Origin of the sequence: Peribacillus huizhouensis (assembly GCF_014138605.1) — a bacterium.
GTDB lineage: Bacteria > Bacillota > Bacilli > Bacillales > DSM-1321 > Peribacillus > Peribacillus huizhouensis.
The window spans coordinates 230,687-288,044 of the sequence record NZ_JACJHX010000005.1 but is presented as its reverse complement, the minus strand read 5'-3'; the positions used below and the strand labels follow the sequence as shown (position 1 = coordinate 288,044).

The 57,358-nt window shown below is 39.2% G+C and carries 60 protein-coding genes, 1 pseudogene and 1 riboswitch (1 of these 62 only partly in view); of the genes and pseudogenes, 17 read left to right on the top strand and 44 right to left on the bottom strand.

Annotation, left to right across the window (positions count from 1 at the left end; genetic code table 11):
- Positions 1-110 precede the first annotated feature (110 nt).
- The gene (locus HNP81_RS10810; protein WP_028393738.1) at positions 111-1,454 is read left to right on the top strand and encodes a sodium-dependent transporter; all 1,344 of its coding nucleotides are present in this window, start codon (positions 111-113) and stop codon (positions 1,452-1,454) included.
- Positions 1,455-1,580: 126 nt separating this feature from the next.
- Here the strand turns inward: HNP81_RS10810 and HNP81_RS10805 are convergent, their stop codons facing one another.
- Both HNP81_RS10805 and HNP81_RS10800 read right to left on the bottom strand, forming a co-directional pair.
- Entirely contained in the window at positions 1,581-2,747 is a 1,167-nt protein-coding gene (locus HNP81_RS10805) for an aminotransferase (RefSeq protein WP_028393737.1), read from the bottom strand.
- A complete protein-coding gene (locus HNP81_RS10800) occupies positions 2,744-3,247 on the bottom strand; it encodes an Lrp/AsnC family transcriptional regulator (RefSeq protein WP_028393736.1) in 504 nt (167 codons plus the stop codon). Before HNP81_RS10800 ends, HNP81_RS10805 begins: the two co-directional genes overlap by 4 nt.
- Positions 3,248-4,485: 1,238 nt before the next feature.
- Here HNP81_RS10800 and HNP81_RS10795 point away from each other — a divergent pair.
- Positions 4,486-5,304 carry an alpha/beta fold hydrolase gene (locus HNP81_RS10795; protein ID WP_182502619.1) on the top strand — a complete coding sequence of 273 codons (819 nt, stop codon included), beginning with the start codon at positions 4,486-4,488 and terminating at the stop codon, positions 5,302-5,304.
- Positions 5,305-5,756: 452 nt separating this feature from the next.
- Here the strand turns inward: HNP81_RS10795 and HNP81_RS10790 are convergent, their stop codons facing one another.
- Entirely contained in the window at positions 5,757-6,017 is a 261-nt protein-coding gene (locus HNP81_RS10790) for a DUF1871 family protein (protein ID WP_182502618.1), read from the bottom strand.
- A 293-nt stretch (positions 6,018-6,310) separates the two neighbouring features.
- Here HNP81_RS10790 and HNP81_RS10785 point away from each other — a divergent pair, with 293 nt between their 5' ends.
- A complete protein-coding gene (locus HNP81_RS10785; protein WP_028393733.1) occupies positions 6,311-7,480 on the top strand; it encodes a MalY/PatB family protein in 1,170 nt (389 codons plus the stop codon).
- A gap of 121 nt (positions 7,481-7,601) precedes the next feature.
- On the opposite strand, the gene HNP81_RS10780 is transcribed toward HNP81_RS10785, so the two are convergent.
- Both HNP81_RS10780 and HNP81_RS10775 read right to left on the bottom strand, forming a co-directional pair.
- The gene (locus HNP81_RS10780) at positions 7,602-8,117 is read right to left on the bottom strand and encodes a superoxide dismutase family protein (protein ID WP_182502617.1); all 516 of its coding nucleotides are present in this window, start codon (positions 8,115-8,117) and stop codon (positions 7,602-7,604) included.
- Between the two features lie 614 nt (positions 8,118-8,731).
- Positions 8,732-9,484 (bottom strand): TraR/DksA C4-type zinc finger protein, encoded by a 753-nt coding sequence (locus HNP81_RS10775; RefSeq protein WP_182502616.1) that lies wholly within the window; start codon positions 9,482-9,484, stop codon positions 8,732-8,734.
- Between the two features lie 250 nt (positions 9,485-9,734).
- On the opposite strand from HNP81_RS10775, the gene HNP81_RS10770 reads away from it, so the two are divergent.
- Together HNP81_RS10770 and HNP81_RS10765 are read left to right on the top strand one after the other, a co-directional pair.
- Positions 9,735-10,145 carry an Rrf2 family transcriptional regulator gene (locus HNP81_RS10770; RefSeq protein ID WP_182502615.1) on the top strand — a complete coding sequence of 137 codons (411 nt, stop codon included), beginning with the start codon at positions 9,735-9,737 and terminating at the stop codon, positions 10,143-10,145.
- Positions 10,146-10,225: 80 nt separating this feature from the next.
- Positions 10,226-10,864 (top strand): NAD(P)-dependent oxidoreductase, encoded by a 639-nt coding sequence (locus tag HNP81_RS10765; RefSeq protein WP_182502614.1) that lies wholly within the window; start codon positions 10,226-10,228, stop codon positions 10,862-10,864.
- Between the two features lie 95 nt (positions 10,865-10,959).
- On the opposite strand, the gene HNP81_RS10760 is transcribed toward HNP81_RS10765, so the two are convergent.
- The 3 genes and pseudogenes from HNP81_RS10760 to HNP81_RS10745 all read right to left on the bottom strand — a co-directional run bounded on the left by HNP81_RS10760 (position 10,960) and on the right by HNP81_RS10745 (position 13,066).
- The gene (locus HNP81_RS10760) at positions 10,960-11,184 is read right to left on the bottom strand and encodes a hypothetical protein (protein ID WP_028393728.1); all 225 of its coding nucleotides are present in this window, start codon (positions 11,182-11,184) and stop codon (positions 10,960-10,962) included.
- A 224-nt stretch (positions 11,185-11,408) separates the two neighbouring features.
- Positions 11,409-12,304 (bottom strand): annotated as a pseudogene (locus tag HNP81_RS24615) (AAA family ATPase).
- 171 nt (positions 12,305-12,475) lie between these two features.
- Entirely contained in the window at positions 12,476-13,066 is a 591-nt protein-coding gene (locus HNP81_RS10745) for a peptidylprolyl isomerase (RefSeq protein ID WP_028393727.1), read from the bottom strand.
- Between the two features lie 296 nt (positions 13,067-13,362).
- On the opposite strand from HNP81_RS10745, the gene kapB reads away from it, so the two are divergent.
- Positions 13,363-13,749: a kinase-associated lipoprotein KapB gene (gene kapB, locus HNP81_RS10740; protein WP_028393726.1), complete on the top strand. Its 387-nt coding sequence runs from the start codon at positions 13,363-13,365 to the stop codon at positions 13,747-13,749.
- Positions 13,750-13,786: 37 nt separating this feature from the next.
- On the opposite strand, the gene kapD is transcribed toward kapB, so the two are convergent.
- The 5 genes from kapD to HNP81_RS10715 form a co-directional block, all read right to left on the bottom strand.
- On the bottom strand, positions 13,787-14,410 hold the full coding sequence (gene kapD / locus HNP81_RS10735; protein ID WP_028393725.1) for a 3'-5' exonuclease KapD: 624 nt from the start codon (positions 14,408-14,410) through the stop codon (positions 13,787-13,789).
- Positions 14,411-15,220: 810 nt separating this feature from the next.
- Positions 15,221-15,619, bottom strand: coding sequence for a hotdog fold thioesterase (locus HNP81_RS10730; protein WP_034302387.1), 399 nt, complete (start codon positions 15,617-15,619; stop codon positions 15,221-15,223).
- A gap of 119 nt (positions 15,620-15,738) precedes the next feature.
- Positions 15,739-16,317, bottom strand: coding sequence for a 5' nucleotidase, NT5C type (locus HNP81_RS10725; protein WP_182502612.1), 579 nt, complete (start codon positions 16,315-16,317; stop codon positions 15,739-15,741).
- A gap of 205 nt (positions 16,318-16,522) precedes the next feature.
- Complete coding sequence (gene ribD, locus HNP81_RS10720; RefSeq protein ID WP_028393722.1) at positions 16,523-17,623, bottom strand: bifunctional diaminohydroxyphosphoribosylaminopyrimidine deaminase/5-amino-6-(5-phosphoribosylamino)uracil reductase RibD; 1,101 nt, start codon at positions 17,621-17,623, stop codon at positions 16,523-16,525.
- Positions 17,620-18,375: a GTP cyclohydrolase II gene (locus tag HNP81_RS10715; RefSeq protein WP_182502611.1), complete on the bottom strand. Its 756-nt coding sequence runs from the start codon at positions 18,373-18,375 to the stop codon at positions 17,620-17,622. Before HNP81_RS10715 ends, ribD begins: the two co-directional genes overlap by 4 nt.
- Positions 18,376-18,681: 306 nt before the next feature.
- Between HNP81_RS10715 and HNP81_RS24915 the strand changes: the two genes are divergently transcribed.
- On the top strand, positions 18,682-18,867 hold the full coding sequence (locus HNP81_RS24915; protein ID WP_512698950.1) for a YuzC family spore coat inner layer protein: 186 nt from the start codon (positions 18,682-18,684) through the stop codon (positions 18,865-18,867).
- A gap of 263 nt (positions 18,868-19,130) precedes the next feature.
- Here the strand turns inward: HNP81_RS24915 and HNP81_RS10710 are convergent, their stop codons facing one another.
- The gene (locus HNP81_RS10710; protein ID WP_182502610.1) at positions 19,131-20,633 is read right to left on the bottom strand and encodes a leucyl aminopeptidase; all 1,503 of its coding nucleotides are present in this window, start codon (positions 20,631-20,633) and stop codon (positions 19,131-19,133) included.
- A 625-nt stretch (positions 20,634-21,258) separates the two neighbouring features.
- Here HNP81_RS10710 and HNP81_RS10705 point away from each other — a divergent pair.
- Complete coding sequence (locus HNP81_RS10705) at positions 21,259-21,738, top strand: divergent PAP2 family protein (protein WP_028393719.1); 480 nt, start codon at positions 21,259-21,261, stop codon at positions 21,736-21,738.
- 188 nt (positions 21,739-21,926) lie between these two features.
- On the opposite strand, the gene spsC is transcribed toward HNP81_RS10705, so the two are convergent.
- The 3 genes from spsC to HNP81_RS10690 form a co-directional block, all read right to left on the bottom strand.
- The gene (gene spsC / locus HNP81_RS10700) at positions 21,927-22,613 is read right to left on the bottom strand and encodes a stationary phase survival protein SpsC (RefSeq protein WP_028393718.1); all 687 of its coding nucleotides are present in this window, start codon (positions 22,611-22,613) and stop codon (positions 21,927-21,929) included.
- 142 nt (positions 22,614-22,755) lie between these two features.
- On the bottom strand, positions 22,756-23,073 hold the full coding sequence (locus HNP81_RS10695) for a YuiB family protein (RefSeq protein ID WP_028393717.1): 318 nt from the start codon (positions 23,071-23,073) through the stop codon (positions 22,756-22,758).
- Positions 23,074-23,600: 527 nt separating this feature from the next.
- Entirely contained in the window at positions 23,601-24,083 is a 483-nt protein-coding gene (locus HNP81_RS10690) for an NUDIX domain-containing protein (protein ID WP_028393716.1), read from the bottom strand.
- A 540-nt stretch (positions 24,084-24,623) separates the two neighbouring features.
- On the opposite strand from HNP81_RS10690, the gene HNP81_RS10685 reads away from it, so the two are divergent.
- Positions 24,624-25,619 carry an NAD(P)/FAD-dependent oxidoreductase gene (locus HNP81_RS10685; protein WP_182502658.1) on the top strand — a complete coding sequence of 332 codons (996 nt, stop codon included), beginning with the start codon at positions 24,624-24,626 and terminating at the stop codon, positions 25,617-25,619.
- A 381-nt stretch (positions 25,620-26,000) separates the two neighbouring features.
- A complete protein-coding gene (locus HNP81_RS10680) occupies positions 26,001-26,147 on the top strand; it encodes a hypothetical protein (RefSeq protein WP_182502609.1) in 147 nt (48 codons plus the stop codon).
- A gap of 81 nt (positions 26,148-26,228) precedes the next feature.
- On the opposite strand, the gene HNP81_RS10675 is transcribed toward HNP81_RS10680, so the two are convergent.
- The gene (locus HNP81_RS10675; protein ID WP_182502608.1) at positions 26,229-26,591 is read right to left on the bottom strand and encodes a HesB/IscA family protein; all 363 of its coding nucleotides are present in this window, start codon (positions 26,589-26,591) and stop codon (positions 26,229-26,231) included.
- A gap of 187 nt (positions 26,592-26,778) precedes the next feature.
- Between HNP81_RS10675 and HNP81_RS10670 the strand changes: the two genes are divergently transcribed.
- Positions 26,779-27,492: a DUF2225 domain-containing protein gene (locus tag HNP81_RS10670; RefSeq protein ID WP_028393712.1), complete on the top strand. Its 714-nt coding sequence runs from the start codon at positions 26,779-26,781 to the stop codon at positions 27,490-27,492.
- A 459-nt stretch (positions 27,493-27,951) separates the two neighbouring features.
- On the opposite strand, the gene HNP81_RS10665 is transcribed toward HNP81_RS10670, so the two are convergent.
- Positions 27,952-28,188 carry a YuzB family protein gene (locus HNP81_RS10665; protein ID WP_028393711.1) on the bottom strand — a complete coding sequence of 79 codons (237 nt, stop codon included), beginning with the start codon at positions 28,186-28,188 and terminating at the stop codon, positions 27,952-27,954.
- Between the two features lie 291 nt (positions 28,189-28,479).
- On the opposite strand from HNP81_RS10665, the gene HNP81_RS10660 reads away from it, so the two are divergent.
- On the top strand, positions 28,480-29,547 hold the full coding sequence (locus HNP81_RS10660; protein ID WP_028393710.1) for an NAD(P)/FAD-dependent oxidoreductase: 1,068 nt from the start codon (positions 28,480-28,482) through the stop codon (positions 29,545-29,547).
- A gap of 141 nt (positions 29,548-29,688) precedes the next feature.
- Here HNP81_RS10660 and HNP81_RS10655 read toward each other — a convergent pair whose 3' ends face one another.
- Entirely contained in the window at positions 29,689-30,021 is a 333-nt protein-coding gene (locus HNP81_RS10655; protein ID WP_028393709.1) for a YuzD family protein, read from the bottom strand.
- A gap of 150 nt (positions 30,022-30,171) precedes the next feature.
- On the opposite strand from HNP81_RS10655, the gene HNP81_RS10650 reads away from it, so the two are divergent.
- Complete coding sequence (locus HNP81_RS10650) at positions 30,172-30,408, top strand: NifU family protein (RefSeq protein ID WP_028393708.1); 237 nt, start codon at positions 30,172-30,174, stop codon at positions 30,406-30,408.
- Positions 30,409-30,572: 164 nt separating this feature from the next.
- On the opposite strand, the gene thrB is transcribed toward HNP81_RS10650, so the two are convergent.
- The 5 genes from thrB to yutH form a co-directional block, all read right to left on the bottom strand.
- Positions 30,573-31,490, bottom strand: a complete 918-nt coding sequence (gene thrB, locus HNP81_RS10645; RefSeq protein WP_246399308.1) for a homoserine kinase — start codon at positions 31,488-31,490, stop codon at positions 30,573-30,575.
- A gap of 14 nt (positions 31,491-31,504) precedes the next feature.
- Positions 31,505-32,569, bottom strand: coding sequence for a threonine synthase (gene thrC, locus HNP81_RS10640; RefSeq protein WP_028393707.1), 1,065 nt, complete (start codon positions 32,567-32,569; stop codon positions 31,505-31,507).
- Positions 32,566-33,864 carry a homoserine dehydrogenase gene (locus HNP81_RS10635; RefSeq protein WP_182502607.1) on the bottom strand — a complete coding sequence of 433 codons (1,299 nt, stop codon included), beginning with the start codon at positions 33,862-33,864 and terminating at the stop codon, positions 32,566-32,568. The genes thrC and HNP81_RS10635 overlap by 4 nt, the downstream gene beginning before the upstream one ends.
- A 278-nt stretch (positions 33,865-34,142) precedes the next feature.
- Positions 34,143-35,111, bottom strand: a complete 969-nt coding sequence (locus HNP81_RS10630) for a 2-hydroxyacid dehydrogenase (protein ID WP_182502606.1) — start codon at positions 35,109-35,111, stop codon at positions 34,143-34,145.
- 81 nt (positions 35,112-35,192) lie between these two features.
- The gene (gene yutH / locus HNP81_RS10625; protein WP_182502605.1) at positions 35,193-36,194 is read right to left on the bottom strand and encodes a spore coat putative kinase YutH; all 1,002 of its coding nucleotides are present in this window, start codon (positions 36,192-36,194) and stop codon (positions 35,193-35,195) included.
- 219 nt (positions 36,195-36,413) lie between these two features.
- On the opposite strand from yutH, the gene HNP81_RS10620 reads away from it, so the two are divergent.
- Complete coding sequence (locus HNP81_RS10620; protein WP_028393703.1) at positions 36,414-36,908, top strand: phosphatidylglycerophosphatase A family protein; 495 nt, start codon at positions 36,414-36,416, stop codon at positions 36,906-36,908.
- Positions 36,909-37,093: 185 nt separating this feature from the next.
- Here HNP81_RS10620 and HNP81_RS10615 read toward each other — a convergent pair whose 3' ends face one another.
- Both HNP81_RS10615 and HNP81_RS10610 read right to left on the bottom strand, forming a co-directional pair.
- Positions 37,094-37,861, bottom strand: coding sequence for a TIGR01457 family HAD-type hydrolase (locus tag HNP81_RS10615; protein ID WP_182502604.1), 768 nt, complete (start codon positions 37,859-37,861; stop codon positions 37,094-37,096).
- 26 nt (positions 37,862-37,887) lie between these two features.
- Positions 37,888-38,325 (bottom strand): DUF86 domain-containing protein, encoded by a 438-nt coding sequence (locus HNP81_RS10610; protein WP_028393701.1) that lies wholly within the window; start codon positions 38,323-38,325, stop codon positions 37,888-37,890.
- Between the two features lie 337 nt (positions 38,326-38,662).
- On the opposite strand from HNP81_RS10610, the gene HNP81_RS10605 reads away from it, so the two are divergent.
- Complete coding sequence (locus HNP81_RS10605) at positions 38,663-38,950, top strand: cytosolic protein (protein WP_182502603.1); 288 nt, start codon at positions 38,663-38,665, stop codon at positions 38,948-38,950.
- Between the two features lie 110 nt (positions 38,951-39,060).
- Here HNP81_RS10605 and HNP81_RS10600 read toward each other — a convergent pair whose 3' ends face one another.
- Entirely contained in the window at positions 39,061-39,198 is a 138-nt protein-coding gene (locus HNP81_RS10600) for a hypothetical protein (RefSeq protein WP_182502602.1), read from the bottom strand.
- Positions 39,195-39,467, bottom strand: a complete 273-nt coding sequence (locus HNP81_RS10595) for a YutD family protein (protein ID WP_028393699.1) — start codon at positions 39,465-39,467, stop codon at positions 39,195-39,197. The genes HNP81_RS10600 and HNP81_RS10595 overlap by 4 nt, the downstream gene beginning before the upstream one ends.
- Positions 39,468-39,577: 110 nt before the next feature.
- Here HNP81_RS10595 and HNP81_RS10590 point away from each other — a divergent pair, with 110 nt between their 5' ends.
- Positions 39,578-40,225: a YhcN/YlaJ family sporulation lipoprotein gene (locus tag HNP81_RS10590; protein ID WP_182502601.1), complete on the top strand. Its 648-nt coding sequence runs from the start codon at positions 39,578-39,580 to the stop codon at positions 40,223-40,225.
- A 111-nt stretch (positions 40,226-40,336) separates the two neighbouring features.
- On the opposite strand, the gene lipA is transcribed toward HNP81_RS10590, so the two are convergent.
- Positions 40,337-41,254 (bottom strand): lipoyl synthase, encoded by a 918-nt coding sequence (lipA, locus tag HNP81_RS10585; RefSeq protein WP_182502600.1) that lies wholly within the window; start codon positions 41,252-41,254, stop codon positions 40,337-40,339.
- Positions 41,255-41,453: 199 nt separating this feature from the next.
- Between lipA and HNP81_RS10580 the strand changes: the two genes are divergently transcribed.
- A complete protein-coding gene (locus HNP81_RS10580) occupies positions 41,454-42,431 on the top strand; it encodes a M23 family metallopeptidase (protein ID WP_182502656.1) in 978 nt (325 codons plus the stop codon).
- A gap of 535 nt (positions 42,432-42,966) precedes the next feature.
- On the opposite strand, the gene HNP81_RS10575 is transcribed toward HNP81_RS10580, so the two are convergent.
- The 14 genes from HNP81_RS10575 to HNP81_RS10515 all read right to left on the bottom strand — a co-directional run.
- Positions 42,967-44,055 (bottom strand): HD-GYP domain-containing protein, encoded by a 1,089-nt coding sequence (locus HNP81_RS10575; protein WP_028393695.1) that lies wholly within the window; start codon positions 44,053-44,055, stop codon positions 42,967-42,969.
- A gap of 584 nt (positions 44,056-44,639) precedes the next feature.
- Positions 44,640-44,945, bottom strand: a complete 306-nt coding sequence (locus HNP81_RS10570) for a YunC family protein (protein WP_028393694.1) — start codon at positions 44,943-44,945, stop codon at positions 44,640-44,642.
- A gap of 67 nt (positions 44,946-45,012) precedes the next feature.
- Complete coding sequence (locus tag HNP81_RS10565) at positions 45,013-46,386, bottom strand: bifunctional metallophosphatase/5'-nucleotidase (RefSeq protein ID WP_182502599.1); 1,374 nt, start codon at positions 46,384-46,386, stop codon at positions 45,013-45,015.
- Positions 46,387-46,556: 170 nt separating this feature from the next.
- Positions 46,557-47,405 (bottom strand): DUF72 domain-containing protein, encoded by an 849-nt coding sequence (locus HNP81_RS10560; RefSeq protein WP_182502598.1) that lies wholly within the window; start codon positions 47,403-47,405, stop codon positions 46,557-46,559.
- A gap of 99 nt (positions 47,406-47,504) precedes the next feature.
- Positions 47,505-48,902 carry a Fe-S cluster assembly protein SufB gene (gene sufB, locus HNP81_RS10555; protein ID WP_028393691.1) on the bottom strand — a complete coding sequence of 466 codons (1,398 nt, stop codon included), beginning with the start codon at positions 48,900-48,902 and terminating at the stop codon, positions 47,505-47,507.
- Between the two features lie 200 nt (positions 48,903-49,102).
- Entirely contained in the window at positions 49,103-49,531 is a 429-nt protein-coding gene (sufU, locus tag HNP81_RS10550; protein WP_028393690.1) for a Fe-S cluster assembly sulfur transfer protein SufU, read from the bottom strand.
- Positions 49,521-50,750 carry a cysteine desulfurase gene (locus tag HNP81_RS10545; protein WP_028393689.1) on the bottom strand — a complete coding sequence of 410 codons (1,230 nt, stop codon included), beginning with the start codon at positions 50,748-50,750 and terminating at the stop codon, positions 49,521-49,523. Before HNP81_RS10545 ends, sufU begins: the two co-directional genes overlap by 11 nt.
- Positions 50,750-52,057 carry a Fe-S cluster assembly protein SufD gene (sufD, locus tag HNP81_RS10540; RefSeq protein WP_028393688.1) on the bottom strand — a complete coding sequence of 436 codons (1,308 nt, stop codon included), beginning with the start codon at positions 52,055-52,057 and terminating at the stop codon, positions 50,750-50,752. Before sufD ends, HNP81_RS10545 begins: the two co-directional genes overlap by 1 nt.
- A gap of 15 nt (positions 52,058-52,072) precedes the next feature.
- Positions 52,073-52,858, bottom strand: a complete 786-nt coding sequence (sufC, locus tag HNP81_RS10535) for a Fe-S cluster assembly ATPase SufC (RefSeq protein ID WP_028393687.1) — start codon at positions 52,856-52,858, stop codon at positions 52,073-52,075.
- A gap of 529 nt (positions 52,859-53,387) precedes the next feature.
- Positions 53,388-53,525 (bottom strand): YuzK family famiily protein, encoded by a 138-nt coding sequence (locus HNP81_RS24910; protein WP_512698949.1) that lies wholly within the window; start codon positions 53,523-53,525, stop codon positions 53,388-53,390.
- Between the two features lie 402 nt (positions 53,526-53,927).
- A complete protein-coding gene (locus HNP81_RS10530; protein ID WP_182502597.1) occupies positions 53,928-54,785 on the bottom strand; it encodes a MetQ/NlpA family ABC transporter substrate-binding protein in 858 nt (285 codons plus the stop codon).
- Between the two features lie 16 nt (positions 54,786-54,801).
- Positions 54,802-55,470 (bottom strand): methionine ABC transporter permease, encoded by a 669-nt coding sequence (locus HNP81_RS10525; RefSeq protein ID WP_182502596.1) that lies wholly within the window; start codon positions 55,468-55,470, stop codon positions 54,802-54,804.
- A complete protein-coding gene (locus tag HNP81_RS10520; protein ID WP_028393684.1) occupies positions 55,460-56,497 on the bottom strand; it encodes a methionine ABC transporter ATP-binding protein in 1,038 nt (345 codons plus the stop codon). Before HNP81_RS10520 ends, HNP81_RS10525 begins: the two co-directional genes overlap by 11 nt.
- A gap of 174 nt (positions 56,498-56,671) precedes the next feature.
- Positions 56,672-56,783: riboswitch (SAM riboswitch) on the bottom strand.
- 475 nt (positions 56,784-57,258) lie between these two features.
- Positions 57,259-57,358, bottom strand: partial view of an O-acetylhomoserine aminocarboxypropyltransferase/cysteine synthase family protein gene (locus HNP81_RS10515; RefSeq protein ID WP_182502595.1) — the 3' portion only. The gene runs 1,214 nt beyond the window's last position; only the last 100 of its 1,314 coding nucleotides appear in the window; its start codon lies off the right edge, out of view; the stop codon is at positions 57,259-57,261.

The following is a 57,358-nucleotide window of genomic DNA, read 5'->3' as shown; positions in this document are numbered from 1 at the left end:
GACTATCTTTTAAAAAAAGTCTACACATTTCGACAATAAAATAGTACGATAATAAAATTAATCGCTTTATGTATTTTGACGATAATAAATGCAAAAGGAGTTATATATCTATGTCAAAACCAGAACAATGGACATCTAAGATTGGGTTTATCCTTGCAGCTGCTGGTTCTGCAATTGGCTTAGGTGCCATTTGGAAGTTCCCCTACATGACTGGAACAAATGGAGGCGGCATGTTCTTCTTGCTCTTCATCCTATTCACTTTATTAATTGGAGCACCCATCTTAATCGCCGAATTTATTATCGGCCGGCATTCCCAAAAAGATGCAGTACGTGCCTACAAATCCATCGCTCCAGGTAAAGCATGGGTACTAGTTGGATATGGCGGCGTTGTCGCTTCTTTTATCCTGCTTTCATTTTATAGTGTTGTTGGCGGCTGGATTCTTTCTTACATTAGCCGAAGCATAACAGGTTCCCTTTCAGGGTTATCTCAAAATGAATACGGACAGTTGTTCGAAACAATTATTAGTAATCCTTATGAAACAGTACTGGCACAATTTGTCTTTATGATATTAACGATTGTTGTCGTAAAGGGCGGAGTTCAAAACGGCATCGAAAAAGCAAATAAAATTATGATGCCTGCACTTTTCATTCTCTTTCTTGTGTTGCTGGTTCGTTCATTGACACTTAAAGGAGCCTATGCTGGTGTTGAATTTCTTTTAAAGCCTGATTTTTCTATTTTAACAGGACAAACGGTTTTATTGGCGTTAGGACAAGCCTTTTTCCTACTTAGTGTCGGGATTTCTGTCATGGTAACATACGCATCTTATTTAGGGAAACAGGAAGATATAACAAAGTCAGCATTATCGGTTGTTGGTTTGAATATTTTCATATGTCTTCTTGCTGGACTTGTTATTTTCCCAGCCGTATTTGCACTTGGATTTGATCCTGCGAGCGGACCTGGACTCGTCTTTGTCGTCCTTCCTGCTGTATTTAATGAAATGGCTCTCAGCAGTTTATTCATGCTGATATTCTTCATCCTGCTTGCATTTGCGACCTTTACTTCAGCTTTCTCGATTCTTGAAATTATTGTCGCAGCTATGTCAAAAAATGATCCAACAAAGCGAAAAAAATCTACTTGGATTGCTGGTATTTTAGTATTTATCGTAGGCATTCCAAGCGCGCTTTCCTTCGGTGTACTTTCTGATGTTACGATATTCGACAAATCAATATTCGATTTAGCAGACTATCTTGTAAGTAATATTGCTCTTCCCGTCGGTGCACTGTTCATTTCACTATTTATTGGGTATCAAATGAAACGAATAAATGTCCAAAATGAACTAGAGCTTGGTTCTACCATTTCATCTAAAGTATTTAAGATTTGGTATTTTATCATCCGCTACATCGCACCAATTGGAATTATACTTGTTCTACTGAGTTCGCTTGGTATTATTTAAAAAAATAGGATCTCCTAAAAAAGGGGGACTCGCTTTCCATCAACGTTTATCGTGTTACTTAACAACATGTACACGGTTGATAGAAATGGCAGGTCTACACTTTTACTTTTAGGAGATCCTATCTTTTTATTTATACTTTTCAACAAACCGGCTCATCCGCTTGATTGCTTCTTGAAGCTGCTCTAGAGAGGATGCATAGGAACATCGGATATGTCCTTCTCCACTTTCACCAAACACATTACCTGGAACTACAGCAACCTTTTCTTCAAATAAAAGCTTTTCAGCAAACTCTTGTGAAGACAATCCAGTTCTCTCAATAGATGGAAATGCGTAAAATGCACCGCCTGGAATATGACAATCTAGTCCAATTTCATTGAACGATTTCACAATATAATTTCGACGCTGACGATAGCTTTTTCTCATTTCTTCTACATCATTCATACCATTACGCAGTGCTTCTAAAGCTGCATATTGAGCTACTGTCGATGCACACATCATTGTGTATTGATGGATCTTCAACATCGCTTCTGTAATATCTTTTGGTGCACAAACAAATCCAAGACGCCAACCTGTCATAGCAAACCCTTTGGAAAAACCATTAATTAATATAGTACGGTCCATCATACCATCTATAGCTGCCACTGAAGTAAAGTCATCATCATAAGCAAGTTCAGCATAAATTTCATCTGAAATGACCACTAAGTTATGCTTTTGAATAACTTTTGCAATTTCAATTAATTCTTCTTTCCTAAGTTGGGTTCCTGTCGGATTATTAGGCGAACACATGATAATTGCTTTTGTATTTGGCGTAATGGCTTCTTCAAGCTCAGCAGCTGTAAGCTTAAACTCGTTTTCCCGAACGGTCTGAATTGTTTTCGCAACACCTCCCGCCAATGTTACAAGCGGGCTGTAAGCAACAAAGCAAGGCTCAACAACCAAAACTTCTTCACCGGGATTTAAAATCGCTCTAAGTGCAATATCAATCGCTTGGCTCCCACCGACCGTCACAATAATTTGTGAATCTGGTTGATACGAGACAGCAAATCTTTTTTTCATATATGAAGCGATTTCTTGCCGAAGTTCTATCAATCCAGCATTTGCCGTATAAGATGTACGACCTTCTTCCAACGATAAGATTGCAGCTTCCCTTACATTCCATGACGTCACAAAATCCGGCTCGCCTACACCAAGTGAAACAACGCCTTCCATATTAACAGCCAAATCAAAAAAGCGACGAATTCCTGATGGTTTAAGATCAGCAATTGTTTTCGATACAAAGCTTGTCTGGATCATGGTGACACCACGATTCTTTTGTCTTCCTCATTAATTGGCTCAAAAATTGTTCCATCATGTTTATATTTTTTCAAAATAAAGTGAGTGGTCGTAGAAATAACCGAATCCAAAGTAGATAGTTTGTCCGATACAAACTGAGCCACTTCATTCATTGACTGTCCTTTCACAACAACAGACAAGTCATATGCACCAGACATTAAATAAACCGATTCCACTTCATTAAAACGGTAAATTCTTTGTGCCACTTCATTAAATCCAACGCCACGTTTTGGCGTTACCTTTACATCAATCATAGCCGTTAAACCGTGATATGTGTCTACCTTCGCCCAGTTGATGATTGTCGCATAACGAACGATAACATTCATATCTTCAAGCTTCTGTACAGTATCCGCAATTTCTGATTCTTCTGCGTCCACCATTTTCGCTAAGTCATTAAAATCAATACGGCTGTTTTGTTCAATAATTTGTAGTATTTCCAATTCCTTTTCCGTTAAATGCATAGTACAGCCTCCTTTAGTCTCATTCGAGAACTATGTATAAAGATAAAGTGAATATTCAATCAGTGGGGGCTTCCCCCGTTGATTGTTCGTTGAACCAATCGGACCTTAACGGGCAGTTGCCCCCACCTGTCTACTTTGTTCCTCTGCTTGAGGAAGGGCTCACTGCCCGTTAAGGCGAGATAAAGATTCTGTTATAGCAGAATTCTTTAATTATTATAGCAAATTGGGGTAGAATTTGTTATATAAAGTGAAACTTCCATCAGGGGGTGCTGTTCCCCACTGATGGTTAGTCCCGTTCTACTCTCGCTAAGATCTTCGCTTTCGCTTCGATCAATCGACAGTACGAACCCGATTGGTTCAACTATACCTTTGAAAACCACAAAGGTAAGTTTCACTGTATCTCACCAATCGGGGTTTTACAGGCTGTTCTTCACTACCTTGTTATGTTAAAGCATAGATTTTACAGCCTGTTAAACCGGGATAAAGTGAAACTTCCATCAGGGGGTGCTGTTCCCCACTGATGGTTAGTCCCGTTCTACTGTCGCTAAGATCTTCGCTTTCGCTTCGATCAATCGACAGTACGAACCCGATTGGTTCAACTATACCTTTGAAAACCACAAAGGTAAGTTTCACTGTATCTCACCAATCGGGGTTTTACAGGTTGTTTTTCACTATCTTGCTATGTTAAAGCATAGATTTTACAGCCTGTTAAACCGGGATAAAGTGAAACTTCCATCAGGGGGTACTGTTCCCCACTGATGGTTAGTTGAACCAATCGGGGTTTTACAGGCTGTTCTTCACTACCTTTCTATGTTAAAGCATAGATTTTACAGCCTGTTAAACCGGGATAAAGTGAAACTTCCATCAGGGGGTACTGTTCCCCACTGATGGTTAGTCCCGTTCTACTCTCGCTAAGATCTTCGCTTTCGCTTCGATCAATCGACAGTACGAACCCGATTGGTTCAACTATACCTTTGAAAACCACAAAGGTAAGTTTCACTGTATCTCACCAATCGGGGTTTTACAGGCTGTTCTTTACTACCTTGCTATGTTAAAGCATAGATTTTACAGCCTGTTAAACCGGGATAAAGTGAAACTTCCATCAGGGGGTCTACCTTCCTTCCAAATATCGGTTAATTCAGTTTGATATCGCTAAACCTAATGCACATCATAGATAGAATAAGGTCTTACAAAGTATAGACAAATTTAAAAAAATTTAACAAAGAGAGATGAGCTCCATGATAGATCTAACAGTAGAGACAAAATCCGAAATCGAGCTGTATTGTGAATGTATAAGATATGATGCGGATGCTCCAACACTCGTGTTGCTGCATGGTTTTTTATCCTCATCCTTCAGCTTCCGTAAGCTCACTCCTTTTTTCAAAGGAGACTACAATATACTCGCTATTGATTATCCACCCTTTGGAAAAAGTGAAAAGTCTTCTTCCTATACGTATTCTTATCATAATGTAGCCTGTTCCGTTATCAATTTTTTAGAAACGAGAAACCTAAAAAAGGTTATCTTGATTGGTCATTCTATGGGCGGCCAACTTTGTTTGCAAATTTGTAAACGAAGACCTGATCTTGTCGAAAAAGCTGTGCTACTGTCAGGTTCTAGCTACTTAGCTCCGATGAGACCCTCTGTAAGAACAGCGACTTATCTTCCTTTTTTCCCACTTCTTATACGTTGGTATCTCGGAAAGTCGGGAATCGAAAAAAATCTACACAATGTTGTGTATGACAAGAAGATGATTGATGATGAAATGAGAAACGGTTATTTAGAACCTTTTCTACAAAAAGGAATGTTTCAAGCGCTCGGAAGAATGGCACGACATTTTGAGGGAGATTTGTCTGAAGATGATTTACAAGTTATTAACACTGATTGTTTATTAATTTGGGGTGAACATGACCAAGTTGTACCGCTCTCAATCGGAAAAAGGCTGCAGAAAGATCTGCCTCACGCACAGCTTATCATCCTAAAAGAAGCAGGACATTTGATTCCTGAAGAAAAGCCAGAAGAAGTGTACAACTACATCCATGATTTTTTAAGTAAATAATACGTAGTTAAACAACGAAAGAGTCAGACCCCACATCTACTATATTTCGTTTATATGCCACAAAAAGTGAAACTTCCATCAGGGGGTTCTTCACCCCCACTGATTGTTAGTCCAGTTCTACTGTCGCAAGATCTTCACTTTCGCTACGATCAATCGACAGTACGAACTAGGGTTCATTGAATCACAGACTAAGTATGCCGCGTTGTGCGGTAATGTCTGTGTGACCCACATCCTGCGAAGTCCGACAAGCACAAGATGGAATACGGCTTAGCGTAGTTTGCTACAGAGTATTACAGCTTATGATCTTAAGTAGGGCTAGGAGACGCAACTAGATTAAGCAGTTATCCCAACCTACGCTTCCTTGATTCTTGAGGTGGGAGGTATTGCCCTTTATAGCCGGATAAACAGTGTACAGAATGTGTGGTCAAACTCTTTTCGGACAGGTTCATGTATTATAGCGTACAGCTTTCATTTCCTTTAATGTTACATAGCTGTTCAGCTATGTTCAAGCAATCGTCAAAAGCGAGCTGTTGTTCAAATGAAAATTCATAAATCCCCTGAATTTTCCCAGCAAGCTCTGAAGCGGTCTCGATATCTCTGATTGCTAGAAGCACATCCGCAATTTCAGTTTCGTAAAAATCCTCGCCTTCCTGAAATGGATCCCAGCTTCTGAGCACTTCTGCCATCGCCATATTTACTTGTTGCGTATTCATCCAATTATCACCTACTTTAAAATGGTTTACACATGTTATTATAGTATCATAAAGTGAAACTTCAATCTGTGGGGATTTCTTCACCCATTGATTGTTAGTCAGACAAGCATAAGATGGAATACATCGTGGCGTAGTTTGCCAAAAAGTATTACAGCTTAGACTTTAAATAGGGCTAGGAATCGTAAATAGATTGGGCATTAATCCCCAACCATACTTCTTCGATTCCCCTAATCTTGAGGTTGGGGCTTACTGCCTGTTATTGCGGGATAATTTAAATTTTAGAGGTGGATTTGATGAAGCAATCAATTTTCGATGAAGTGATTGATAGACAAAATACAAGTTCAGAAAAATGGGATGCATTGTCAAGAGTTTACGGGACAAGCGACGCGCTGCCAATGTGGGTAGCCGATATGGATTTCCCCAGTCCCAAAGAAGTTCAAGAGGCATTATATGCTCGAATTAGTCATCCTGTGTTCGGATACACATTTCCTTCAAACGCGATAGGAAGCGCAATCCAGAATTGGTTGAAAAACCGCCATGATTGGCAAATTGAGAGTGAGTGGATTGGTTATAGCGCCGGGGTTGTTTCTGGAATCGGAACCGCCATTAGCGCTTTTACAAATCCTGGTGATCAAATATTAATTCAAAGCCCTGTTTACAAGCCTTTTTTTGATATGATTGAACATCTTGATCGTAAGGTAGTCAATAGTCCTTTATTAATCAAAAACGCAAGATTTGAAATTGATTTTATCGACTTTGAAGAAAAATTAATATCCGGAGTCAAGCTATTCCTGCTTTGTAGCCCACATAATCCAGGTGGACGAGTTTGGTCAAAAGAAGAACTAATAAAAATCGGGGAACTTTGTGAGCAATACGACGTCCTAATCGTCAGTGATGAAATTCATGCGGACTTAGCTCTGTCACATAGCAAACACATTCCCATCGCTTCTCTAAGCAACAGTATAGCTAATCGCACCATTACCTTAATGGCTCCAAGTAAAACATTTAATATCGCTGGGCTACAGGCTTCACTTCTCCTTGCCAGCAATCCGGAACACAAGAAACAAATTGAAAAAATTCAAATGAAAAATGCCTTTCATGGGATCAATCTGCTTGGCTTAACCGCAATGGAAGCAGCCTATAAATTTGGCGAACCATGGTTAAATGAATTACTTCCTTATATTGAGGAAAATATTCAAGTTGCCGAATCTTTCATCGCAAAAGAATTACCAATTCTTAACGTTATGAATCCTGATGCTTCTTTCTTAATTTGGATTGATTGTCGCAGTCTAGGCTGGACGGATGAAAAACTACAAGACACATTACTAAATAAAGGAAAGCTCGCTCTTGAACCTGGATTGAAATACGGTCAAGGTGGGGAAGGTTTTGTGAGAATGAACGTTGGATGCCCACGTTCAGTCCTTCTAGAAGGACTGGAAAGATTGAAACGGGCATTGACTTAACTAGTTTAGATTTCTGACATCCTTATTAAAAAGAGCAGACACCAACAATCATATTGGCATCTGCTCTTTCGCATAATATCCCAGATTTGACGCATAAAAAAACTAATCTCTATGACATGCTTCATTTTTTAATAATCCCACAAGCAACTCGATCACCAGCATTCCCCGCTGGCTGACTCATGCCGTCGTCTGGTGACGCATGAATGATGATAGATGTTTTGTCTTTAGTAAGGAGAGTATTTTTCCCGTCTTTAAGCGTGGCGTTTGGAGCATCCAATTTCACTTTCGTCTTTCCATCATCTTTGACAATTAAATTTGGTAGATCTCCCGCATGTGCCCCTTTCGGATAAAGCAAACCATGTTCTTTTTTATCTGGGTTAAAATGATCACCAGCTGAAATAAAGTCAGGAGCCTTACATGAACCTTTGTTATGGATATGAATGGCATGTACACCAGGCTCCAGTCCCTTTAAATCAATATCAAGCGAAACACCTTTAGACTGCTCCTGAACAGTAATTTTCCCCAGTGAGTCCCCGTCTGCATTTCGCATCGTTACGTCAATTTTCTTTGGACTTTCCGTTGCACAACCAACTAGCATAAGCAACATAATCATAACACTCAATCTTGTTTTCAACATACTACCTCCCGTCCATGCTGTAATACCCCCATTTATGGAAGTTTCACTCTATCCCATCTATTTTTTCCTAAAGTGAAAAAGGTATACTAAAAAATTGTTTCCCAATATTGAATGATTAAATCCCTTTTTAAGAATGATTTTAGACTACAACAGATATGTGAAAAGACCGAGCCATCGGAGAAATTTTCCGACTTAAAAATGATTATAAATTAGGCTGTTTTCACATACTTTGTTGCTTTTCAATCATTTTTACACTAATAACCCGGGTTGATTTCCGTTGCAGGTACTCGCTTTCCGCGGGCGGTCTCAGAAGCCTCCTCAGTGCTTTGCACTTGCGGGGTCTCCCTCAACACGCTTTTCCCGCAGGAGTCTCGCACCTTCCACTACAATCAACATCTGTCCGAATTGGTTTCTTGCTAAAACAACAATCTTTACGAAAAGAGCCATAAATTAAGACTTTGAGCTAGATGGAACACTTTGCCCTTTCGTGCCTGAATCAATTTTTGCGCGCGAGATTAAACACTTTGCGTGCCTGAAATGAGATTTACGCGTGGTAGTGATTTCTTTAAAGGAATTAAGCGCAAAAGCACAATGGCTTTTACGCTTATAGGAAATCAGTCTTCTTCTACGTAAGGTTCATGTTCATACTGCGGCAGGTCACCGAATGTAGTCATAATCCCTTCCTCATCTAAAGCATCCTCATATTTCTCATGTTGTGAGTTCGGATACACCGTAATATTCTTACCGTCTATATCAACACCAACAAAGTTCTCATAATCTTCCACATAGCCGATATTTTCTTCTGATTCTACATACATATCCTCATAATCATCAGGAGGATAGGCAAAGTCAGATGGCGATTCTGAAGTCCCAAAACTAGCTACCTCCTGCCAAGTATCTTCCGCATCATAAATGACCGATTCATTCTGATCATCATTATCGAATTTCCCAAACGGAGGCGATATTACCTCTTCCTCAATAGGTCGATTTTGGGAAGTGTTCTGGGAAGGTGAGTGCACCTTACAAAATGTTGTCGTCGGAATCGCTTGCAATCGTTCAAGCGGAATCTCCACTTGACATACTTCACACTTCCCATACGTCCCCGCTTCCATCGCTTGTATCGCATGATTGATTTCATCTACATATTGGCGTGCGTGTTCATAAAGCGCGATATCTTTTTCTCTCTCATATAATTCTGTACCTTCATCACCTGGATGGTTATCAAAACTTGATAATTCTCCTGTTGAATCATGAGCAAAGCTTCTAAGCAATCCTAAGTTACCATTATCGCTTAATTTTTCTTCTAGCTCCTGTTTAGACTGCTGTAATTGCTGTTTCAATTGGTTTAATTGTTCTTTTGAAGGCATATACTCCATCCTTTCTCGGTTAGACCAAATGGATTTCCTTCTTGTAGTATTTCCTAAGTATCACTCTTCACTAACGGAAGTTTCTTCCCATAAAAAAAGGGCATGCCTTATTTAGAGTGAGTAAGTTATGTTCAGTGTAAAAAATAGAAGTCCCAAAAATGGGTAACTTATATGTAGCGGAACTCTAGCTAAATTTAATTTGACAATCAAATTAATTGTAACTATAATGGTTACATAGGTGGTGAGTGCGATGATTAACAGCCGCTTTGCTGTTGCCATTCATATTCTTTCCCTTGTTGCATCTGGTCCGCGAGAAAAGGTTACTTCAGAATATATTGCTGGCAGTGTGAATACCAATCCAGTTGTCATTCGCAGGATCACAGGAATGCTAAAAAAAGCAGGGCTTCTTCAATCGCAAGTCGGAACACCAGGGGCTGTCTTGACCCGAGATCCAGGAGAGATTTCACTTTTAGACATTTACCTAGCCGTTCAAGAAAAAGAAGTTTTATTTTCGATGCACGAAAATCCAAATCCACAATGTCCTGTCGGTAAAAACATCCAATCTGCTTTAGAAGATACGTTTCATACAGCACAGACTGCAATGGAAAAGGAACTGGCAAGCAAATCGTTACAAGATATCAGAACGAGGATGACCCTTTGATTTAGAGTCAGCCTCTTCTTCACCCCTAAGATGTAACAAAAGTAGTTACAAATAGACAATTACTAGGAGGTATAATAATTATGAAAATAGGTGTAATTGGAGCAACAGGAAAAGCGGGAAGCCGCATTACAAAGGAAGCTTTAGAAAGAAATCATGAAGTAACGGCCATTGTTCGCGACGCTGCAAAACTTCAAGTAGAAGGAGTCGCTATTTTAGAAAAAGATGTTTTCGATTTAACGACTGCTGATCTAAAAGATTTTGACGTTGTAGTCAACGCTTTTGGTGCACCATTTGGAGAGGAGCATTTACATGTTGATGCTGGAAATGTTCTTATCGAAGCATTAAAAGGAGCACCAAATACAAAATTATTCGTAGTCGGCGGGGCTGGTAGCTTGTTTGTTGATCCAGATAAAAAAGTCCGTGTGATTGATACCCCTGACTTCCCAGATATGTTTAAGGCTACTGCAGCGAATCAAGGAAAAAATCTTGAAATCCTGCAAGGAACGGATTCCATTACTTGGACATTCCTAAGTCCTTCCGCATTATTTGCAGTCGGCAAAAGAACAGGATCTTATCAAGCAGGTAAAGATCACTTGCTCACAAACTCAAAAGGAAATAGCTATGTAAGCTACGAAGACTACGCTATCGCTGTGCTTGATGAACTTGATAATCCTAAACATGTAAACGAACGATTCACTGTCGTTTCTGAAGAAGCATAAGAAAAAGGATGTTCTAAAAGCAAAGAGCCAGATCTCGTAACTACAAGTGCGAGGTCTGGCTCTTTTTAGGAGATCCTTTGATTATTTATTCTGCTTTAATGCAACGAGTTTTTCTTTAAATGTTGATTTCTACGGGTTACTTCTTCTTCTAAATTCTTCGTTTTTAGCTCTTCTTTCCGTGATTTTTTGATGATCCACCTCATCGTAAAAACACAAGCAATCATGAAAATGGTAAACGAAATGGCAGCGGGGAAATATTCTGACTTATCTTCTGGAAAATAGAGAAACAAGCCAAGTACAGTAGGTAAAAGAACGTTCATTGATTACATCCTTTCTAAAAATACCAATTCTTGTATCATAATTATAACAACTACTTTTCCATTTCGCGACTTAAATTGAATAGAGTTATAAGAAGGCTTCAGTTAGAACTTAAAAACGCATAATACGTGTCAAAATCGAGGAATTATGCGTTGAATTTGTAAAATATTTATGAGTCGAATTCAAAATACAGGCGTCAAACCAGTATGTAGCTAAATCTCCCTAGTTATTTTAACAAATGATAAAGCAAGCGATCTTTATCTTCAAAAAACTGCTTCATGATTGTATAATGATTCGTGTCCTCAAGCTTTGTCTCGCTCAGCCCTTCTTCTGTCATTTCGATAATCTTCGCATCGGGATACGCCATAATGATGGGTGAATGAGTAGCAATAATAAACCGTGAATTAAGTTGAATAAGCTCCTGCATTCTCGATAGCAAAGAAAGTTGTCGAAGTGGAGATAAGGCGGCTTCAGGCTCATCCAATATGTAAAAACCTTGTCCGCTAAATCGGTTCGTAAAAGCGGCGAAAAATGATTCCCCGTGAGATTGTTCATGAAGGGACTTACCGCCAAAAGAATCGATTATTCTCGGCCCGAAGCCACCTATGTCCAATTCTTCAATCGTAGACGCGACATTATAAAGTGAAACTTCAATCAGCGGGGTCTTTCTTCCCCCACTGATTGTTAGTTGAACCAATCGGGCTTTTACGGGCAGTTATCCCCCACCTACGCTTCTTCGATTCCCCTAAACCTTGAGGTGGGGGACTTACTGCTCGTTAATGCGGGATAAAACGTTTCAGCACGAAGAAAAAAACCATCCCTCGGCTTTTTCGTCCCCTTCACAAGCCGTACATATTCGTACAAATTAGAATGGGTCTCTTTCGTAGAAAAGTTAAAGTTAATCGTGCCTCCTTCCGCGTTAAAACCGAAAGCAACAGCAAACGCCTCCAGTAAAGTGAACTTCCCCATACCATTTTCGCCGACGAAAAATGTAATATTGGGATGAAGTTCAACATTAGTCAAAGGACGAACGGCCGGCAAACTGAACGGATAGGTATCAAACGAAGGAATAGCCTCTCTCTTCAACTCAACTCTTCGAATATAACTTTCTAGAGGCAACATGGCTACGCTCCTTATCTTTATTTTTGGCTCTGTTAAACTTGAATGTGCATTGTAAGAATATGATTCTTTACCACAGCCATTTTATAAAAGCACCTAGAGGTTTTTTCATGAGGAAATAAGTGGTGATCAAAAAAAGAAACGAGAGACCAATCTCTCCCGTTTCTCTAGAATTTAGACTAATTTAATCGATTGAATCACGATGTCTTCAGCTGGTTTATCACCGTAAGTTGTTTTTGCATTAGCAATGGCATCGACTACATCCATGCCTTCCACAACTTGTCCAAAAACAGAATGCTTATGGTCAAGCCAAGGAGTACCACCAGTTGACATGTAAGCTTCAATAATTTCTTCTGGGTAGCCTGCTTGTTTCATTTGTTCACCCATTCTTGAGTCAACATGTTGTGCTTGAACGATAAAGAATTGACTTCCATTCGTCCCTGGTCCAGCATTGGCCATAGATAATGCGCCACGCAGATTGAATAATTGCATAGAGAATTCATCTTCAAATGGAGCTCCCCAAATGCTTTCTCCACCCATACCAGTTCCTTGTGGATCCCCACCTTGAATCATGAAATCTTTAATTACACGGTGGAAAATAATCCCGTCATAATAGCCGTTCTCAGCGTGTGTTAAGAAGTTCTCAACTGTTTTTGGAGCTAATTCAGGAAAAAATTTAATTTTGATATTTCCTTGGCTCGTTTCCATAATGACTGCTTTTTCATTTTCTAATACTTCAGATGTTAATTGTGGATAGTTCGTCATTTAAAATCCCTTCTTTCCTATAAATAATCCGTCCATAATAATGAATCTACTATTATGTGCTTCAATTGTACACTTTACACGAATCCATTAGCAAAGTGCAAGCGACTTGCCGGTAATGATGAATTCCGACTAGATTTGTCTCTTTTTTATATTACTTGAAAGGATTTAATTAACATCTTGTCCATTTTATTAATACACAATAGTAACCCTAATTTATATCTTCCTCTCCCAGTATTTGAAAGCCTTCTTTAAATTTTGTATGATGAAGAAAGTTTAGTAGGAAAAGGGGAATAGAAATGAGTGAAGAGAAATTTTCAGTTGGGGACAAGGTTTCCGCGATTTATAAAACAGGGAAATATTTAGGGGAAATTACTGAAGAGAGGCCAAACGCTTATCTTGTCCGTGTTCTTGCTGTTGCCAAGCACCCTATGCAAGGTGATTTACACCATCCAAAACAAGTTGATGTCGCCTTGTTCCATCAGCGCCGAGCACTCGCTTTCCGTGAACAAATGAATGTGCCTAAAAATATGGTTAGAGCGTACACAAGTGAGATTCCCGATTATAAACAATCGCTGCAACAATCGGTTGAAGCGATGAAACAAAAGCTGTCAGAGACTCAAGACGATTGGAATCAAAGAAGTCTGCAACAGATCGAAGAACTAGAGAAAGACTATTTTAAATAAATGCGTAAAAGCCAAATCAATTCTTATGATTTGGCTTTTATAATACAAGTTTATTTAAAACTTTAGACAAATCAATCCGATCCCCAATCGTTGTAGGCTGGTGATTTTTCATATAGCTTTTATCTTTCTCTACTAATTTATAAATATTATACGTTGTCATCGCATCATCAAGAGCACGATGGTGCCGTCCTGTTCCTTCTTTTCCATAAGCCTGTACCGCTTTCCACAGACCTGTTTGGTTTTGATCTCCAAAAAAGCGTTTATACTCCATTGATAAGTCAATTTGTTCCCCAGTAAAAGGAAACTCCACTCCAGCTTTTTGACAATTATTACGCAACACCTTCATATCCATATTTCCCCATGTAACGATCTTTGTTGGACACTTCTGATCATAACTTTGTAATAATATTACAAGTTCGGCAAAACTAATACCTTGATTTACCTGACTTTGAGAAATATGAAGAAATCTTTTGCAGCGCTCTGTTAAATGTGAAAACTTATTAGGAACAACAAACGAAGAAAATTGATCACCTAATTTATCATCTATTACAGAAACAAAGCCGACTTCAATAATTTCCTGATAAAAACCCTCAGGCTTCCCCTTTCCCTCTGGCATGGTAAACTCAAAGTCAATGAATAAGTATTGTTCCATGTCTTTCATCCCCCTTTTCTAAAAACTTATTGTTGTATTATAACAGAATATTATAAAAAATTTAGTTTTTTCTTTCCCTAACATTGTTCTACATCTCTATCAACAATTCCTCTTCCAATTTGTTAGAACTTACCCTCACTGATGGTTAGCCCCGTTCTACTGTCGATAAGATCTTTGCTTTCAACTTCGATCAATCGAACAGTGCGAACTAAGATTCAGTGAATCACAGACTAAATGCGCCGCTTCTTTAGTCTTTCGTCAATTTGACCTTCATCCTATCGGCCTCATCAAAAACCGTAAAAAGCACTCACAGTAGCTCACCAATCAGGCTATGGGCAATTGTCCCCCACCTATATCTTTGTTACTAAAAAAATTAGTTGAAGAATACTAACAGCAGAAGATGCTACAGTCGTTATACAGCATCATACGCATCAGCTTGTCTCGTTGCTTGGGGGAAAGAATTATTAAATAAATTCTTTCTATCATACATAATAAATCTATTATTAGCCTAGTTCAGCATGAAGTCATTTCACGTCTTTACCTTGTTAGCTTCTTCGATTCCTCTAAGCCTTGAATTGGGGGACGCCTGTTCATGCGAGATAAAACCTATTAGCGGCTAGACCGCTTGTGCGGAACTTGTTATAAGATGCTTTGAAAGGGTAGTAAAAGGTAAGAATGCGCAGGAAGGTTTGAAGGGGGAGTTCATTACGAAAGGGTCAGAACCCGCAACTGCTACAAACAGTTTAATTGAAGGGGAATAATACGCTAAACTGTGTGATGGAGTACTAAGTTAGACCCTGTCGTAAATTGATAGATGTGTTAGTTTTTCTGTTTCAGTACAATAACTGCCAATGTACAGCGGGATACGCAAATAAGCTGGTCTTCTTCATCACGAATTTTAATGTCCCAAACCATCGTTGTTTTTCCTCTATGAAGAATATTTGCTTCAGCTGTTACAATACCAGAACGTTTTCCTTTAATATGATTGGCATTGATCTCGAGTCCAACAACAGCTTCTTTTGTTTTGTCTACAAGCTCATAGCCACCAATACTCGCAGCGGTTTCAGCAAGTGCCACGGAAGCACCACCATGAAGTAATCCAACTGGCTGCCATGTTCTTTCATCAACTGGCATCGTGGCAATGACTTTCCCTTTACTCAACTCTATTATTTCAATCCCTAATGATTTCAACATTGATTTTTCAATATTGTATTCCATAGACTTTCCCCCTTTTTCATCAGTATTAAATGAAAGTAACGAAGGGGTCTTGCCCCCACATCTATTATATCGTTTACACGATAGGTAAATGACAAAAAACCTGGCCTAAACCGGAAAGCTTATAGGCCAGGTTTTTTATCAGCAATGATTTCCTGTAAATCAAACCAGCTCAAAAGCCTCGGAATCTTCAATTCTTGGTTATAACTGTTGTCAATCGCGAATACTTTTGTCGGAACATCCAATAAAGTTTCTAGTACAGCTGGTTTATCGTCAAAATAATAATCTAATTGTAGATCCTCAATAATTCGGATTTTTTCTTTATCCTTCATCCCGCAAAAGAAATGTCCTTCTTTTACTGGAAATTGATTTTGAATAAGCCAGTCTTTAGTCCGTTCGCAATGCTCAGCATTCCTTGCAGTAATATAGAAGACCTCATGGCCATCCTTGACAAGCTGCTGCAACGTTTCAATTGCTCCTTCAAATGCAGGGCAAGTTGTATAGTAAATTTCTTCTGCTAAACTATTCCACATTGCTCCGCCTTCTTGTGCAGTTAGTCCAAACGGTTCATGAATTTCCAATGTGTTCAAAGCTTTAAATGCCGATAATTCCACGTTTTTGTTTAATTTTTTGTTATATAAATGAAAGGCATGCTCTCGTAAATTGATTAAAGTATCATCGATATCGAAACCAAATTTCAACTTGTTTCCTCCCCATATAATCTGAAACTTCAATCAGTGGGTATTCTTCCTCCCCACTGATGGTTAGTCCAGTTCTACTGTCGCTAAGGTTCAACGAGACACAGACTAAGTGCACTGCGTCCATTGGTCTATCGTCTGTGTGACCCACCAATCGGGCTTTTACGGGCAGTTAACCCGTTCATAGTAAACTACATTCTTTCCTCTTTCATCCCTTGATAGTAGGATAGGCTGTAATGCATAAATCTTCACCGATTTTTTCAATATGATGGAAGCTTAGATCTCTCGCTTCACCCATCGTTTCTGAATCTGCACCAGCAAAAGGAGTAAGTGAATGTTTGCCAGCAAGAACCTTTGGCGCTACATACACAATATATTTATCAATCAAACCAGCCCGCAGAAAAGAAGCATTGATTTCTCCGCCACCTTCAACTAGGACATCGGTAACACCTCGACGATAAAGTTCGTTTAATAGATACTCCAGATTCAATCCCGTTTCAGTTAACGGCACATCGATGAGCTCAACTCCCTTATCGATTAAGGCCGCTCTTTTCTCAGCATCTGTTCCCTCTGACGTGACAATCCAAGTCTTTGCCTCTTTGCATTCGGTCACTTTTGCTTCTAACGGCGTACGCAATTGGCTATCTACAATAATGCGGATTGGGCTCTTGCCTCCTTCAGGTAAGCGGGTTGTAAGCGAAGGATTATCTGCCAGTACGGTACCTATCCCGACCAAAATCGAATCGACTTCATTACGTAACTGGTGGACGGAACGGCGCGCTTCTTCTCCAGTGATCCATTGCGAATGGCCTGTGTGAGTTGCAAGTTTGCCATCTAGCGTCATAGCTGTTTTAGAGATGACGAAAGGTCGTTTTGTTTTCATATTATGAATAAACCGTTCATTGAGTAATATTGCCTCGTGCTCCAAAACGCCTACTTCAACATCTATTCCTGCTTCTCTTAGTAATCGAATTCCTCTTCCTGCCACAGATGGATTCGGATCTTGAGTAGCTACGACCACACGACTTACTTCAGACTCTTTCACTAAATTGGCACAAGGTGGTGTTTTTCCGAAGTGTGAACAAGGCTCAAGTGTTACATATAGAGTTGCTCCACGTGCATAGTCCCCAGCCATCTTAAACGCATGTACTTCTGCATGGGGTTCTCCTGCTTTCCGATGAATTCCAGTGCCTACGATCACTCCATCTTTTACAATTACCGCTCCGACAACAGGATTCGGATTCGTCTTTCCTTTGGCTGTAGCTGCTAAATCAAGCGCCAACTGCATATATTCATGATCTGTTTTCACTTTATCAGTGCTCCTATATAGTCTTCTTGTGGAATATGACCTGATTTCTTTATTTTTGTATCTAAATAAAAGCTGTTTGTTTCAGTCAAGCCGCCCCATAACGGGATATGTTCATTAGCAGTCAAGCCGTGATCTCGCAATGCTTCTAGTTTTTTCGGATTATTTGTAATGAGAACGACTGGTTTATCTCTCAGTTCTTCAAGTACTCGGATGGCGCCCTCATAAGAACGCGTATCATCTTCAAATCCTAACGCGTGGTTCGCTTCTACTGTGTCTAATCCTTCTTGCTGCAAAATGTAGGCAAGTGATTTCGATAACAGACCGATGCCTCGCCCTTCGTGGTCAGCTAAATAAAAGAGAGCGCCACAACCATGCTCTGTTATCATTTTCATCGATTGATGAAGCTGGTAGCCACAATCGCACCGCTTACTTCCGAAGATATCGCCGGTATGGCAGATGCTATGCATTCTCACTAACGCTTGTTCAGATTGCTTAAAATCACCATAAACTAGCACAGAAGATTGTTGAGCGAAAGCTAAATTAGCCGTTGCTAACGATTCAAGGACATCTTCTTTTGTTTGAATCTTGTCATCAAGCTCAAGCCATGTGTACCACTGGAATACAGCTGAAAAATCACCTTGTTCAACAGGAAGGTTTACGGGTCCTACAAGACATATTTCTCCCTTACCTGGATTTTGTATCATTTGCATTTTATCTATTAATATTTCTTTAATTTGTGGAGTTATAATCATATCGATCACCTGACCTTTAGGATTTTCAAATTCCTTACTTTTTGTAACTAGGTATTAATAATATCATAAACCTAATACATTTAAAATACAAATAATGATGCACTAATTTAAAAATTTTTCCTTTTTGTTGAGCAGCATACCATTTGGATACTCTTCATATAAGAACAGCTTGAAAGGTGAGGTCTTTTTGACAGAAAATCATGTAAGGTTTTCTGATGACTACCCATATTCCCATCATCAAGATGTATTTCGCCAGTTTCTTTCTGTTAATCCAGGCTTACTCATTCTATCGGCAAACACAGTTTAATGCACAGAAAGTTGTCAATACTTTCGCCATGTCTCGTCCATTTTCAGAGTAAGCTTATGGCAGCAGTGCAGCAATCAAAAACAGCTACTGTAACAGATATGATCCGTAAAACTAACTCTAAAACAGTTCCAGACACGACCTTTAACCCTGATGGAATCCACTTGGTTTCCAACCAACCCCCATGAAGACGGCTGACATATTATCGCTTTAAATGTTAAATTTTCAATCAAGATGAGATAGTCCTAAAAAAAGACTGATTCATAAAATATTCCATCGAATCAGTCTTTTTCATGTTGAGAGCAAAGGGTTAGACCCCGCAACAACTACATACAGTATAAGGTAAGTGTATTACAACACTAATATGTTAGAGTGCGGGGTCAGCTTATGAGACATCCTCCATTTACACCATGAGGTTTGGTCTAAGCTTTCGTTAGGTAACCTCTTTTGCTTAATCTTCTAAACCAAAACGTTCTACGAGAGTAGCTAATGTTCTTACCATAACACCTGTTGCCCCAGAAGTACCTAAGTCTGATGCTGAATTGGTTACAGATGTACCAGCAATATCGAGATGCACCCAAGGCTTGTTTTCGGTAAACTCACCGATGAATGCTCCACCCATTATCGCATGTCCTGCAGCGCCCGGTGAGTTGTTCAAATCAGCAATCTTGCTGTTTCGCACGCGTTCTTTGTCTTTTTCAGTAATGGGAAGACGCCACATTGGTTCTCCTGTTTCATAAGAAGCTAATAGCACCTCTTCAAAGAATGCCTCATTATTCGTCATAGCCCCGGTCATATCCATTCCAAGTGCAGTGATCACACCACCTGTTAATGTAGCGATATCAACAAGATAATCTGCCCCTTGATGCAAGGCATATGTGATGGCATCTGCTAAAACAAGTCTTCCTTCCGCGTCTGTGTTCAGAACTTCGATAGTTTTTCCGCTCATCGAAGTAATTACATCATCCGGTTTAAAGGCGTTTCCACTAACCATGTTATCGGTAGATGGAATGACTGCCACAACATTCTGCTCTGGTTTCAATTCACCGATAATTTCCATTGCACCAAGAACGGCTGCTGCACCACCCATATCTGTTTTCATACCGACAATGCCCGCCTTCGTTTTCAGGGAGTATCCACCTGTATCGAAGGTAATTCCTTTCCCTACTAGACCGATTACATCTTTCCAATCATCTTTGCCTTGATATTTTAGAACAATCATTTTAGGAGGTTCAACGGATCCCTGATTTACAGCAAGAATAGCACCCATCCCAAGCTTTTGCATAACTTCTTTTTCAAGAATTTCCACTTCAAAATTATATTTTTCCCCGAGCTCGCGGGCATATTCAGCAAGATCAGTTGACGTTAATAAATTTCCGGGCGTATTCACAAGCGTACGTGCTGAATTCGTAGCACTTCCATATACTTGGCCAACTTGTAATGAAGAAAGGATCTCATCTCCGTCCTCTTCACTATAGATGGTAAATGATTCAATTCGTTTTTCAACGGCGTTTGATTTTTGTTTATAGCCTGCAAATTGATAAGTCGAAAGCTCAAATGCCTCACTTAATGCATGAGCTGCATCTAGGATATCGACTTTTTCAGTAATAAATGTATCTAATGCAGCTGCCGCTGACGTCATTTTTGCATCTTTCAAAGTTTTGAATGCTTTTCCAAGAGCCTCACGTAATATTTCGAAGGTTAATTCCTTTTCTTTTCCTAGGCCTACGAAAATAAAACGTTTAACTCTAACCTTACCTAATGTATGTATTTTTGAGATGGATTTCTTCTTTGCAGAAATCTCACCATCTTTCACTAATTCCGTTAACTGACCATCTAACAGCTGATCTGCTAATAACCCCGGCCCTGCAAATTTTACCGGTTTCTCGAACACACCGATTAATAAACACTCTTCGTGTTGATTGAAATCCAACTCATTTTTCACGATAAACATTGTAACTTCTCCTCCTGTTATTCTCTATTATAGCTAATTTTACAATCTGTTTCGAATGAATCCTTCCGTCTCTAGACACTCTTGAAGTTTACATGATTAACTTTTAGTATAAGGATATGGGAACGGGGCTTCGCGATTTACTAAATTAGGCAATCTCCTTAGTAGGTATACTTATTTTATCGAGAAAACATCCAAAATTCCGGCTCCGCACCGCCACCATTGGGATTAGGCGAGTGCAGCGTGCTACTTGATTGATCCTTGATCGTAAATAATGGCGTTTTAACGCTATATTCATTTGGTATATAAACATAGAGTTAGGAAAAATATAGAATCATGGCATACATATAATACATAATCTAGTTTTAAAAAGTAAAACTTCATGACTCTAAAGGTATCGAACCGTTTTAGGGGAATATAAAAAAGTTTACTTCACTTATCATTTATTAAGATCGAATGAATATTTTGCTGGAAGTTCGTGTTTAAAAAGAGGATAAAAATTGAGGCATAGGTGAGCGTTTTTCTCCCGTGTGAAAGCCAGGGTGACTAAGGCATACGCAAGCCATTTATCCGACCTTTTGAACACTCCCAAAAAAGGACACTTTAAAAAGAAAGTAGGCGGACATCTATGGAATTATTCTTTAATTTCCCTCTCGTTGCATCACTTATTGCAATCTTCTTTGCTCAATTTATTAAGGTACCTATTCACTATATTGCACTGCGTAAACTCGACTGGTCCTTGCTTACTTCTACTGGAGGAATGCCCAGTTCTCATTCTGCTGCTGTAACAGCACTTGCGACTGGTGTTGGCATTCAGTCAGGCATCTCCTCTCCTATTTTCGCAGTTGCAGCCGTATTTGCTATCATCACAATGTTTGATGCAACGGGTGTTAGACGACAAGCTGGTGAACAGGCTGTTGTCCTCAATAAACTTGTGGCTGATTTCAATGTTTTCGTTCAAGAAGCAAAAGACTGGCAAAAGAAAGAAGAACAGCAAAAACAACATAAACTGAAAGAATTACTTGGACATAAGCCCATTGAAGTATTCTTCGGCGGATTGACTGGAATCTTCATTGCCTTTATTTTATACTTTTTCGTATTTATATAAGGGCCTTCATTAGAAACTAGTACAACTTTATGCCGACAATCTCGAATGCCTGGATTCGTTATTATGAATGCACATAAAGAAACCCCAGCTACTTTTTTAGAGAACTGGGGTTTTTACAATTAGCGTCTTTAGATCGGGACTAACAATCAGCGGGATAATGAAACCTCCACTGATTGAAGTCTCATTATTTAATTTGATATATTTTTCCTGAATTGCTGACGGAACACTTGGATGGTTTCATCTTCATTTAGTAAAGTGAGGGCATCCTCAGTAAGTACACCTTCTCCTTCTTTCACTATGTATACATCCAATGTCTTTTTGCCCCAATTTTCATAGACATCCTCTACCGTGTCATAATACAAATCTAGTTTATTTCCTTGTATAGCACTTCCCTTGTCCGCAACGACTCCATAGCCATATCCCGGAATCCATAAAATTGTGCCAATTGGGAACACGTTTAGATCAGCAGCAATCGTGGAATATAAATCGCGCTTTACTTTAACACCTGAATAAGTGATGCCGTATAGAGGATGTCCTGGATTTTTCCCTGTCGATTCATAGCCTGCTGTATACCCTGTCGCAACCATTGTTTTGACAGGATATTGACTAATGTTTATTGGATCTTGTAAGTTTTTTTGAGTTTCTGTTATGGCCACATCTTGATTCGCTTCACTTGAAGAAGCTTGCACCTTGTTATGAAATACGTTCAACGAATTGAACGAAAAAGCTTTTTCCCATTTGCTTTTATAATTAGCTATCACTTTATTTACGATTTTCGCTTCTACACCTGTAATATGATAAAACGTAGAATGAAGCGCAAATACAAACAAGAATACAACTACTACTCTTTTCAAAATCACTTTAATACTATTCATTTAATAAACTCTCCTCCCACATCTTATATTTCTTTCCTGAATAGAAATGAAATATTCATGTAAGAAGAAAAAGCTTTATCATCAGTCAAATAACTAAAAAAATCATAGAAAAAACAGGATGCCCAAAGGACAGCCTGCTTGTTTAAAACATTTGATAGCCTTTCTTTCTCAAGACTTTAATAATAACCCCAGCCAAAATTGCACCTACCAGCCCACTTAATAAAATCGTTATATCTGCTGCATAAAGGCCAGCCAACTTTTCGCCTAAGCCGCCAAAGGCTTCACCAGGATGTCTAAAATACTCTATCAACTTTAATTCATTTACAATATAAATGGCTATAATCGGAAAAATTATGACCATTATCCAAGAAGAGCGGAATAGCATATTCAATAAAAAACCGATGCCAAAAAACAAGATAAAGAAAAGTACAACAGAAATAATTAATGTAGGAAGTGCCATATTCTCTCATATCCTCCTCAAAAAGCCTCCCTCTAAGTGTACTTAATGAGTCAGGACACGTCAATGGAATACATCGAAATATATGAATTGTGCAAACACTTTGAGTAACTTGATTAGCACTAAAAACCCCTTTATCCACAATCATGTAGCTCGCTATACTCACTTAATCACCATAGTGGAGGTTTGAAGCCGGATATAAGGGAATCTATTTACCCTTTTTGCTAAAGATTGTTGTTTTTAGCAACTAACGAATTCGAGAAGGTGTTGATTGTAGCGGAAGGTGCGAGAGTCCTGCTTAGAGAAGCGTGTTGAGGGAGACCCCGCAAGTGGGAAGCACTGAGGAGGCTCCTGAGATCGCCCACTTAAAAGCGAGTACCTGTAACGGAAATCAACCCAGGATAGTAGTGTACATATTATTTAAAAGCAACAACGTATACGAAAACAGCCTTCTATTCTAATAATATGTATACGCGCTTAGTAGATGGCTTTATTAGTGAGCCGCGAAGCCCCGTCCCCATATTCAACACTTATAAAAATAGCTTATATGACGTGTATTCAAATTGATTACCTGGATTCATTTCATCGAGCATTTGCTGCATACTCTCATTTTTATAAGAAAGAAGTTGATCCAATAATACAGAATGGTTGCCTTCTTGCATTAAGAGATGCGGATCTTCAAATTTAGCTTCGTATAACTCTTCCTCCTGAGCTCTAATATCGAAGCTTAAAGGTGTTAGCCGAAAGATTAACATATTATCGCTAATTTCGTTGCGGATAACTCCGCTCCTTACACCTATTAATCCAGCTACTGATGTATGAATTCCCGTTTCTTCAAGAACTTCTCTCACAATGGCCTTATCAACCGTTTCGTCATATTTTACAAATCCAGCCGGTAGCGACCACATTCCTTTTAAACCACCGTATTTCTTTTTCACAACTAACCATCTTCCATCTTTCAAAATCACAAGCCCAGATACAGCGAGCCATACATTGCGGCAACGTTCTTTCATCTCTTACTCACTCCTTTTACAAGTTATCCCATACTTATTGTAGAGTTCATCATATAATGTGAAAAGGAATATAAAAATATTGTAAGACAGTTATGAAAGATTCTCTTAATTAAGAGAAATGTGTAAAGTTTTATATTCATTCTACTTTTTGGAAAAACTATTCCTCGAAAAGATATTTATGCTTGCATTTTTCAAGCAAATTTATGTTTTTCTAGATAATTTCCCGAACATTCCATCTATATTATGTAATTATCATGCTGTTCTTCCCTTGTTTTATGTTAAAATACTATCATAAAGTGAAACTTCCATCAGTGGGGCTCCCCCTGATGGTTAGTCCCGTTCTAGTGTCGTTAAATCGCAGGTACCGCTTCTATTTAGCGACACTACGAACCCGATTGGTTCAACTGTATCTCACCAATCGGGGATTAACAGGCTGTTTATCTCTACCTATTATTTCTTGATTCTTGTACAAAATTGAGGTGAGGGTATTACAGCCTGTTAATCCAGGAAAAGTTGATACGCTAAATGGAGGGATTCATGTTGGAAGAAAATCAAAAGGTTTACGATATTACAATAATCGGAGGCGGTCCTGTCGGTTTATTCACAGCATTCTATGGCGGAATGCGACAAGCCTCTGTAAAAATAATTGAAAGTTTACCACAACTAGGCGGACAATTATCGGCGTTATATCCAGAGAAATATATTTATGATATCGCTGGTTTCCCTAAAGTACGTGCTCAAGAGTTAATTGATAATTTAAAAGAGCAGATGGCGAAATTCGAACAAACGATTGTGCTCGAACAAGCTGTGCAAACGGTGGAGAAACAAGAGGATGGTGTCTTCAAGCTAACAACTGAAAATGACGTCCACTTTACGAAAACAGTCATTATTACAGCTGGAAATGGAGCGTTCCAACCGCGCCGAATCGAAATCGAAGATGCCATTCAATACGAAAAAAGCAATCTTCACTACTTTATCAATGATTTAAACCATTTCGCAGGTAAGAAAGTCGTTGTTTTCGGCGGCGGCGATTCAGCAGTTGACTGGGCGCTTATGCTTGAACCGATTGCTGAAAAAGTAACGATTGTTCACCGTCGCGATAAATTCCGTGCGCATGAACACAGCGTAGAAAACTTAAAAAATTCGAAAGTCGAAATCAAAACACCTTACGTACCAGCTGAGTTCATTGGTAACGGCACTGAAATTACGCAAGTCGTACTACAAGATGCGAAGGGTGAAGATCGTGAAGTTCATGATGTGGACGCAGTTATTGTCAATTATGGCTTTGTATCCTCCCTTGGTCCTATCAAAGACTGGGGCCTTGACATCCAGAAAAATAACATCGTCGTAAATTCCAAAATGGAAACAAATATTCCTGGCATTTATGCTGCAGGTGACATTTGCACATACGACGGAAAAGTCAAACTAATCGCAAGCGGATTTGGTGAAGCACCAACTGCCGTGAACAACGCGAAGCAATATATGGACCCTAAAGCAAGAGTTCAACCGATGCATAGTACTTCGATGTTTGAATAAGTGAAACTGCAATGAGACAGGATAGGATACTTACCTGTCTCATTTTTTTTAAGGCTCTGTTAAAAAATATTGTAAAGTAAAACGAGGCAATCAAAAAAGAACTCCTTCATTTTACTTTTTATTAGGCTGTTTTCACATACTTTGTTGCTTTTCAATCATTTTTACACTAATAACCCGGGTTGATTTCCGTTGCAGGTACTCGCTTTCCGCGGGCGGTCTCAGAAGCCTCCTCAGTGCTTTGCACTTGCGGGGTCTCCCTCAACACGCTTTTCCCGCAGGAGTCTCGCACCTTCCACTACAATCAACATCTGTTCGAATTGGTTTCTTGCTAAAAACAACAATCTTTACGAAAAGAGCCTTTTATTAATAGCAATAATAAATATGACTAATCCAATGATTCCTGCAATGATAATGGTCGTGAATATTTTTCCTCTGATAGCTATGATTTCGAAAACAAATGGAAAAATAAAAAAAGAAGCTGTCATTACGAAAGGGCCAGACCCAGCAACGACTATATACAGATTATAGTTAGTATTTTACTACTATAAACTGTGTCTAGAGTGCAAGGTCAGACCCTTTTGGGACACCTTCATTATCTATATCAATTTGTTAACAGTTTTCAGGTGTACCAGCATTTTTGGCCGTTTTAAATGAAGAACCACAACCACATGATGCGATTGCATTAGGATTTTCAATCGTAAAACCACCGCCCATTAGCGATTGTTTATAATCAATGACTGTCCCGTTTAAGATTGGACCATCTTCTTTATCAACAAGGATTTTTATTCCGAACTGTTCAAGCTCTTCGTCTGCTTCACCAGCACTTGGCTCAAAGCCCATTCCATAAGAAAGCCCTGTACAGCCGCCTCCTTTTACAGCAACTCGTAAAAAAGAACCTTCTTCACCGTTATGTTTCATCATTTCTTTTATTTGAAAAGAAGCTGCTTCCGTAATTGTAACAACTTGACTCATGATAAACCCTCCTTTTTTCATTTTACATAAGGAATGCTTTACAACTAGTATATACTATCAAAACCTTTATTCTCAACTTTCCGATATACCTATAGGAAAATAGTACAGCATATTTTCTAAACATCCTCTATAATAGGAATATAAGACCAAGTATATAGAACTATTTTTGATTAAAGGGGTGGGCATTGTGGAGACAATACAACCGTTATACGATAAACAATTGAAATGCCTAATGTGTGAACATTCATTTACATCTAAGAAAATCCGCTCACGGTTTGTGAAAGTAATCGCATACGATACTGACTTTTGCCCTTCATACAATGACGAGGAAAGCAATGCTCTTTATTATAATATTCACGTCTGTCCATGTTGCGGCTTTTCCAGTTCAGACGATTTCTCAAAATATTTCCCTCCGCTTACTAAGGAAGAAATTCAAACAAAGATATCCGCGCACTGGGTTCCACACCACTTCGGAGACAAACGAACCATTCAAGATGCAATCAGTACATATAAACTAGCTGGCTATTCTGCGATTTTGAAAAAGGAAAAGCACATCACAATAGCTGGAATTTTCTTACGTCTCGCCTGGCTATACCGAGGAAAAAAAGATCATGAGCAAGAAATACGATTCTTAAAAATCGCCCGACAGGAATATATGGAATCTTACTCAACAGATGACTTTAAGGGTACGCAAGTTTCTGAAGTGCGGATTCTATATTTAATCGGTGAACTGTCCCGACGCATTTCTGATATACAAACAGCGGTTAAATATTTTTCCATAATCATTGAGCAACAAAGCAGAGCTACTGAAACAACCATTATTAAAATGGCCAAAGAACGCTGGCAGGACATTCGAGAACAACGGGACAATAACCAAGACCATGAACTCATCAACTCGTAAAAACATCCTGAAGAAAACATGATGTTAAAACACCACTATACTAGTTGAAGATAAAATAACTAACCCTACTAAGGGGTGGATCGGTAAAGCAAGTGAACCAAGTCGGTCCTTGTTGCTTCACACAAAACGAATACGGCGTTAAAACGCTACTATTTACCATGAAAGATCCATCCAACAGCACGCTACACTCACCTAATCACAATAGCGGCGGTGCGGAGCCATATTTTAAAGTCTTTTCTTAATAAAGTACGGATATCTGCCAAGTAGATGGGCTAGATAAGTAAGTCGCGAAGCCCCGTCCCCATGTCCTGCAAACAAAAAAGAGGTTGTTCCACAACTTAAAGAATCAGACCCCACATCTACTATATTTCGTTTAAAGTGTACATGACACAATAACGGTTTACAGCATGTTAGGCCTAATCTTCTGGGACACCTCTTCTTATTTAATCGATCTATATATTAAAACAACGGATTGTCTTCAATTTGTTGATAGATATTTTTCACAAGATCTTCATTCGTTTCTCCTGTAACAACTTCTCCATCTACAAGGGCAAACATGGAACGCGCGCATATCCCACAGAAATTGAGGCAGCCGTATTCAATTACATCTAAATCCGGATCCCTTTCTAACTGCTCCATTGCTTGCTGCGAACCGCTTGCCAAGTTGCTGACACAAAATTCAATTAGCGGTTTCATTCCCTCACCTCACTATTACTAACAGAACATCTTACTCTACTTCCAAAGATTAGTCAAACAAAACACAATGGTAAATCTCTTTTAATTTAGTCGATGCGGTTGTAGTTTTAGCCTAACTTCGTTATACTTTTTATTGGAATATATACGATGCAACAGCATAGAAACAAGAAACAATCAGGGGTAGGTAGAACATAGTAAAGTGGAGATGTCCAAAAAGGAGCGAAACCTTTACTGGGCATTTTAAGAGAGCTTTATAATTATTATGCAAAACAAACAAAGGGGATATTCACAATGAAGAATTTAGTTATACTTGGCGGTGGATATGGGGGAATTAGAATTCTGCAAAAGTTACTTCCAAATCAACTTCCAGACGATATGTCCATTACACTCATCGATCGCAACCCATATCATTGCTTGAAAACTGAATATTATGGACTTGCTGCAGGAACAATTCCAGATCACCATATTCGGGTAGCTTTTCCAGAACACCCTAAGCTTCATTCCGTATATGGAGAAATTATTTCTGTAGATTTAGAAAATAAACAAGTTATTCTTAAAGATCAAGATCCTGTTTCTTATGATGATTTAGTCATTGGCTTAGGTTGTGAAGATAAGTTCCATAACATTCCAGGTGCAGATATATACACACATAGCATTCAAACAATAGATAAAACACGCCAAACATATCAAGCCTTGAATAACTTAGGCAATGGTGCTACTGTTTCCATCGTTGGCGGTGGGCTTAGTGGAGTAGAATTAGCAAGTGAGCTAATTGAAAGCCGTCCTGATTTACATGTTCGGTTATTTGACCGCGGTCCGCATATTCTGTCGGCCTTCCCTGAACGATTAAGCACGTACGTTGAAAGCTGGTTTAAAAAACACACGATCGATATCGTTCATCATTCAAATATCACCAAAGTTGAACCGAATACACTTTATAATGGCGATGAGCCAGTTCATAGTGATGTAATCGTCTGGACAGCCGGTATTCAGCCGAGTAAAATTGTCCGCGACCTTGATGTTAAAAAAGACAAACAAGGGCGGGTTATCCTTACACCACAGCATTTCCTTCCAAATGACGACAGCGTATTTGTAGTAGGTGACTGCGCAAGCTTACCGCAAGCTCCAAGTGCTCAATTAGCCGAAGGTCAAGCGGAACAAATCGTTACTGTTTTAGTGAAAAAATGGGCAAACGAGCCACTACCTGAAAGCTTCCCAGTCATTAAACTAAAAGGAACACTTGGCTCTCTTGGTAGCAAACATGGCTTCGGTCTTGTCGGTGAACGCCCGATCACAGGAAGAATGGCACGTTTATTAAAATCAGGTATTCTATGGCTATACAAGTATCATAATGGATAATTAGTTGATATAGAGGATATCCCCTATAACGAAAGGGTCAGACCCCACACTACAATATACAGTTCATATTAAGCTAAAGTGCTACTATGAACTTTGTTATAGAGTGCATGATCAGACCTTTTGGGATACCCTCTATTTTTTTCATGCTTCGAGAGTCTGATACCCGTACCTCTCCATTTCCTTTACAATTGCTTTAAGGCGCGGATTTCCTTCACCAACAATTTCATCACCAATGAGAATGAGCGGATAAAATAAGTCTTCTTCTATAATCCTTTCAGCCATCTCCTGACGTTTAGGATTTTCTTGCGGTTGGAAGATATCAATGTAAGTAATGGCAAATGGCTGGCCGGGAAACTTTCTGGATAGAGCTGCTTCCAGCCATTCATACGTGTCCTTTGACGATGGCAGATTTACACAGCTTGCACAGATCTGTTCAGCTCCATACACTTGTATTTCAATCAGCTTGTTTTCCATATCTTTCTCCCTTTTACATGTATTCTTACTTTCATTTTACCTGATTTTTACTAAAACGATAATAAAAAGGTTCCAAAATTCCAATAATCTTTCCGTTGGATTTTTTCATATCATGCTATTATAATAAGAGTATGAAAGGAGTCGATTGTAATGTCTGAACAAACGATTGAAGTTCAAGTACAAGAAGTACTTGATAAGCTTCGTCCGTTTCTTCTTCGTGACGGCGGTGACTGTGAACTTGTAGATGTAGAGGATGGGATCGTTAAATTACGTCTGCTTGGTGCATGCGGAAGCTGTCCGAGTTCTACAATTACCCTAAAAGCCGGTATAGAGCGTGCTCTTCTAGAAGAAGTTCCAGGAGTAGTTGAAGTAGAACAAGTATTCTAATAGGATAATTGAATAAAAGCTGACACCTTTGCATTGCGCATGAACGGTAGTCAGCTTTTTATTATGGAAAAGGGACGGGGCTTCGCATAATCAGCTCGCACCGCCACCATTATGATTAAGCAAGGCCTGCTTCATAATTTACCCTTCATAATAACTGGTGGGTATTAACGCCATTCAAGTTTTGTATGTTCGTCAGCTAAAACGAATGTTTTGCTGCCTTCGTTATCAATATCCAAAACTTTAACATCGAAATCAGGGAATTCATTTTGAAGCGATTTCTGGACGTTACAAGCAGCATTTTCTGGAACTAGACATAGCACCGTTGGACCAGCTCCACTTAAAGCAGTACCATAAGCACCGTTAGCTTTTACCATTGCTTCGATCCGTGGTAGATGTGGTACTAAATGAGCCCGATAAGTTTGATGAAAGCGATCACGGTTCATCATCTCTCCAGCCAATGGCCAATTCCCCGACAGAACAGCTCCTAAAAAAACATTGGCAGCTGCACTCCCATGAATGGCATCTTTAAATACCAATTTCTCAGGAAGTGCATTTCTCGAGTCCTCTGTCCTTAACTCATAATCTGGGATAACAGCGACAGCCTTAATTCCTTCAATTGGAAATGAAAGCACATCTGTCTCATCATCAGAATGCCAGCCAACAACTAGTCCCCCCATTACTGATGCTGCAGCATTGTCAGGATGACCTTCGAAAATAGAAGCATGCCTTGATTTCTCTTGCGCAGACAAGTTCAAATCAGCAGCAATATTGGCCAGTTCTATTCCAGCAACGATTGCAGATGCGCTGCTACCCAAACCTCTTGCAAGCGGGATTTCACTTGAAATTTCCAACCTGCATGGTCGCAGTTCTTTTCCATAATGTCCAGCAACTTCTTTAGCAATCGTAACGATATAATTTGAATCATCACTAGGAAAACTCTCAAGCTCTTTCGACAAAGCGATAATATTCCATTCATCCGTATATTGACCTTGAATATCTAAATATAAACCGAGCGCCATACCAATTGAATCAAATCCAGGTCCTAGATTTGCTGTACTTGCTGGGACCCGGATGTAAAACATTTCACTTTCTCCAATCATGACTGAACCAAGCCTTGTTGCAAATGTTCTAAGATCACTTTCTCATCCATTGGCAGCAATTGTGGTTTAATCTCACTATGATCGACGGCAACATTCGGATCTTTCAATCCATTTCCTGTTAAGACAGCGACAATTTTGCTGCCTTTTTTTATTTCACCATTCTGTAGTTGTTTGATGATTCCTGCAATGGAAGCACATGAAGCCGGTTCAGCAAATACACCTTCAGAACGTGCAAGTAAGCGATACGCTTCAAGAATTTCTTCATCTGACACTTCATCAATTTTTCCATTTGACTCATTTGCAGCTTCAACAGCGAATTTCCAGCTAGCAGGATTGCCAATACGAATCGCTGTCGCAATCGTTTCCGGTTCTTTAATGACACGGTTATGAACAATAGCAGCTGATCCTGCTGCTTCAAATCCCCGCATTTCCGGTAGGCCTGTTTGCTTTTGTTCGTTATATTCTTTAAACCCTTTCCAATAGGCCGTAATATTTCCGGCATTACCAACCGGAAGAGCTAAGATGTCTGGAGCCGAACCGAGAACATCGCAAATTTCAAATGCTGCCGTTTTTTGTCCTTCAATTCTGTATGGATTTACAGAGTTAACAAGTGTAATCGGCGCTTTTTCACTAATACTTCGAACAATTTCCAAAGCGTCATCGAAGTTACCTTCAATAGAGACGATTTCCGCCCCATACATCACGGCTTGTGCAAGCTTGCCCATCGCAATTTTTCCTTCTGGAATGACAACGATACATCTCAAATTCGCACGTGCTGCATAGGCAGCAGCAGCAGCGGAAGTATTTCCTGTTGATGCACAGATAATGGCGTTACTGCCTGCTTCAACTGCTTTAGCAACAGCCATCACCATACCGCGATCCTTAAATGAGCCAGTTGGATTCAAGCCTTCGTATTTTACATAGAGCTCAATTCCCAATTCCTTAGAAAGGTTTTCACATTTAATGAGAGGCGTATTTCCTTCATGTAGGGATAAATCAGGTGTGTTCTCATTCATAGGTAACATTTCTCGGTATTCGCTTAATAGGCCTCTCCAGCTCATTTGCCATTCTCTCCTTCAACACGATACGTGCTTTTGATTTCTTTAACCATTTCATAATCATTTAGTTTTTGTTGGATTTTTTCAAATTCAGTTAATGTTGCGTGATGTGTAACAAGGACAATTTCAGATGAACCTTTTTCGTTTAACGGAAGCTGAAGGATTTTATCAAAACTTACTCCGTGCTCTGCAAACAGCATCGTGATCTTGGCAAGCACACCCACTTCATCCTTCACATGTAATCGAATAAAGAATTTCGCATGGATTTCAGATGGTTCTTTCATCGTTTTCGGGTATTGTGGTGCAACTGCACTACGGCCGTTCACACCAAGTCGCATATTCTTTATCACAGCGACCAAATCAGACACGACAGAAGTAGCCGTTGGAAGACTACCAGCACCTGGACCATAGAACATCGTTTCACCGACCGCTTCGCCATACACATAGACAGCATTATACTCATTATGCACAGATGCTAGCGGATGATGCTCAGGCAATAGCGCAGGCTGTACGCTAACCTCAACCTTTTCGCCGTCTCTTGAGGACAAACCGATCAGCTTCATCGTATAACCAAGCTTCTTACTGTATGCTAAATCTTCTTCAGAAATTTCGGTAATCCCTTGCACCGTAACATCTTCAAGATCAATGGTCATCGAAAATCCAAGCGTAGAAAGAATCGCCATTTTTCTTGCAGCGTCCAGTCCGCTCACATCTGCTGTAGGATCAGCTTCTGCAAATCCCAAGCTCTGAGCTTCCTTTAATACCTCTTCATAGGCGCTTCCATCTTGACTCATTTTCGTTAAGATGAAATTCGTTGTACCGTTCACAATTCCCATCATCTTCGTAATTCTGTCAGAGGCCAGTCCATCCGCAAGTCCGCGAAGAATCGGAATTCCCCCAGCAACACTTGCTTCATAAAATAAATCACATTCATTCGCAGTTGCTTCTTTTAATAACTGTGACCCATATAAGGCCATTAGATCTTTATTGGCTGTAATAATATGTTTTTTGTTTCTGATTGCACGAAGAAGATAATCCTTCGTTTCATCAATTCCCCCCATAACCTCAATGATGACATCGATCTCAGGATCCTCTAAAATTTCATCTACATTGGATGTTAAGATGCTCTTATCTATAGCAACCTGACGATCTTTCGCAGAATCTTTCACAAGGATTTTCTTAATATTTATAGCACACCCAATTTGGTGCATCAACTTATCTTGATGTTGTTCAATAATCTTGACAACCCCAGATCCGACCGTACCGAGGCCTAATAATCCAATTGATATTGCTTTCATACGGCTCCACCCCATTTGTTTTTATAGAGAATACATTTGTTTTTGTATAGTAGACATTATATCTGTATTTTTTTATTTTTTCAATAGTTAGATAATGTTTTTTCTATAATTCTACGAATTTGTTATAAGCCATAAAGTAAGATGCCATAAAGTGAAAGAGGCAGCCCCAACATCCTCTATATATCGTTAATCTATCGTGAATGACACGATAAAACGGTATATAAAGTGTGAAGTCTGACCCTTTAGGACACCATCCCTCGTGATGGCTAATAATTTTTTTAGGGATTCACAATCGTTTTAGGCTGCCCGCCGTAAAGGACACGCGCAATATTTTCTATACAAAGCATAATCATTCCTTGACGCGTTTCTGCACTCGCACTACCGATATGGGGCAAAGCAACGACATTTGGTAAAGTAAGTAATGGATGGTCACTACCAATCGGTTCTTGCTTGAATACATCTAAACCAGCACCTGCTATTTCACCCTTCACAAGTGCCTCGAATAGAGCGTCTTCATCCACAACTGCACCTCTGGAAACATTAATAAAGATTGCTGACTGCTTCATTTTCTGAAATGCTTCTTTATTGAACATTCCTGCTGTTTCATCTGTTAATGGCGTTAGGCAAACAATGAAATCAGCCGTTGTAATTAACTCTTCAAAGCTTGTGTAACGAGCACCTAATCTTTCCTCAGCTTCTGTATTTCTGCTACGATTATGATAGAGAATTTCCATATCAAAACCTGTAGCACGTTTTGCAACAGTCTCGCCAATTTTCCCCATTCCTACGATCCCAATTGTTTTATGGTGGATGTCATGACCCGCAAGTAATAGCGGACTCCATCCCGTCCATTTCCCTGCTTTTACGATTTCAGCCGCCTCAACAATTCTTCTTGCAGTTGCCATTAATAGCGCAAACGCCAGGTCTGCCGTTGTATCCGTTAATATATCAGGTGTATTGCATACAGTGACTCCTCTTTCAATTGCAGCTGCAACGTCTATATTGTCATATCCAACGGCAAGATTCGCGATAACTTTCAAATTTCTCGCAGCATCCAACAATTCTAGGTCGACTTTATCAGATAGCATGGTCAATAATGCATCTGCTTTTGCTGCTTCTTCCAGTAAAATGTCTCGTGGGACAGGCTGCTCCTCGTATTCCCACATGTTCACGACGAATGATTCGTTCAATCCTTTCAATGCTTCTCGGCTAATCTTTCTTGTAATAAAAACATAAGGTTTCCTCATTGAACTCAAATCCTTCTCTCTTATATTCTCACTCATCATATCATAAGAGAAGGAATGTATGGATAAAAATGTAAGCATCATTCATAACCAACTTACGTCTGGAAGCTGAAGCCGTTTGGATGGGATTTGGGCAATCTCATAAAAACTGCGAAGGAATTCTTGGTAATAAGCAGAAGTATTTGCGATCGTTTGAATTTGTTCTTCCAATTCATTCGCTCTCGCCTCTTTGGGACTTGAAAAATACTCTTCTACCACTTCAAAATAGTGGATTGGAAACAATAAACGTGAATAAAGCAATCGAGAAGAAAAGCTTGAAAGCGGTCCAATCGTTTGATATTCACGCATAAATGTGGATACACCCGGCTGATACGTATGTTGATTATGTAAATAATGATGGCGAACCCATTCCGCTACATCTCTGGTTGCGTGGTCAAATATCCAATCAAACGGATTTTTTATACAATATTTCCCGCTCCACGTCTCAGATGTAAATCGATCATAGCAAACCGTACCACTATCACTAGCTATTGGTGTATCATCAATTTCGGTATCAACCAAATATTGAATCGCCGTTTCACCTAATGACATATAGTAAGGAAAGGTGTCAATAAATTCTTTTTCAAATGGATTATTCGGATGCGCCTTCAGTTTCTCATTCCAAATTTGCTCAAGCTGATCAATCCGCTGTTCCCAAAGTTCTTTCCACTGACCAATTCTCGAACAAGCTTTAATAGCCGTAGGAATACCGCGTGCTCGATAATGAAATTTAGCGATTTTCCTACCGAGCTGTTGACTTCTCGGTTCATGTAAAGTTCGAACGGCCACAAGTACGAATGGCTGTTCTTCTGCCTCCGATACATAACTACCATGATTCGCCATTACAAATTCAGCTATATATCGATCACCTTGCTGAATTAATTGATCGGCCATCATCTTTCTTTCCTGCAATTCTTCTTGATCCACTTCGCCAAGCGGAATAATACTGTAAATGGTTGGACCGGAAATAAAGGAAGGGTATTTCCCTAAAACTTCCTCACGTTCTGGCGTAATCCCATACGATTCAAATATAATCTCCTCAATCATATTTATCCGCACCTTTCATTTATGTGATACTCATTTAAGTTTTTCAAGAAGGATATAAACCAAGAAAACGGGCAATTTAAAGGTACAAACACAAGGATAATATGCCACTTTCCCTTATATATATGAAGAACATTCAATTTTCTGAATGTTTATTAAAAAATTAGAATAAACATGTTTATACATAGTTACCACTATCAAACACGAAACGGGTGATCTGTAATGGATGAAGTTATTAACGTATCTGAACAGACAGCAAGAAGATGGTTAAAAGAAAGAGGCGTAAAAATTGAGGATATTGCGGAACTCGTGATGTATCTACAAGCAAGTTACCATGAAAACCTTGAAATGAAAGACTGTATTGAAAATGTAGAAAGGGTCATATCAAAACGCGAAGTCCAAAATGCGATTCTGACCGGCATCCAACTCGATGTCCTTGCTGAAAAAAAGATGCTGGAAGAACCGCTGCAAAAAATCGTGGAAATAGATGAAAGTTTGTATGGTGTAGATGAAATCCTTGCCTTTTCCATCGTAAACGTATACGGATCAATCGGCTTTACGAACTATGGTTATATCGATAAGCAAAAACCAGGTATTCTGAAGTATTTGAATGATAAAAGTACAGGAAAAGTCCATACGTTTCTCGATGATATCGTCGGTGCCATTGCCGCTGCCGCTTCAAGTAGATTGGCGCACCGAGCTAAAAGCAAAAAGTAATTAGAGTGTTTATCCCGCATTAACGGGCAGTAAATCCCACCATTAAGGTTTAGAAGAATCGATTGAAGCATAGGATCGGGGATGAAGATAGCGGCACAGATTGAAGTTTCACTTTATCCAAAAATGATTATAAGAACAAATAAAAGAAGCTTGGACGTAGAGTAACATACCCAAGCTTCTTCTTTTTAGAACTTCCAGTCAGCTAATGTATCAATAACATGTGTCGGTTGTTCTTGATAATTTTTCAATAATTCTTTCGTTGTAACACCAGTATGTACTAATAATGTATCTATCCCCGCATTAATCCCGGCAAGAATATCTGTATCATAGTTATCGCCGACCATAATGGTATCTTTCTTATCAACACCAAGAACCTTTAATGCTTGTTCAACAATAATGGATTCTGGCTTGCCAATAAAAATAGGCTGTATCCCTGTTGATACAGATATGACTGAGGCAATCGAGCCATTGCCCGGAAGAAGACCTCGTTCAGTTACAAGTGCTGCATCACTATTTGTCGCAACAAAGGTTGCACCATTCCGTACCGCAAGACAAGCTTTTACGAGCTTTTCATAATTGATTTTACGATCAATGCCCATTGCGACAAAATCAGGGTTTTCATCAGCTAAGGTAAATCCTTTTTCTTGAATTGCATTCAAAAGCCCTTCTTCTCCAATAACATAGACAGAGGCCTCACTTTGGCGTTCTGCAATAAAGGTCGCAGTCGCCATCGCACTTGTGAAAACTTGATCAGCTTCCGTTTCAATCCCAAAATCACAAAGCACTTGAGCCACCTGCGCTGGAGTTCTAGATGCATTATTTGTCACGAATAAATAAGGAATATTTCGGCTTCTTAAGCCTTCAATAAAACCAGCGGCTTCTTTAATTTCTTCAGTTCCTCGATAAATAGTGCCATCTAAATCAATCAGATAGCCTTTATATTCTTTCTTCATATGATCCCTCTCGTTCTTCATTTCTGTTAATTCTTGAATGCTGAAACTGGACCTAGTTCATTTATTAAATAATTCCTTACGACTTTAGGGTATTCGATAAATGCTTGGATATTTTCGCTAAAAACGGTAGCCACCGTTTTCGTGTCTGCTACTAAATAGTCCTGAACCAACATTTTTCTAAGCGGAAGAATGTGCTTAAATTGATGGGCCATTTTTTCATCAATTACTTTTTCATCCAATAGAATGTCCACGATGTCTTCATAACTTCCTGGATCGCGCATAATGAAGCCATCAATAATCGCATTCCCTGTATCTAACATTGCATCAATGGAAGTCTGAACAAGTCGGCAAAGAGCAAGGCTAGCAAGCTCATTATCCCAATTCGACTGTTCCTCGAAAATGCGAAGCCGCTGTTCCAAATGTAGTAAATGTTTTTCAATTTGCTGTCTGTCAACAAAATACAAAGATATTCAATCCTTTCTAATTTGAAAAGGATACCATGTCCCTCTTCTCTAGTCTTGGCGTAAACATAATTTTCTATGTATTATGTGTTCTTATTCGACTAATGTAAGATTATTAAAATCTTTTAAAAAACCCCACAATATATCTGTTTGCAACTTAATTAAACGACTATATTCTTGTTAGATTTCAGCATAATGCAAGATGATACTACTATAATTTTATCATAGTTCTCACAATTGTTGTATAAAGTCTATATTTGAAAAAAGTAATGCACTACCTCATGTTTTCAACAGAAAAGGACAACCTAAGATTTACAGTGAAGTAGAAAGGATGTTGAATATGAATGATAACAACCGTTTCCACGAGATCTCAAATGTGGAAAAACAAAAGAATGATTTACTTCCTGAAGAACTGCCTGAAGGACCTTATGGAGCCCCACGTGGGGAGATGACATCTGTTGAAAATAAAAGCTCTCCATGGAAAGAAGGACAGCGTTATACGAGTGCCTTCAATTACGAATACAAATCGCTTCATGAAAGTCTGCCTCGTCAAATGGATGGTGCCCACCCACCCCATGACGATCCTGACAAACACGAACAAGCCCCACATTCTACAACTCCTGATTAGAGGTAGAATAACTGTCACTTAAAGAAAGGGTCAGACTCCACATCTACTACATACCGTTTAAAACGGAAGATAGAGTGTGACGTCAGACCCTTTTCTAGTGCTTGTTTAGTTTATCCTGCATTCACATGCAGTAAAATCCCGATTGGTGAGATAGAGGTAATCGGGTCCGTACTGTCGATTAATTGATCAACAGTAGAACGGGACTTACAAGCAGAAGGGGTAGAAGCCCCCACTGTTTGAAGTTTCACTTTATTTTCTTTAAAACAAAATATGGACAGCCAAAATTACAGTATTCATAAAGGTATTCGGTTAATGTACTAATTTTTGTATCAAACGTAGCTTTTTGGTTATCATCTTCAAAAAAACCGCGCAGACGTAATTGTCCATATCCCCAATCACCAACAATATAATCATATTTAGTCAATATCTCACTATAACGAGCTTTAAATGCTTCTTCATTGTAGCCATCTCTTCGTTCTTCTACAATGTCATAGGCTAAATTATTGATGCTTATCATCCATCTCACCTCTTATTCCAATTCCTACTTAAATTATAACTGATTAGCCAGCAATTACTAAGCGAAATTTAGCGGTATTTGCTCATCCTATCTCTTAGGAGGTGTTTTTATTGAAAAAAGCAGTTCTAGCGTTAAGCTTATGCTCTATTACGTTATTTGCAGGTTGCTCCGCTCCTAAGGAACAAGGAAGTGAAGTAACCGACAACATCTCAAATCCAGTTAAAGTTAACTCACCAACCAAATACTATGATGAAGATTATAACAATAGCACCAATCAAGGATCTGATTTTGGCTTTACTCGAATGGACAGTACAAATATTAACGGCAAAAATATTGCAAACGTCGCAAATGAAAATGTAGCCATTGATCGGGAACAATTGGCTAGTGTTATTACTTCGCTTACAGCATCACTGCCGAACGTAAAACGTGCGGCTTCACTTGTTACAGATGAGGATGTTCTTGTCGTATATGAAACCAACTCATCAAACCGATCGGAAACCGCTGATCAAGTGAAGAGAACAGCTATGTCAGTTGTTCCCCGCTATTATCACGCATATGTAAGTGATGATTGGAAACTTGCTCAAGATATCGAAAACTTCGCAACTCGAGGTTCCGATCAAAATAATATCGACCATACTATCGACAAAACAATTCAAAATATGTTGAAATCACCACAAGGAAAAGATTATAGCAAAGGAGAAAATGAAAACGGAGAAATGATCCATCAAAAAGATGAGCGTATGAATACGAATCGATAATCTTCATACCATATCAAAAAAAGCGGCCCCAAAAGGGTCTGACCTTACAATCTATATACTGTTTTTAACGGTATATAGTACCTGTAGAGTCTGACCCTTTTGTTAATCTATTTATTTCGCTTCAAGAATTTTCTCACCTTGTTCTTGCATATGCTTCGCAGCAGCATTTACTTGTTCATCAGCATGATAGGAAGAACGCACTAATGGTCCGGCTTCACAATGGCTGAATCCTTTTGTCAAAGCGATTTGTTTTAATTCGTTAAATTCCTCAGGGCTATAATACTTTTGCACCTTTAAATGTTTTTTGGATGGCTGTAGATATTGGCCAATTGTCATAATATTAACATCATGCGCCCGTAAATCGTCCATCGTTTCAATGATTTCTTCTTTCGTTTCGCCCAAACCAATCATAAGACTCGACTTCGTTGGAATTTCTGGGTACATTTCCTTCGCTCTCTGTAATAGCTCAAGTGAGCGATTATATTTGGCACGAGCACGGACTCGATCAGATAAGCGACGAACTGTCTCAATATTATGATTTAGAATATCTGGCTTTGCATCCATAAGGGTTTTTAAGTTTTCGTAAACTCCCCCCATATCTGAAGGCAATACTTCAATTGTAGTAAATGGGTTTTTTCGACGAATGGCACGCACGGTTTCAGCGAATACACCGGAGCCTCCATCTTTCAAATCGTCGCGAGCTACAGCAGTAATAACGACATGTTTTAGGTTCATCGTTACCACTGAATCTGCAACACGTTCTGGCTCTGCCAAATCCAATTCAGTTGGAAGACCTGTTTTTACAGCACAAAAGCGACAAGCCCTTGTACAGATCGCCCCAAGAATCATGAAAGTCGCAGTCCGACGAACGGCCCAACATTCGTGAATATTAGGACATTTTGCTTCTTCGCATACTGTATGTAATTTCTGCTCTCTCATCATTTTTTTTAAGCCAGTGTAATTTTCATTCGTATTCAGTTTGATCTTCAACCAATCTGGTTTACGAAGATATTCTTCTTTGGTGGTCATGAAGATGCTCACTCCATTTCTTTATTAGAAAAAGTTGGGTTACATTGCCTACTAGTGTCACAATATCATAATAAAGCAAGCGGATACAACTAAATCGGTCAATTGGGAAAAATTAATTAAATTAATTCTCTGTTATTTCAGCAAACTAACGATATTCATTACCATCAGAAGGGAGAATTAGAAAGTGAAGCATAAAATCATGCTATCATTTCTGCTGCTTTCCATACTTAGTTTTCCTGAAAGCCATTCTGTTGCTTCATCAACAGCAATATCAGAAAAGGAAATGCTGGAAAAGCGATTAGAATTATTTAAAAATATGGAAACCGCTGTTCAACTTCCATGGTATTACCTTGCGGCTGCCGACCAATATGAACGCAGCATTCGACAGGCAAGAAATGATGTAGAATCCGTAAAGGGTAATATTTCTATTCATATAAAGCCGGCCCAATGGAGCGGTGCCTTAAATCCGAATCAAGAGGACACAAATCCATACTCCATCTCCGTATTCAATGGCATAGGAAAGGACGGAAATGGCGATCACGTTGCCGATCTTACGAGTGATGAAGACTTATTATTTACATTCGCTAATTTTCTATTGGCATATGGGTCAGATGAGGATAATATCCGAATTGGCTTATGGAATTTTTATAAAAGAGATAAAGCTGTTGGGATTATTATGGGCAATGCAAAATTATTCAAGAAATTCAATCGGATAGATTTACAAGAAAAAGCATTTCCTGTCCCGGTAAAGACTAACTATACGTATCGCAGTACGTGGGGAGTTGCACGCGGTTGGGGCGGTCGGAGATCTCATGAAGGGACAGACATCTTTGCCCACTATAGTTTACCAGTACGCGCTACGTGTTATGGAATAGTTGAAATGAAAGGATGGAATAAATACGGCGGATGGCGAATTGGCATTCGAGATATTAATAATACGTATCATTACTTCGCCCATTTAAATGGCTTTAAAGATGGGATTAAGGTGGGAGATATCGTAAAACCAGGACAAGTAATTGGTGGGGTAGGCAGTACAGGCTATGGACCTCCAGGAACTTCCGGTAAGTTTCCTCCCCATCTTCATTTCGGAATGTATAAAGATAATGGAAAAATTGAATGGAGCTTTGATCCTACACCACATCTCCGTGCATGGGAACGAAAAGAACTGTCAAAGTAACAATAAAGTGAAACTTCAATCAGTGGGGTTTTCTTCTTCACCCACTGGTTGTTAGTCTCGTTCTTCTAAACCTCCTGCTCACGTATCTGTAAGTTTCCCTGTATCTCATCAATCAGGCTGTTACAGGCAGTTATCCCCCACCCTCTGCTTCCTCGATTCCTGTAAGCCTTAACGTGAGGGTTTTACTTTCTGTCATGCGGGATAAAATCCAAAGCGCTTATTGAGGGACTTCGTTAATATAGGCTGTTTTACACGACTTGGATTGATTTCCGTTACAGGTACTCGCTTTCCGCTGGCGGACTTAGGAGCCTCCTCAGTGCTTCGTACATGCAGGGTCTCCCTCAACACGCTTCTCTAAGCAGGTGTCACCCACCTTCCACGACAATCAATATCTGCTCAAATTTGTTACTTGCTAAAAACACCAATCTTTACGAAAAGAGCCTTAATATAAGATGAGCAATCTTGATCAGGGCGTACCTCCCTATCAAAATGCTCATCTAAAATAAGTTACTAAGTACTCGTCTCATTTTTCTCTTCAATCATCTACTAAACAGCTCGTAATCAACAAATGATTATGATCTTTTAAATTACAGAAGTATGTATGTTCAAGTTCTATACCATTTTCTTCAATGATTAGCAGAACTGGTCGATCACTTATTCCAGCATTTTGCGATGAGACGACTCCCTTTCGCCCATCGTTCAATTGCACAGTTAAGCCATCTGGATAAATCGTAACCGAGCGCCGAAATGCTTCGACAATTTTTGCTTCAAATTGAGTTTCAGAGCCTGCATATAAAATTTCCAGAGCTTCATGCGGGAGCATTGCTTGCCGATATACTCGATTCGATGTGACGGCATCAAATACATCTGCAACAGCAATAATCTTAGCAAAAAAATGGATATCATCTGCATATAAACCACGAGGATAGCCTGAACCATCTAAACGCTCATGATGTTGATAGGCACAATGAGCAACTAAAAGTGGAACGGAGTGAATTTTTCTAAGCAGCTGAAATCCAAATTCAGAATGTTGTTTAATCATAGAATATTCTTCCTCAGATAATCTTGCTGGCTTTTTTAATATATCTGGCGGAACTAGCATTTTTCCAACGTCATGAAGGATTGCACCGAGACCGAGAATTTCCATTTGTTTAGGTTTCATTTTCATTTCTTTAGCAATTGCTAAAGTATATAATGTCACATTTATAGAGTGGTTAAAGATATAATCATCATGAATATAAACATCTGAAAGCAATGTCAAAAGTTTCTCACTATTTTTGATTTCAGTTGTAATGTTTCCAAGTAATTTACTAATTCGTTGTGTTTTCCCTTCAATTACAAACGAACACTCCTGCATGTTCTTGGATTTAACATCAAGAAAAATATTCTCAATGGTTTTAACAGTTCTTCTTCTCAATTCGTGCGAGATGGTAGATTCTGCTTTAATATCTTTCGTTCGCTCGTCTGCGACATAAACAAAAGAAACATCCAATGAGAGTAATCTTCGTTTAATTGTGTCCGATATTTCACAGCCTTCTCCTAGTAGAATCGTTCCCCGGTCATTAAAAATACTTTTTCCTAGCCGCATCCCCGGCTTTAACGCTTGTGTTTTCAGTAGCCTCATAACATGTTCTGTATCCTCTCTATAACTGAAACATTGAAATTTTCATACAAAACGCCACCATTTACTATGAAGGTCCATCCTGTAGCACGCACTCCACCTATCACAATGGTGGCGGTTCTGAGCTGGATTTTGGAGTACTTTCTTAATAAAGGAAGTAGATCTACATAGTAGATTGACTATTTTAGTTAGTCGCGAAGCTCCGTCCTCATGCCCTTCATGACAAAAAATATGACATACATCATCATTCATTTTTTATTATCTACATTGTATTTTATCGGTACTACATACATTTTTTTAAGCCATTCTAATTTTTTCCCTAACTTTTACATATGAAACGTCCATAAGCTCCTTCTCTAAAGCCTAACGATGAATAATGTTCAGGTTCTATGAAGCGTAATACCTTATAAAGGTGGCGGTTCGGAGCTGATTTTGTGAGGCCCCGCCCCATTTCCACAGAGAAAAGGCCGACTAAAGCTAAGGCTAGACTCCACATTGCAATATCTAGTATCAAACAAACGTTTAATACAGATCATTTTGTAAGAGTTAGGCCCTTATAGTCGCCCTCTTTCACATTGCTATATATGTCACTCATGCATGAGCAATAATGCATCGCTGCCCTTCATGCCAACGGAAATTCCCAATCTTTCTGCCTCTACCGTTACCGATTCCAACGGCGCCGTAAGCAGCTGTTCAAGTGTACGTACACCTGTTGCTCGACCAGCAATAATTTTGCGGGCGCCCAATTTTTCATTGAGCAAAGCAACATCTAATGCACCACACATGATATATCCTGTTTCTGAAGCAATAGCCAGTAAGTTTGTTTTCGGCAAGGCTACAGAAATACCGATAAATGTCTTACCAGCTATCGTAATAGGAGTTACATTCATCAATGTAATCGCCCCCTTTCATTCATCATACTGTATGAATAAAAGGGCCATTATGTGTTATTGTCCAAGCTTATTCTTTACCTAATTTCCAGGCTAAAAGATCTCTCAGAAATTCTGGCATGAAATATTCTTTTGCTTCCGTCCGCTTGATCTGTGGAAAAAAACGACCGAAAGTAAACATATCTGGAATCGCTAGCTTATATGTTTGATCAGCCTGTAGTTCATTTCCATTAATCATGACTTTTTTTATAAGTCCTTCGTCATTCTCCACAAAGTCAATCCCTTCATACACCATCATGCCCATGATGGTCCCTCTAAAGCCTAATCCCTTTAACTGAATGTGTGGCCATTCTTCATCTCTTGATTGCAAAATAACCTCTTTTAATTCTGCACCATTTAGTTCAGTTACACATGGATTAATAGGATGAGGACAGGTTCTATGAATATCCCCTTTTGTCACAGGACCTCTCGACAATGCTTCTAGAAGAAGACCAGCGTTGAGGAAAGCACAGTCTGCATTTGTCCATTCTTTTAACGATTCACAGAGTAGTTTAGGTAGCGGAGATGGTTGAAACCAGTCATTTTCAATAGGTTCTGGCAGGATAGCTATTACATCTTCAAGCTCCTTCTCACCGGCATTACGTACATTTTCAACCCATTGATCTTCGTTCGGCGCTTCTTCCAACTCATTCGTATCATATAACTGTGCTTTCTTATGAATGATCGTTTGATTTGCATCCAGCTCGATTTCAACATGCCCAACAAATTGACCATATTTCCCAGCCCCGCATAGAAGTGAGTTTCCAACCATTTTTCCTTGGTGTAGAATATGATGGGTATGTGCTCCAAGTATCACATCCACTTCGGGAAATTCAGCAGCCATTCTTTCATCGTCATGAATGCCTAAATGTGATAGGACGACAACGAAGTCCGCTTGATTATGAATAGCTTTAAGTTGTTTTTGTAATTCGGCAAAAGGCTCATTTAAATACCAGCCTAAATTCTCGTAAAATTTATGAAAATAAGCGGTGACTCCTATCAAAGCGATCCTCGTACCATGATTAGTAGTATGTATGAAATATGGAAGTGCCCATTTCGGACGGATTCTTTTTTTATTATACAAGTTTGCTACTAGAACTTTAAATTCTGCTTGATCATAAAGAGTAGATAATACTTCATTCGGGAGTGTAATTCCTTCGTTATTACCAATCGTTACGTATTGGTACCCTGATTCATTCAACAAACTTACATTTCCCTTACCGAGTGTCCCTTCTGTATAGGGATGCCATCGATCAACATGGTCACCGATGTCTAGAAGGAGGATCTCTTCGCCAGTCTCCTGATGCAGATTTTTTCTTTTTTGTAAAAAATGAGCGATACGAGGCCAATTTTCAAAATGGCTATGGACATCATTTGTGTGATATAAATGGATGATCTCTGACAATGTTTTTCCCCCTATGTATCCAAATATGCCTCCGAATAATTTAAAGCCCAGCTAAGGCATACTTCCTCTAAAGTTATCCTCTTAGAAAGAATACGGATATGGACCCATTATATATGACTGCCCGTTAATACGGAATAGAGCTCATACCATGTGGGCGTTTAATCTTATATTTAAAATAAATCCAGCTGTTTAGGGGCTAATCCACCATACTCAATTCCGAGTAAGTCAATCATTTGTTTCGCGTTATCTGCCGCGTCCCCACCTGAATTATTGTTAAATAAAACATACACATCTTTAGCCGTTTCTTCAAGTTTTCTGAGCCTGCTTACCCATTGTTGCAATTCTTCGTGGTTATAGCGGTAGAGATAGCGGACCTCACGCCAATCTTGTCCACCGCTTGCCTTTTGCCAACCATGAACATTCCGACCGTGAAATCGGACAAGTGCTTTTGTTTGATCAGTCGTCACGAGAACAAGTGGCACCGAACCATTTCCTGCTTGTGGTTCATCACAAACTGTATGTATCCAACCCTCTTCTTCCATAAACGAAAGTGTCTTCTCATACATCCCCGGTGCAAACCAGCTTTGATTGCGAAATTCTAGAGCAATGGGTACATCACCCATTTCCGCTTTACACCAGCGTAAGTAATTCACATTTTCACGATTACATTCAAACCATGGCGGAAACTGAAATAGGACCATTGCGAGTTTATTTGCTTTTTGATAAGACTCGAGAGAAGCGTGAAATGCATCAAACATTTGCTTTTTACTTTCATAGCGATTTTCTCCGCGCAAATGCCCTGTCATCCCTTGATAAGCTTTCACAACAAACTGAAAGGATGCAGGCGTCTCAGCGACCCATTTATCACTATTCCGCTTGGGTTGCACTGCATAAAACGACGAATCGACCTCGACCGTCGGAAAATGCGCCCCATATTCCCGTAGCCGATCACGTTTCGAAACCCCAGCCCCATACAAACTATCATGATCCCCCCAACCAGTCACACCAATATAAATCATCGAACCTCTCCTTTAAGGGGTCAGACCCCATTTCCCAGTTTTATTTCCCGAAAGAAAAACCTGCCGAGTGAATCGGCAGGTTTCGTGGTTTAGGAAGTATTATCCGATAGATCCTTCCATCTCGAACTTGATAAGACGGTTCATTTCTACGGCATATTCCATTGGCAGTTCTTTTGTAAATGGTTCAATGAAGCCCATAACAATCATTTCTGTAGCTTCTTGCTCAGAGATTCCACGGCTCATCAAGTAGAACAATTGCTCTTCTGATACTTTAGATACTTTCGCTTCATGTTCTAATGAAATATTATCATTTAAGATTTCATTGTAAGGAATAGTATCAGAAGTAGAACTATTATCCAAAATTAACGTATCGCACTCGATGTTTGAACGAGCACCATCCGCTTTACGTCCAAAGTGAACAATTCCGCGGTACGTTACTTTTCCGCCTTGTTTCGAGATTGATTTGGATACGATGGTAGAAGACGTATTCGGTGCCAAGTGCAACATTTTGGCTCCTGCATCTTGGTGCTGTCCTTTACCTGCGATTGCAATCGATAATGTTAGACCACGTGCGCCTTCTCCTTTAAGAATAACAGCAGGGTATTTCATCGTTAATTTAGATCCGATGTTTCCATCAATCCATTCCATCGTCGCATTCGCGTCACATACTGCCCGTTTCGTAACTAGGTTATATACGTTGTTTGCCCAGTTTTGAATCGTCGTATAACGGCAGTAAGCATCCTTCTTAATGATGATTTCTACAACCGCACTATGAAGTGAATTTGTTGTATAAACTGGTGCTGTACAGCCTTCAACATAGTGTACGCTTGCGCCTTCATCAACGATAATTAGTGTACGTTCGAACTGTCCCATGTTTTCCGAATTGATTCGGAAATAAGCTTGTAGTGGCGTATCTACTTTAATGCCTTTAGGAACATAGATGAATGATCCACCAGACCATACTGCTGAGTTTAGCGCAGCAAATTTATTATCTGATGGTGGAATAGTTTTTCCAAAATGCTCGCGGAAAATATCTTCATTTTCTTTAAGCGCTGAATCAGTGTCCTTAAAAACAATTCCCAAGTCTTCAAGATCTTGCTTCATGTTATGGTAAACAACCTCTGATTCATATTGAGCTGAAACCCCAGCCAAATACTTTTGCTCTGCCTCAGGAATTCCTAACTTATCAAACGTTTGTTTAATTTCATCTGGAACTTCATCCCAAGATTTCTCAGATTTCTCAGATGGTTTTACGTAATACGTAATTTCATCGAAATTCAAGCTGTTTAAGTCGCCGCCCCATTGTGGCATTGGCATGTTATAAAAAAGTTCCAATGACTTTAATCGGAAATCAAGCATCCATTGCGGTTCTTCTTTCATACGAGAGATTTCTTCGACGATTTCTTTTGTCAAACCACGTTTTGAACGAAAGATCGATACATCTCTATCCGCAAAGCCATATTTATAATCACCGATATCAGGCATTTTCTTAGCCATAGCTCGTTTTCCTCCATTTCAAAATGGCAAGGATGTCTCATTAGAGTCTACCCCTCATCAGAGACGCTTCTTACTCATTGTGTTTATTTATTCCAGGTTAATAGGCTGTAATACCCCATCTGGTGTCGATGAACAGCCTGTAAATCCGTAATTGCAGTCAACTAACCATCAATGGGAGATGCCCCCCACTAATGGAAGTTTCACTCTTTCAACCCTTTTTCCATCGCTTTCCAAGCTAATGTTGCACACTTAATTCTAGCAGGGAATTTCGAAACTCCTTGAAGGGCTTCAATATCACCAAGGTCTAGAGTATCATCGTATTCATTACCTTGAATCATTTCGGAAAATGTTTTTGAAAGTTTGACTGCCGTTTCAATATCTTTCCCTTTTATCGCCTGAGTCATCATCGAAGCTGAACTCATTGAAATCGAACACCCTTCACCTTCGAATTTCGCATCGACTACTTTCTGATCTTCCACTTTCATCGTTAAACGGATTCGGTCGCCGCATGTCGGGTTATTCATATCAATAGTTAAGTTTCCATCTTCCAAAACGCCTTTATTACGAGGCTTTTTATAATGGTCCATAATGACTTGTCGATAAAGTGTATCTAAGTTATTAAAGGACATTACTGAAATACTCCTTTGTTTTGACAAGCCCTTGTACAAGCTTATCAATATCTTCTTCGGTGTTATACAGGTAGAAACTGGCACGTGCTGTTGCTGATACATCAAGCCATTTCATTAATGGCTGTGCGCAGTGATGTCCTGCGCGAATGGCAATTCCATCCATATCAAGCACGGTTGCTAAATCATGTGGATGAACGTCAGCAATATTAAACGTAATGACTCCAGCTCGCTTCATCGGATCAAGCGGACCATAAATCATTAAGCCTTCAATCTCTGCCATTTTCTCTAGTGCATAGGCAGCTAAATGATGCTCATGAGCCTCAATATTGTCTAAGCCAATTTCAGTAAGAAAGTCAATGGCTGCTCCTAGACCAATGGCACCAGCTATTATTGGAGTTCCCCCTTCAAATTTCCAAGGGAGCTCTTTCCATGTCGATTCATATAGACCTACAAAATCAATCATCTCTCCTCCAAATTCAACTGGTTCCATTTTTTCTAAATGCTCTTTCTTGCCATATAATACGCCGATACCAGTCGGTCCGACCATCTTATGACCTGAGAAAGCAAAAAAGTCACAATCTAAATCTTGAACATCTACTTTTAAATGCGGTGTACTTTGGGCACCATCTACCACCATAATCGCTCCATGACTATGAGCAATCTGCGCAATTTCTTTAACTGGGTTTATTACACCTAATACATTTGAAACATGCATGATTGAAACAATCTTTGTTGCATCTGTGATCGTTGCTTTAACGTCATCAATAGAGATTGTTCCATCAAGCTGAAGTGGAACATACTTCAGGACAGCACCCGTCTGCTTAGCAATCTGCTGCCATGGAATGATGTTGCTATGGTGTTCCATATAAGAGATGACTATCTCGTCACCCTCTGATAGATTGGCGCCACCATAGCTTTTCGCTACTATATTTAAAGAAGTTGTAGTGCCTCGCGTGAAAATAACTTCTTCCATCAGTGAGGCATTAATGAATTTGCGAGCCTTTTCACGGGCTCCTTCATACGCATCCGTAGCTTTTGTTCCAAGTGTATGAACTCCGCGGTGTACATTGGAGTTGTAGCCGCGGTAGTAATCTTCAATGGATTGGATAACTGCGCTAGGCTTTTGTGAAGTCGCAGCACTATCGAGATAAACTAGAGGCTGGTCATTAACTTCTTGATCTAAAATTGGGAAAAGCTTACGAATTTCGTATGGATTCATTATCTAACTTTCCTTTCAATTACCTCAACTAGTTGCTTCTTAACACCTTCAATTGGAAGTACACTTACTACTGGTGCAAGGAAACCATGGATGACTAAGCGCTCTGCTTCAGTCTTTGGAATTCCTCTGCTCATTAAGTAGTATAATTGAAGTGGATCTACACGACCAACTGATGCAGCATGTCCTGCCGTAACATCATCTTCTTCAATAAGTAAGATTGGATTCGCATCTCCACGAGCTTTTTCACTAAGCATTAATACGCGTGATTCCTGCTCTGCGTTCGCTTTTGTTGCTCCGTGTTCGATTTTTCCAATACCATTGAAAATTGTCTGAGCACTCTCTTTCATTACGCCGTGCTTCAATATATATCCTTCAGAGCGTTTTCCATAATGAATAATTTGCGTTGTGAAGTTCTGCTTCTGTTCCCCGCGGCCAACGACAACTGACTTCGTATCTCCAAATGAACCATCGCCCATTAAATAAGTTGTGTTATCAGAAATCGTATCTCCATCATTCATTAACCCAAGCGCCCACTCAATTCGAGCATCACGACTTGCTACACCTCGTCGGTTCACATACGTAGTAAATCCTGAAGAAAGTGTATCAACAGCTCCATAAGTGACTTTCGCATTAGCATTAGCAATGACTTCCGTCACAATGTTTGCAATTCCAGATGCTGATTCAACCGTAGAAATGTAGTTTTCTACATACGTTACTAAACTATTGTCATCCGCTACAATTAATACATGGTTGAATAATGTAGTATCTGTATGATCCACTAAGAAAATAGATTGAATCGGCTCTTTAATCTCAACATTTTTCGGAACATATAAAAATGCTCCTCCGTTCATTAACGCAGCATGGAATGCTACAAGGCGATGCTCATCAGCATTTACACCGTCTTTCATGAAATACTTTTGTACAAGTTCTCCATGTTCGCGAGCTGCTGTGAAGATATCTGTAAAAATAACTCCTTGAGCCTTCAACTCTTCTGATAAGCTGAAAAATGCAGGTGTATTATTGCGTTGGATATATAAGTTTTTGCTTTCTTCTAAATCAACAAGTGATTTCACAGCTTCAGGAAGGTCATTCAATGATGTGAATGCTTCACTTTCAACAGTATGAGATTTGAAAGAAGTGAAATTCCATTTATCTATTTTCGTCTTATCAGGTCTTGGCATCGGCAGATTTTCTAGTCCTGCAAATGCATGAACTCGAAGTTCTGTCAGCCAAGCTGGTTCGTTGTTTTGTTGTGAATAAGAGCTGATATACTCTTGTTCAACTGGTAGTTTTGTTTCGGTAGTCATGGCAAATCCTCCTACTTACGCTTCTTGGCCAACAGTTTCGTCTTCAATGCCTAATTCTTCTTTAATCCACTCGTATCCTTCTGCTTCAAGGCGTTGTGCTAGCTCAGGACCGCCAGATTTAACAACACGTCCTTGCATCATAACGTGAACAAAATCAGGAGTGATATAATTCAATAGACGTTGATAGTGAGTGATGATCAAGCAACCGAAATCTTCGCCACGCATTTCATTGATCCCTTTTGATACAACTTTAAGAGCATCAATATCTAACCCAGAGTCAATTTCGTCTAGGATTGCAACTTTTGGTTCAATCATCATTAATTGTAGAATTTCATTACGCTTTTTCTCTCCGCCTGAGAACCCTTCATTTAAATAACGTTGAGCCATATCTTGATCCATTTCAAGGAAATCCATTTTCTCGTCCATTTTGCGAATGAATTTCATAAGTGAAATTTCATCGCCTTCTTCACGGCGTGCGTTAATCGCTGAACGAAGGAAGTCTGCATTCGTTACACCGCTGATTTCACTTGGATATTGCATAGCAAGGAAAAGACCAGCTTGGGCACGTTCGTCAACTTCCATTTCAAGAACATCTTTGCCGTCAAATGTAATGCTTCCGCTAGTTACTTCATACTTAGGGTGTCCCATGATTGCTGAAGAAAGAGTAGACTTACCTGTTCCATTAGGTCCCATGATTGCATGGATTTCTCCACCTTTGACTTCAAGGTTAACACCTTTTAAAATTTCTTTTCCTTCAATTGAAACATGAAGATCTTTAATCGTTAATGTTGAACCTGACATAGTAATACCTCCGTGATCTAAATCCTATTTTATAGCTAGAAAGTAAGATACCTTCTTTTCTATGACCGTTAAAATGATTCTCACTTTATTCTCATTATAATCTTATATCAAATTTAAACTGTAAGCAACTAATTAAAATGCTTTTCTACTATAAAGGATAGTGTTTTCCGGTACACATTGCAAGTAAAGCCCATAACAAGAGTTTTCCTACATACATCCATTTATTTTTCCCAAAAAAATGAATAATGATTCGATTCATTGTAATTATTCATACAAAATCTGACTGACTTTAAAACGCCACCATTCGATAAAATCATGTAGCACGCTACACATATCTAATCACAATGGTAACAGTTTAAAGCATGATCTATAACATATACCAGCTAGGTAGCTTCACTATATTATTAAATCGTAAATCCCCGTCTCAATGACCATCAAACAAATTATATTTACAGAGATCAAAAAAGACCGGCCGTTATCCATTACGTGGACTTCGACCGATCTTTCGACTACTTATCAAATGGAATTATTAATATATCTGACGTTGCAGATTATTCACGATTCGGTTGCCTTCTTCATAATCCCTCTCTCTTCGTTTCTCGACCTGGAGCCGAATATCCAATCGCCTGCTATACTCACCGTAGCCTATTCCGTGTGATTGTTGCATCGCCTTTTCCATTTCGCTCGTTACGTTTAACTCTAGAGAGTTGATAATGAATCAATCCTTCCATTTTTTATTGGATTTTAGTGTAACATCTCAGCAATTTACTTTTCAAAATCCATATACCCGTCACAGAGCCGATTACACATGATCAGCTAGAGAATATAACTAATATTCTTACTATTACGGAACAATGCTATGCAAGATAAAGTGAAACTTAAATCAGTCGGGGCTTTTACGAGGTTAAACGTTCTATTTTCAAAATTTATAAAAAAAGAAAAAAGGGGGTCCCATAATGACCTTCCCCCGTGCTTATTCAACAGTTTATAAGTGATTCAGCACTTATTTTAAACTGTAAACAGCAGTCGAGGCTTGGCCCATTTGTTGGGACACCCTTCTTCACAATTATTATTCAGCAGGTAAAACTGCTCCTTTATACTTTTCCATAATGAAATCTTGAATTTCTTTTGAGTGTAGAACTTCTACTAATGCTTTAATGTCTTCACGTTTCTCATCACCAGCACGAACGGCAATAATATTTACGTACGGATTGTCTTTTGCTGACTCAACTGCAATTGGATCATTTATCGGATCAAGTCCAGCATCTAATGCATAGTTTGCATTGATAACTACAGCATCCCCTTCACCATTATTAAAGACCTGTGGAAGTAATGCCGCTTCAATATTAGGTTGGAATACAAGTTTCTTCGGATTTTCAACAATATCATTGATCGTTGCTTTAGTTTTATTTATGCCTTCTTTTAACTTAATCAAACCATGTTCTTGGAAAATAGAAAGAATCCTTCCTTCATCTGATACAGCATCACGCATAATAATTTTTCCGCCTTTAGGGATTTCATCTAAACTTTTATACTTTTTAGAGTAAATCCCAATCGGCTCAATGTGCACAGCGCCAGCATTAACGAAATCATAGCCCTTATCTGCAATCTCTTCCTCTAAGTACGGAAGATGCTGAAAATAATTGGCATCAATTTCTTTTGCAGCCAATGCTTTATTCGGCAAAATAAAATCTGAGAAAACTTTAATCTCAAGATCGACTCCTTTTTCTTTTAATGCTGGTTTTGCTTTCTCAAGAATTTCAGCGTGCGGAACATTGGAAGCCCCAATAACTAGCTTTGTTAAGCCCTTCTCATCCGCAGAACCATTGTCACTTTCTTTCTTATCAGCACTTGTTCCACATGCTGTCAAACCTAATAATAATGTCGATGCAATTGCTAAAGTTTGAAACCATTTTTTCTTTTTCATTTCCTTTACCCCCATCTCATCGTTTGTCTAATTTTGAAGTTATTAAATCACCAATAAATTGGATGACGAACACAATTAGTAATATAACAATTGTTGCCAACAGCGTTACATCATTTTTCGTTCTCTGGAAACCTTCTTTATAAGCAAGATCTCCAAGTCCCCCTGCACCAATAGCACCAGCCATCGCCGTATAACCAACTAACGCGATAGCTGTAACGGTTATTCCGGAAACAAGAGCAGGCATAGATTCTGGTAATAATACTTTAAAAATAATGGTACTCGTTTTAGCGCCCATCGATCTCGCCGCTTCAATGACACCTTTATCCACTTCTCTGAGGCCAATCTCGACCATCCTCGCATAAAAGGGAGCAGCCCCGACAATTAGTGCAGGGAGAGCAGCCTTTGCACCTAGCATTGAACCTACAACAATAATCGTAAACGGAATTAATAAGATAATAAGAATAATAAATGGGATCGAGCGGAATATATTGACAACAGCTGAGATAATGATGTTAATCATTTTATTTTCCCACATCTGTCCTTTGGATGTTAAAAATAATAATAACCCTAGCAGGATTCCTAATACAAAAGTCGCAACTAAAGCAATCCCTGTCATATATAATGTTTCCTTCGTTGCTAACCATAGATTTTCCCAAATTACATTCGGAAACCAATTACTCAGCATTTGAGATCACCTCCACGCCAACCTGCTGTTCTTTGATGTATGTGATTGCACGGGAGATTTCCTCATCACTGCCATCCATATGAATAAACAATGTGCCATACGATCCACTTTGAGTTTGTGAAATTTTCCCTTGTACGATATTAACGTCCAATTGAAAATTACGGATAAGCTTTGTAATCAGCGGACTTTCCGTATTCTCCCCTACAAAAGTTAATTGAACAACCTTGCCTTGTGGATAGTTCTCGAGTAAATGGTCCACAGTGTCTTTCGTTTCCGCAGGCTCAGTTACTTGTTGAACAAACCGCTTTGTTATTTGTGCAGCTGGGTTCTGAAATACGTCTAGAACTGGACCTTGCTCAACAATTCTACCGCCTTCCATGACAGCAACCCGATGACAAATTTTACGAATTACATGCATTTCGTGAGTTATTAGAACAATTGTTAATCCTAATCGATTATTAATATCCACCAAAAGCTCTAGTATCGAGTCGGTTGTTTGCGGATCAAGTGCAGATGTCGCCTCATCACAAAGGAGTACCTTAGGGTTGTTCGCTAATGCTCGTGCTATTCCAACCCTTTGCTTCTGTCCACCGCTTAATTGGGAAGGGTAGGCATTTTCTCTGCCCTCTAAACCGACCAACTTAATTAATTCATTGACTCGTTTTTGGCGTTCACTTTTCTTTACACCGGCAATTTCAAGCGGAAACGCGATATTATCGTGAACAGTACGAGACCATAATAAATTAAAATGTTGAAAAATCATGCTAATCTCTTGACGCGCCTTACGCAAGTTACGACCTTTAATGCTCGAAATCGTATTTCCTGCAACAACGACAGAACCCGTTGATGGGGTTTCTAAACCATTTAGCATTCGGATGAGGGTACTTTTTCCTGCACCACTATATCCAATAATTCCAAATATTTCACCTTTGTTAATTGTTAAATTGACTTCATCAACAGCCTTAATCGGCTGGGATTGCAAAGATTTGGTACTGAATACCTTACTAACTTTCGACAGTGTTATCATTGAACTCACCTCTTTATGCAATAAAACCTATGAACCTACTCATGTTGTTTGTAAAAACCTTCTACTAAATAAGATTTCACGAACCGCTCCATTCATGCACTGTTTATTTGCATCATTGGAAATAAAAAATGCCTTTCTGCAGAGAGCAGAAAGGCATTATGAAAAAAGACCTTTCTCTCATCTCCCAAAGCAATTAGCTTTGCGTGAATTGGCACCTTTTCAAAGCAATAGCTTTGCCGGTTGCCGGGCTTCATCGGGCACATCCCTCCACCTCTCTTGATAAGAGCAAACAAGTATAAGAAATTGATGAATCATCAATTAAAGTTCATTTTGTTTTCGTTGGAATAATACCATGCAAAAAGATAGAGTGTCAATGTATTATATTTCTATTTTATGAAAGTCTATTAAAAAAACTTGCCAACAATCGATTTTATATAAAGTGAAACTTCAATCATTGAGGGTTTTCTTCATCCCTCAATGATTGTTAGTCTTATTCTACTGTCGCTTAGATTTTCGCTCTTGCTTCGATCAATCGACAGTACAAACTTTATTCAATGAATCAGAGACAGTACGCTGCGTCCTCATGTCTTCGTCTTTGTGACCCACATCATGGGCACAAACTTTATCTCCGCTCATGCATCGGTAAGATTCATTGTATCTATCCAATCGGACCCTTACAGGCAGTTGATCCCACCTATCTTCTTTTAGCATGCTTAGAATCTTAAGGTTGGGATCTTACTGCCCGTTAAGAGTGGAAAAAATTATTTTACCGTAAGTGAATGGATGCCAGTAGCTTTTTCGATTGCTTGTTCAAGATCATCGATTAAGTCTTGGGCGTTCTCAATCCCCACAGATAAACGT

What these genes read in the sequence shown, in the direction of transcription:
- HNP81_RS10675 (WP_182502608.1), bottom strand. Translation starts at nt 26,591, where the DNA reads ATGAGTCAAGTTGTTACAATTACGGAAGCAGCTTCTTTTCAAATAAAA.
- HNP81_RS10690 (WP_028393716.1), bottom strand. Translation starts at nt 24,083, where the DNA reads ATGAAAGAACGTTGCCGCAATGTATGGCTCGCTGTATCTGGGCTTGTG.
- HNP81_RS10560 (WP_182502598.1), bottom strand. Translation starts at nt 47,405, where the DNA reads ATGATTTATATTGGTGTGACTGGTTGGGGGGATCATGATAGTTTGTAT.
- HNP81_RS10710 (WP_182502610.1), bottom strand. Translation starts at nt 20,633, where the DNA reads ATGTTTATCGTGAAAAATGAGTTGGATTTCAATCAACACGAAGAGTGT.
- HNP81_RS10630 (WP_182502606.1), bottom strand. Translation starts at nt 35,111, where the DNA reads ATGAGGAAACCTTATGTTTTTATTACAAGAAAGATTAGCCGAGAAGCA.
- HNP81_RS10615 (WP_182502604.1), bottom strand. Translation starts at nt 37,861, where the DNA reads ATGAAGAAAGAATATAAAGGCTATCTGATTGATTTAGATGGCACTATT.
- HNP81_RS10580 (WP_182502656.1), top strand. Translation starts at nt 41,454, where the DNA reads ATGCTATCATTTCTGCTGCTTTCCATACTTAGTTTTCCTGAAAGCCAT.
- kapB (WP_028393726.1), top strand. Translation starts at nt 13,363, where the DNA reads ATGAGTGAAGAGAAATTTTCAGTTGGGGACAAGGTTTCCGCGATTTAT.
- HNP81_RS10715 (WP_182502611.1), bottom strand. Translation starts at nt 18,375, where the DNA reads ATGATTATAACTCCACAAATTAAAGAAATATTAATAGATAAAATGCAA.
- HNP81_RS10790 (WP_182502618.1), bottom strand. Translation starts at nt 6,017, where the DNA reads ATGAATACGCAACAAGTAAATATGGCGATGGCAGAAGTGCTCAGAAGC.
- HNP81_RS10765 (WP_182502614.1), top strand. Translation starts at nt 10,226, where the DNA reads ATGAAAATAGGTGTAATTGGAGCAACAGGAAAAGCGGGAAGCCGCATT.
- HNP81_RS10745 (WP_028393727.1), bottom strand. Translation starts at nt 13,066, where the DNA reads ATGACGAACTATCCACAATTAACATCTGAAGTATTAGAAAATGAAAAA.
- HNP81_RS10800 (WP_028393736.1), bottom strand. Translation starts at nt 3,247, where the DNA reads ATGCATTTAACGGAAAAGGAATTGGAAATACTACAAATTATTGAACAA.
- HNP81_RS24910 (WP_512698949.1), bottom strand. Translation starts at nt 53,525, where the DNA reads ATGCAACAATCACACGGAATAGGCTACGGTGAGTATAGCAGGCGATTG.
- lipA (WP_182502600.1), bottom strand. Translation starts at nt 41,254, where the DNA reads ATGACCACCAAAGAAGAATATCTTCGTAAACCAGATTGGTTGAAGATC.
- HNP81_RS10635 (WP_182502607.1), bottom strand. Translation starts at nt 33,864, where the DNA reads ATGAAAGCAATATCAATTGGATTATTAGGCCTCGGTACGGTCGGATCT.
- sufC (WP_028393687.1), bottom strand. Translation starts at nt 52,858, where the DNA reads ATGTCAGGTTCAACATTAACGATTAAAGATCTTCATGTTTCAATTGAA.
- spsC (WP_028393718.1), bottom strand. Translation starts at nt 22,613, where the DNA reads ATGAATAGTATTAAAGTGATTTTGAAAAGAGTAGTAGTTGTATTCTTG.
- HNP81_RS10805 (WP_028393737.1), bottom strand. Translation starts at nt 2,747, where the DNA reads ATGATCCAGACAAGCTTTGTATCGAAAACAATTGCTGATCTTAAACCA.
- HNP81_RS10575 (WP_028393695.1), bottom strand. Translation starts at nt 44,055, where the DNA reads ATGAGGCTACTGAAAACACAAGCGTTAAAGCCGGGGATGCGGCTAGGA.
- HNP81_RS10785 (WP_028393733.1), top strand. Translation starts at nt 6,311, where the DNA reads ATGAAGCAATCAATTTTCGATGAAGTGATTGATAGACAAAATACAAGT.
- HNP81_RS10660 (WP_028393710.1), top strand. Translation starts at nt 28,480, where the DNA reads ATGAAGAATTTAGTTATACTTGGCGGTGGATATGGGGGAATTAGAATT.
- HNP81_RS10595 (WP_028393699.1), bottom strand. Translation starts at nt 39,467, where the DNA reads ATGATAAGCATCAATAATTTAGCCTATGACATTGTAGAAGAACGAAGA.
- HNP81_RS10780 (WP_182502617.1), bottom strand. Translation starts at nt 8,117, where the DNA reads ATGTTGAAAACAAGATTGAGTGTTATGATTATGTTGCTTATGCTAGTT.
- sufU (WP_028393690.1), bottom strand. Translation starts at nt 49,531, where the DNA reads ATGTCCTTTAATAACTTAGATACACTTTATCGACAAGTCATTATGGAC.
- yutH (WP_182502605.1), bottom strand. Translation starts at nt 36,194, where the DNA reads ATGATTGAGGAGATTATATTTGAATCGTATGGGATTACGCCAGAACGT.
- HNP81_RS10705 (WP_028393719.1), top strand. Translation starts at nt 21,259, where the DNA reads ATGGAATTATTCTTTAATTTCCCTCTCGTTGCATCACTTATTGCAATC.
- HNP81_RS10730 (WP_034302387.1), bottom strand. Translation starts at nt 15,619, where the DNA reads ATGGAATACAATATTGAAAAATCAATGTTGAAATCATTAGGGATTGAA.
- HNP81_RS10665 (WP_028393711.1), bottom strand. Translation starts at nt 28,188, where the DNA reads ATGAAACCGCTAATTGAATTTTGTGTCAGCAACTTGGCAAGCGGTTCG.
- HNP81_RS10795 (WP_182502619.1), top strand. Translation starts at nt 4,486, where the DNA reads ATGATAGATCTAACAGTAGAGACAAAATCCGAAATCGAGCTGTATTGT.
- HNP81_RS10695 (WP_028393717.1), bottom strand. Translation starts at nt 23,073, where the DNA reads ATGGCACTTCCTACATTAATTATTTCTGTTGTACTTTTCTTTATCTTG.
- HNP81_RS10650 (WP_028393708.1), top strand. Translation starts at nt 30,172, where the DNA reads ATGTCTGAACAAACGATTGAAGTTCAAGTACAAGAAGTACTTGATAAG.
- HNP81_RS10775 (WP_182502616.1), bottom strand. Translation starts at nt 9,484, where the DNA reads ATGCCTTCAAAAGAACAATTAAACCAATTGAAACAGCAATTACAGCAG.
- HNP81_RS10530 (WP_182502597.1), bottom strand. Translation starts at nt 54,785, where the DNA reads ATGAAAAAGAAAAAATGGTTTCAAACTTTAGCAATTGCATCGACATTA.
- HNP81_RS10605 (WP_182502603.1), top strand. Translation starts at nt 38,663, where the DNA reads ATGAATGATAACAACCGTTTCCACGAGATCTCAAATGTGGAAAAACAA.
- sufD (WP_028393688.1), bottom strand. Translation starts at nt 52,057, where the DNA reads ATGACTACCGAAACAAAACTACCAGTTGAACAAGAGTATATCAGCTCT.
- HNP81_RS10810 (WP_028393738.1), top strand. Translation starts at nt 111, where the DNA reads ATGTCAAAACCAGAACAATGGACATCTAAGATTGGGTTTATCCTTGCA.
- HNP81_RS24915 (WP_512698950.1), top strand. Translation starts at nt 18,682, where the DNA reads ATGCACAGAAAGTTGTCAATACTTTCGCCATGTCTCGTCCATTTTCAG.
- HNP81_RS10620 (WP_028393703.1), top strand. Translation starts at nt 36,414, where the DNA reads ATGGATGAAGTTATTAACGTATCTGAACAGACAGCAAGAAGATGGTTA.
- HNP81_RS10525 (WP_182502596.1), bottom strand. Translation starts at nt 55,470, where the DNA reads ATGCTGAGTAATTGGTTTCCGAATGTAATTTGGGAAAATCTATGGTTA.
- HNP81_RS10680 (WP_182502609.1), top strand. Translation starts at nt 26,001, where the DNA reads ATGACTAATCCAATGATTCCTGCAATGATAATGGTCGTGAATATTTTT.
- HNP81_RS10655 (WP_028393709.1), bottom strand. Translation starts at nt 30,021, where the DNA reads ATGGAAAACAAGCTGATTGAAATACAAGTGTATGGAGCTGAACAGATC.
- kapD (WP_028393725.1), bottom strand. Translation starts at nt 14,410, where the DNA reads ATGAAAGACATGGAACAATACTTATTCATTGACTTTGAGTTTACCATG.
- thrC (WP_028393707.1), bottom strand. Translation starts at nt 32,569, where the DNA reads ATGAGCTGGAGAGGCCTATTAAGCGAATACCGAGAAATGTTACCTATG.
- thrB (WP_246399308.1), bottom strand. Translation starts at nt 31,490, where the DNA reads ATGTTTTACATCCGGGTCCCAGCAAGTACAGCAAATCTAGGACCTGGA.
- sufB (WP_028393691.1), bottom strand. Translation starts at nt 48,902, where the DNA reads ATGGCTAAGAAAATGCCTGATATCGGTGATTATAAATATGGCTTTGCG.
- HNP81_RS10545 (WP_028393689.1), bottom strand. Translation starts at nt 50,750, where the DNA reads ATGAATCCATACGAAATTCGTAAGCTTTTCCCAATTTTAGATCAAGAA.
- HNP81_RS10760 (WP_028393728.1), bottom strand. Translation starts at nt 11,184, where the DNA reads ATGAACGTTCTTTTACCTACTGTACTTGGCTTGTTTCTCTATTTTCCA.
- HNP81_RS10520 (WP_028393684.1), bottom strand. Translation starts at nt 56,497, where the DNA reads ATGATAACACTGTCGAAAGTTAGTAAGGTATTCAGTACCAAATCTTTG.
- HNP81_RS10770 (WP_182502615.1), top strand. Translation starts at nt 9,735, where the DNA reads ATGATTAACAGCCGCTTTGCTGTTGCCATTCATATTCTTTCCCTTGTT.